The 55,216-nt window shown below is 71.4% G+C and carries 55 protein-coding genes and 1 tRNA gene; 24 read left to right on the top strand and 32 right to left on the bottom strand.

The window, feature by feature from the left end:
• Positions 1-150: 150 nt before the first annotated feature.
• Together ACFWYM_RS06680 and ACFWYM_RS06675 are read right to left on the bottom strand one after the other, a co-directional pair.
• Positions 151-1,146, bottom strand: a complete 996-nt coding sequence (locus ACFWYM_RS06680) for an aldose epimerase family protein (RefSeq protein ID WP_384830992.1) — start codon at positions 1,144-1,146, stop codon at positions 151-153.
• A gap of 35 nt (positions 1,147-1,181) precedes the next feature.
• Entirely contained in the window at positions 1,182-2,090 is a 909-nt protein-coding gene (locus ACFWYM_RS06675) for an SGNH/GDSL hydrolase family protein (protein ID WP_384830989.1), read from the bottom strand.
• A 314-nt stretch (positions 2,091-2,404) separates the two neighbouring features.
• Between ACFWYM_RS06675 and ACFWYM_RS06670 the strand changes: the two genes are divergently transcribed.
• The gene (locus ACFWYM_RS06670) at positions 2,405-2,899 is read left to right on the top strand and encodes a DUF3145 domain-containing protein (protein WP_384830986.1); all 495 of its coding nucleotides are present in this window, start codon (positions 2,405-2,407) and stop codon (positions 2,897-2,899) included.
• A gap of 61 nt (positions 2,900-2,960) precedes the next feature.
• Here the strand turns inward: ACFWYM_RS06670 and fabF are convergent, their stop codons facing one another.
• From fabF to ACFWYM_RS06645, 5 genes are all read right to left on the bottom strand, one after another.
• The gene (gene fabF / locus ACFWYM_RS06665) at positions 2,961-4,223 is read right to left on the bottom strand and encodes a beta-ketoacyl-ACP synthase II (protein WP_384830983.1); all 1,263 of its coding nucleotides are present in this window, start codon (positions 4,221-4,223) and stop codon (positions 2,961-2,963) included.
• 97 nt (positions 4,224-4,320) lie between these two features.
• Positions 4,321-4,569: an acyl carrier protein gene (locus ACFWYM_RS06660; RefSeq protein WP_055531551.1), complete on the bottom strand. Its 249-nt coding sequence runs from the start codon at positions 4,567-4,569 to the stop codon at positions 4,321-4,323.
• A gap of 73 nt (positions 4,570-4,642) precedes the next feature.
• Positions 4,643-5,644: a ketoacyl-ACP synthase III gene (locus tag ACFWYM_RS06655; protein ID WP_384830979.1), complete on the bottom strand. Its 1,002-nt coding sequence runs from the start codon at positions 5,642-5,644 to the stop codon at positions 4,643-4,645.
• 15 nt (positions 5,645-5,659) lie between these two features.
• Positions 5,660-6,625 (bottom strand): ACP S-malonyltransferase, encoded by a 966-nt coding sequence (locus tag ACFWYM_RS06650; protein ID WP_384830976.1) that lies wholly within the window; start codon positions 6,623-6,625, stop codon positions 5,660-5,662.
• An 89-nt stretch (positions 6,626-6,714) separates the two neighbouring features.
• On the bottom strand, positions 6,715-7,944 hold the full coding sequence (locus tag ACFWYM_RS06645) for a PucR family transcriptional regulator (RefSeq protein ID WP_384830973.1): 1,230 nt from the start codon (positions 7,942-7,944) through the stop codon (positions 6,715-6,717).
• Between the two features lie 59 nt (positions 7,945-8,003).
• On the opposite strand from ACFWYM_RS06645, the gene ACFWYM_RS06640 reads away from it, so the two are divergent.
• Positions 8,004-8,678 carry a pirin family protein gene (locus ACFWYM_RS06640; protein WP_384830970.1) on the top strand — a complete coding sequence of 225 codons (675 nt, stop codon included), beginning with the start codon at positions 8,004-8,006 and terminating at the stop codon, positions 8,676-8,678.
• A 52-nt stretch (positions 8,679-8,730) separates the two neighbouring features.
• On the opposite strand, the gene ACFWYM_RS06635 is transcribed toward ACFWYM_RS06640, so the two are convergent.
• Both ACFWYM_RS06635 and ACFWYM_RS06630 read right to left on the bottom strand, forming a co-directional pair.
• Complete coding sequence (locus tag ACFWYM_RS06635; RefSeq protein WP_384830967.1) at positions 8,731-9,552, bottom strand: serine hydrolase domain-containing protein; 822 nt, start codon at positions 9,550-9,552, stop codon at positions 8,731-8,733.
• Positions 9,553-9,569: 17 nt separating this feature from the next.
• Positions 9,570-10,064 (bottom strand): GNAT family N-acetyltransferase, encoded by a 495-nt coding sequence (locus ACFWYM_RS06630; protein WP_384830964.1) that lies wholly within the window; start codon positions 10,062-10,064, stop codon positions 9,570-9,572.
• Between the two features lie 94 nt (positions 10,065-10,158).
• Here ACFWYM_RS06630 and ACFWYM_RS06625 point away from each other — a divergent pair, with 94 nt between their 5' ends.
• Complete coding sequence (locus tag ACFWYM_RS06625; protein WP_384830961.1) at positions 10,159-10,647, top strand: MerR family transcriptional regulator; 489 nt, start codon at positions 10,159-10,161, stop codon at positions 10,645-10,647.
• 6 nt (positions 10,648-10,653) lie between these two features.
• A complete protein-coding gene (locus ACFWYM_RS06620; RefSeq protein ID WP_384830958.1) occupies positions 10,654-11,694 on the top strand; it encodes an aldo/keto reductase in 1,041 nt (346 codons plus the stop codon).
• Between the two features lie 47 nt (positions 11,695-11,741).
• On the opposite strand, the gene ACFWYM_RS06615 is transcribed toward ACFWYM_RS06620, so the two are convergent.
• The 7 genes from ACFWYM_RS06615 to ACFWYM_RS06585 form a co-directional block, all read right to left on the bottom strand.
• Complete coding sequence (locus ACFWYM_RS06615; protein ID WP_384830955.1) at positions 11,742-13,028, bottom strand: acyltransferase; 1,287 nt, start codon at positions 13,026-13,028, stop codon at positions 11,742-11,744.
• Between the two features lie 17 nt (positions 13,029-13,045).
• On the bottom strand, positions 13,046-14,125 hold the full coding sequence (locus tag ACFWYM_RS06610; RefSeq protein ID WP_384830952.1) for an alpha/beta hydrolase: 1,080 nt from the start codon (positions 14,123-14,125) through the stop codon (positions 13,046-13,048).
• A 277-nt stretch (positions 14,126-14,402) separates the two neighbouring features.
• On the bottom strand, positions 14,403-15,080 hold the full coding sequence (locus tag ACFWYM_RS06605; protein WP_384830950.1) for a response regulator: 678 nt from the start codon (positions 15,078-15,080) through the stop codon (positions 14,403-14,405).
• Positions 15,077-16,483 (bottom strand): sensor histidine kinase, encoded by a 1,407-nt coding sequence (locus ACFWYM_RS06600; RefSeq protein WP_384830947.1) that lies wholly within the window; start codon positions 16,481-16,483, stop codon positions 15,077-15,079. The genes ACFWYM_RS06605 and ACFWYM_RS06600 overlap by 4 nt, the downstream gene beginning before the upstream one ends.
• Before the next feature lie 94 nt (positions 16,484-16,577).
• Entirely contained in the window at positions 16,578-17,459 is an 882-nt protein-coding gene (locus ACFWYM_RS06595) for a DUF4429 domain-containing protein (RefSeq protein ID WP_384830944.1), read from the bottom strand.
• Between the two features lie 75 nt (positions 17,460-17,534).
• Positions 17,535-18,743 carry an alpha/beta hydrolase gene (locus ACFWYM_RS06590; RefSeq protein ID WP_384830941.1) on the bottom strand — a complete coding sequence of 403 codons (1,209 nt, stop codon included), beginning with the start codon at positions 18,741-18,743 and terminating at the stop codon, positions 17,535-17,537.
• Positions 18,744-19,010: 267 nt separating this feature from the next.
• Entirely contained in the window at positions 19,011-19,691 is a 681-nt protein-coding gene (locus ACFWYM_RS06585) for a TetR/AcrR family transcriptional regulator (protein ID WP_384830938.1), read from the bottom strand.
• Positions 19,692-19,926: 235 nt separating this feature from the next.
• Here ACFWYM_RS06585 and ACFWYM_RS06580 point away from each other — a divergent pair, with 235 nt between their 5' ends.
• Both ACFWYM_RS06580 and ACFWYM_RS06575 read left to right on the top strand, forming a co-directional pair.
• A complete protein-coding gene (locus tag ACFWYM_RS06580) occupies positions 19,927-21,414 on the top strand; it encodes an MFS transporter (RefSeq protein WP_384831482.1) in 1,488 nt (495 codons plus the stop codon).
• Positions 21,415-21,621: 207 nt separating this feature from the next.
• Positions 21,622-21,996: a peptidase inhibitor family I36 protein gene (locus ACFWYM_RS06575; RefSeq protein WP_384830936.1), complete on the top strand. Its 375-nt coding sequence runs from the start codon at positions 21,622-21,624 to the stop codon at positions 21,994-21,996.
• Positions 21,997-22,006: 10 nt separating this feature from the next.
• On the opposite strand, the gene ACFWYM_RS06570 is transcribed toward ACFWYM_RS06575, so the two are convergent.
• Both ACFWYM_RS06570 and aceE read right to left on the bottom strand, forming a co-directional pair.
• Positions 22,007-22,846, bottom strand: a complete 840-nt coding sequence (locus ACFWYM_RS06570; RefSeq protein ID WP_384830933.1) for a potassium channel family protein — start codon at positions 22,844-22,846, stop codon at positions 22,007-22,009.
• Positions 22,847-22,931: 85 nt separating this feature from the next.
• Positions 22,932-25,664, bottom strand: a complete 2,733-nt coding sequence (gene aceE, locus ACFWYM_RS06565) for a pyruvate dehydrogenase (acetyl-transferring), homodimeric type (protein ID WP_384830931.1) — start codon at positions 25,662-25,664, stop codon at positions 22,932-22,934.
• Positions 25,665-26,136: 472 nt separating this feature from the next.
• Here aceE and ACFWYM_RS06560 point away from each other — a divergent pair, with 472 nt between their 5' ends.
• The 6 genes from ACFWYM_RS06560 to ACFWYM_RS06535 all read left to right on the top strand — a co-directional run bounded on the left by ACFWYM_RS06560 (position 26,137) and on the right by ACFWYM_RS06535 (position 30,776).
• Positions 26,137-26,568: a DUF3052 domain-containing protein gene (locus ACFWYM_RS06560; protein WP_384830928.1), complete on the top strand. Its 432-nt coding sequence runs from the start codon at positions 26,137-26,139 to the stop codon at positions 26,566-26,568.
• 114 nt (positions 26,569-26,682) lie between these two features.
• Entirely contained in the window at positions 26,683-27,141 is a 459-nt protein-coding gene (locus tag ACFWYM_RS06555) for a peroxiredoxin (RefSeq protein WP_384830925.1), read from the top strand.
• Positions 27,142-27,281: 140 nt separating this feature from the next.
• Entirely contained in the window at positions 27,282-27,857 is a 576-nt protein-coding gene (locus tag ACFWYM_RS06550) for a TerD family protein (protein WP_384831479.1), read from the top strand.
• A gap of 98 nt (positions 27,858-27,955) precedes the next feature.
• The gene (locus tag ACFWYM_RS06545) at positions 27,956-28,531 is read left to right on the top strand and encodes a TerD family protein (protein ID WP_384830922.1); all 576 of its coding nucleotides are present in this window, start codon (positions 27,956-27,958) and stop codon (positions 28,529-28,531) included.
• A 165-nt stretch (positions 28,532-28,696) separates the two neighbouring features.
• Positions 28,697-29,845: a DUF475 domain-containing protein gene (locus tag ACFWYM_RS06540; protein ID WP_384830920.1), complete on the top strand. Its 1,149-nt coding sequence runs from the start codon at positions 28,697-28,699 to the stop codon at positions 29,843-29,845.
• Between the two features lie 187 nt (positions 29,846-30,032).
• On the top strand, positions 30,033-30,776 hold the full coding sequence (locus ACFWYM_RS06535) for a Tellurium resistance (RefSeq protein ID WP_384830917.1): 744 nt from the start codon (positions 30,033-30,035) through the stop codon (positions 30,774-30,776).
• 3 nt (positions 30,777-30,779) lie between these two features.
• On the opposite strand, the gene ACFWYM_RS06530 is transcribed toward ACFWYM_RS06535, so the two are convergent.
• Positions 30,780-31,643 (bottom strand): TerD family protein, encoded by an 864-nt coding sequence (locus ACFWYM_RS06530; RefSeq protein ID WP_384830914.1) that lies wholly within the window; start codon positions 31,641-31,643, stop codon positions 30,780-30,782.
• Between the two features lie 233 nt (positions 31,644-31,876).
• On the opposite strand from ACFWYM_RS06530, the gene ACFWYM_RS06525 reads away from it, so the two are divergent.
• The 4 genes from ACFWYM_RS06525 (at position 31,877) to ACFWYM_RS06510 (ending at position 36,676) form a co-directional block, all read left to right on the top strand.
• Entirely contained in the window at positions 31,877-33,076 is a 1,200-nt protein-coding gene (locus ACFWYM_RS06525) for an HpcH/HpaI aldolase/citrate lyase family protein (RefSeq protein WP_384830912.1), read from the top strand.
• 2 nt (positions 33,077-33,078) lie between these two features.
• On the top strand, positions 33,079-35,604 hold the full coding sequence (locus ACFWYM_RS06520) for a phosphoribosyltransferase (protein WP_384830909.1): 2,526 nt from the start codon (positions 33,079-33,081) through the stop codon (positions 35,602-35,604).
• Positions 35,605-35,678: 74 nt separating this feature from the next.
• Complete coding sequence (locus ACFWYM_RS06515; RefSeq protein ID WP_384831476.1) at positions 35,679-36,419, top strand: HAD family hydrolase; 741 nt, start codon at positions 35,679-35,681, stop codon at positions 36,417-36,419.
• Positions 36,420-36,463: 44 nt separating this feature from the next.
• Positions 36,464-36,676, top strand: coding sequence for a zinc ribbon domain-containing protein (locus tag ACFWYM_RS06510; protein WP_384830907.1), 213 nt, complete (start codon positions 36,464-36,466; stop codon positions 36,674-36,676).
• A gap of 2 nt (positions 36,677-36,678) precedes the next feature.
• Here ACFWYM_RS06510 and ACFWYM_RS06505 read toward each other — a convergent pair whose 3' ends face one another.
• Together ACFWYM_RS06505 and ACFWYM_RS06500 are read right to left on the bottom strand one after the other, a co-directional pair.
• A complete protein-coding gene (locus tag ACFWYM_RS06505; protein ID WP_384830904.1) occupies positions 36,679-37,179 on the bottom strand; it encodes a DUF4383 domain-containing protein in 501 nt (166 codons plus the stop codon).
• 148 nt (positions 37,180-37,327) lie between these two features.
• Entirely contained in the window at positions 37,328-38,788 is a 1,461-nt protein-coding gene (locus tag ACFWYM_RS06500) for a hypothetical protein (protein ID WP_384830902.1), read from the bottom strand.
• 167 nt (positions 38,789-38,955) lie between these two features.
• On the opposite strand from ACFWYM_RS06500, the gene ACFWYM_RS06495 reads away from it, so the two are divergent.
• Positions 38,956-39,030: transfer RNA gene (locus ACFWYM_RS06495), tRNA-Val, on the top strand.
• 75 nt (positions 39,031-39,105) lie between these two features.
• Here the strand turns inward: ACFWYM_RS06495 and ACFWYM_RS06490 are convergent.
• The 5 genes from ACFWYM_RS06490 to ACFWYM_RS06470 form a co-directional block, all read right to left on the bottom strand.
• Positions 39,106-39,480 (bottom strand): peptidase inhibitor family I36 protein, encoded by a 375-nt coding sequence (locus ACFWYM_RS06490; RefSeq protein ID WP_384830899.1) that lies wholly within the window; start codon positions 39,478-39,480, stop codon positions 39,106-39,108.
• The gene (locus ACFWYM_RS06485; protein WP_384830896.1) at positions 39,477-40,100 is read right to left on the bottom strand and encodes a hypothetical protein; all 624 of its coding nucleotides are present in this window, start codon (positions 40,098-40,100) and stop codon (positions 39,477-39,479) included. The genes ACFWYM_RS06490 and ACFWYM_RS06485 overlap by 4 nt, the downstream gene beginning before the upstream one ends.
• 10 nt (positions 40,101-40,110) lie before the next feature.
• Positions 40,111-40,506: a hypothetical protein gene (locus ACFWYM_RS06480; protein ID WP_384830893.1), complete on the bottom strand. Its 396-nt coding sequence runs from the start codon at positions 40,504-40,506 to the stop codon at positions 40,111-40,113.
• 203 nt (positions 40,507-40,709) lie between these two features.
• Positions 40,710-41,042 (bottom strand): hypothetical protein, encoded by a 333-nt coding sequence (locus ACFWYM_RS06475; protein ID WP_384830890.1) that lies wholly within the window; start codon positions 41,040-41,042, stop codon positions 40,710-40,712.
• An 89-nt stretch (positions 41,043-41,131) separates the two neighbouring features.
• The gene (locus ACFWYM_RS06470; protein ID WP_384830887.1) at positions 41,132-41,509 is read right to left on the bottom strand and encodes a hypothetical protein; all 378 of its coding nucleotides are present in this window, start codon (positions 41,507-41,509) and stop codon (positions 41,132-41,134) included.
• 168 nt (positions 41,510-41,677) lie between these two features.
• Between ACFWYM_RS06470 and ACFWYM_RS06465 the strand changes: the two genes are divergently transcribed.
• The 4 genes from ACFWYM_RS06465 (at position 41,678) to ACFWYM_RS06450 (ending at position 45,339) form a co-directional block, all read left to right on the top strand.
• Entirely contained in the window at positions 41,678-42,670 is a 993-nt protein-coding gene (locus ACFWYM_RS06465) for a GlxA family transcriptional regulator (protein WP_384830884.1), read from the top strand.
• A 154-nt stretch (positions 42,671-42,824) separates the two neighbouring features.
• Complete coding sequence (locus tag ACFWYM_RS06460) at positions 42,825-43,466, top strand: isochorismatase family protein (protein WP_384830881.1); 642 nt, start codon at positions 42,825-42,827, stop codon at positions 43,464-43,466.
• 166 nt (positions 43,467-43,632) lie between these two features.
• A complete protein-coding gene (locus ACFWYM_RS06455) occupies positions 43,633-43,989 on the top strand; it encodes a YciI family protein (protein ID WP_384830878.1) in 357 nt (118 codons plus the stop codon).
• Between the two features lie 57 nt (positions 43,990-44,046).
• Positions 44,047-45,339 (top strand): RNA polymerase sigma factor, encoded by a 1,293-nt coding sequence (locus ACFWYM_RS06450; protein ID WP_384830875.1) that lies wholly within the window; start codon positions 44,047-44,049, stop codon positions 45,337-45,339.
• Between the two features lie 400 nt (positions 45,340-45,739).
• Here the strand turns inward: ACFWYM_RS06450 and ACFWYM_RS06445 are convergent, their stop codons facing one another.
• Entirely contained in the window at positions 45,740-46,798 is a 1,059-nt protein-coding gene (locus ACFWYM_RS06445; RefSeq protein WP_384830873.1) for an NAD-dependent epimerase/dehydratase family protein, read from the bottom strand.
• A gap of 81 nt (positions 46,799-46,879) precedes the next feature.
• On the opposite strand from ACFWYM_RS06445, the gene ACFWYM_RS06440 reads away from it, so the two are divergent.
• Positions 46,880-47,110: a DUF2277 domain-containing protein gene (locus ACFWYM_RS06440; protein WP_384830870.1), complete on the top strand. Its 231-nt coding sequence runs from the start codon at positions 46,880-46,882 to the stop codon at positions 47,108-47,110.
• Between the two features lie 9 nt (positions 47,111-47,119).
• On the opposite strand, the gene ACFWYM_RS06435 is transcribed toward ACFWYM_RS06440, so the two are convergent.
• Positions 47,120-47,734 (bottom strand): DedA family protein, encoded by a 615-nt coding sequence (locus tag ACFWYM_RS06435; protein WP_384830867.1) that lies wholly within the window; start codon positions 47,732-47,734, stop codon positions 47,120-47,122.
• 258 nt (positions 47,735-47,992) lie between these two features.
• Between ACFWYM_RS06435 and ACFWYM_RS06430 the strand changes: the two genes are divergently transcribed.
• On the top strand, positions 47,993-48,553 hold the full coding sequence (locus ACFWYM_RS06430; RefSeq protein ID WP_384830865.1) for a superoxide dismutase family protein: 561 nt from the start codon (positions 47,993-47,995) through the stop codon (positions 48,551-48,553).
• Between the two features lie 87 nt (positions 48,554-48,640).
• Here the strand turns inward: ACFWYM_RS06430 and ACFWYM_RS06425 are convergent, their stop codons facing one another.
• The 4 genes from ACFWYM_RS06425 to ACFWYM_RS06410 all read right to left on the bottom strand — a co-directional run bounded on the left by ACFWYM_RS06425 (position 48,641) and on the right by ACFWYM_RS06410 (position 53,681).
• Positions 48,641-49,090, bottom strand: coding sequence for a DoxX family protein (locus ACFWYM_RS06425; RefSeq protein ID WP_384830862.1), 450 nt, complete (start codon positions 49,088-49,090; stop codon positions 48,641-48,643).
• Between the two features lie 61 nt (positions 49,091-49,151).
• On the bottom strand, positions 49,152-51,128 hold the full coding sequence (locus tag ACFWYM_RS06420) for an FAD/NAD(P)-binding protein (protein ID WP_384830859.1): 1,977 nt from the start codon (positions 51,126-51,128) through the stop codon (positions 49,152-49,154).
• Positions 51,129-51,301: 173 nt separating this feature from the next.
• Positions 51,302-52,942, bottom strand: coding sequence for an alkaline phosphatase D family protein (locus tag ACFWYM_RS06415; protein WP_384830857.1), 1,641 nt, complete (start codon positions 52,940-52,942; stop codon positions 51,302-51,304).
• A gap of 94 nt (positions 52,943-53,036) precedes the next feature.
• Entirely contained in the window at positions 53,037-53,681 is a 645-nt protein-coding gene (locus ACFWYM_RS06410; RefSeq protein ID WP_384830854.1) for an HNH endonuclease family protein, read from the bottom strand.
• Between the two features lie 601 nt (positions 53,682-54,282).
• On the opposite strand from ACFWYM_RS06410, the gene ACFWYM_RS06405 reads away from it, so the two are divergent.
• Positions 54,283-54,861: a TMEM165/GDT1 family protein gene (locus ACFWYM_RS06405; RefSeq protein WP_384830851.1), complete on the top strand. Its 579-nt coding sequence runs from the start codon at positions 54,283-54,285 to the stop codon at positions 54,859-54,861.
• Positions 54,862-55,216: the final 355 nt, after the last annotated feature.

Genomic DNA, 55,216 nt, shown 5'->3' with positions numbered 1-55,216 from the left:
CCGGCGTGTGAGGACGAGGCGCGAAGCGCCGACTGGGGGCAAGGGGCGAAGCCCCAGAAGAGGGCGCCCCAGGGCCGCGGAGCGGCGGCATTCGGGAAGGGGCGGGATCGGGGAAAGAACCGCCGGAGGCAAACCCCACCCCCACCCACCTCACCGCACCGAGAACCGATACACGGTCTCCGAAGCGAACACACCCCCAGGCCGCAGCACCGCACTGGGGAACCCGCCCTGGTTGGGGGAGTCGGGAAACCGCTGGGTCTCCAGCGCAATCCCGTCCCCCGGAGCGAACGGCAGCTCCGCCCCGAAGTGATCCGCCGTATAAAGCTGCAGCCCCGGCTCTGTGGTGGCAACACTCAACACCCGCCCCGACGAGGGGTCACAGAGCTCAGCCACCGCCTCCGCCCCCTCCGTGACCCCCTTGTCGAGCACGAAGTTGTGGTCGTACCCGGCCCCCACCACCCGCTCCTCCCGGAAGTCACACCGCGTCCCCGCCACCTCCGCGAACTCCCCGGTGGGGATCTGCACCGAGTCCAGCGGCGTGTACCGCCCCGCCGCGATGCGCAGCACATGCCCCCGCGCACCCCCCGTCCCCGCCCCCGCGAGATTCCAGTACGTGTGGTTGGTGAGGCTCACCACGGTCGGCGCGTCCGTCCGCGCCTCGTACGCGATGGAGAACGCCCCGTCCTCCCCGAGCCGATAGGTGGCCGAGACGGTGAGCCGCCCGGGGAAGCCCTCCTCCCCGTCGGGACTGACCCGGGAAAGCCGCACCCCCTCGGACTCGGACCCTTCCGGCTCCGCCTCCCACACCCGCTTGTCGAACCCGCACTCGCCCCCGTGCAGCGAGTTGGGCCCGTTGTTCTGCGCGAGCCGGTACGTCCCCCCGTCGAGCGAGAAGACCCCGCCCGCGATCCGGTTCGCGTACCGCCCCACCAGCGCCCCGAAGTAGGGCCCCGGGTGCTCCAGATACCCGCCGAGCTCCGCGAACCCCAGGGCGATCCCCGCGACCTGCCCCCGCCCGTCCGGGACCTCGACGGACTGCACGATCCCGCCGTACGTGAGGACCCGCACCCGCGTCCCGCCCCGCTCCAGCGTCCAGCGGTGCACGGGCGTGCCGTCGGGAAGCGTGCCGAAGAGTTCACTGCGCATGATCGCGACCCTATGCGAGGAACAACCCGGGCACCCTAGGCGAGGGGCTCCTTCGAGGTGATCCCCCGATACGCGAGCGCCGCGAGCCGCGACTGGCCGTCCTTGCTGGGGTGGAACCAGTCCCAGTGGCTCAACTGATCGCCGTCGAAGCGGTAGTCGAAGACCGCCCCGCCGTCGTAACGGCAGCGCTTGTCCTTGGCGCAGACGTCCTTGAGGACCTTGTTGTACGCGACCACCCGGTCCTGCACGGACGCCCTGCGCTGTGTCGCCCCGGCGTCCATCGCGTCCGCGTCGGCCAGCATCGAGGAGCAGATGCCCAGCTTCCACACCTGCTTGCCCAGCGGGTTGGCGCGCCCCTGCGACCAGAGCCGCTTCAGGTCCGGCACCGACGCCACGTACACCTGCGTCCTGGGCAGCTCGCGGCGCAGCGCCCGCAGCGCGTCCTCGAAGTCGGCGCGGAACTCGGAGACGGAGGTCATCTGGTCGGCGGAGGACCGGCAGGCGTCATTGGCGCCCGCCATCACCGTGAGCAGCTCGGGCCGCTTGGCGGCGGCCTGTTCGACCTGCCCGGTCAGATCCGACATGCGGGCGCCGGTGCGCGCGTAGTTCCAACTGTGCTTCGCCGCGCGGTCCTTGCCGAGCAGCCGTACGGCGAGGCTCTTCACCCCGGCGTCCGAGCCGGTGGCCCAGGACACCTCGGGGCAGTCGGAGAGCACCGAGCAGGCGTCGAAGCCGCGCGTGATGGAGTCGCCGACGGCGGCGACGGAGCGCGGGCTCGTGTCCCACGTCGGGGTGGGTTTGGGGGACGGCCGGTGGGCCGAGGAACCTTGAGGGCCGGGGGAGTTGTCGCCGGTGGCGTCACACGCGGTGAGCGCCCCGGCGCCGAGCAGAGCAGCCGTCACGGTGGTGATGACGCCGCGCACGCGGTACCGCAGGTTCCGCATCCCCTACCGTCCCCTCTGTCGACAACCTCGACATCGCCGCACGGCCATGGTGTCGTACACCCCGTGGCCATGCGGTCCCTGCGAGTGAAACCTGGGCGATTCCGGGCCATCGGACCGACGGTACGTCACACTCCTTGTCCCGCCGCACGGTAGCCTCGCCACCCAGTGGCACCCCGCTTACCTGGTTCCGCTAAATTACATCACGTCACATCTGTCCCTTTTTTCTAGTGTTTATCTAGTATCTGGGAACAATTGCTCGGCACGGGCGCGAGGCCGCTGGGGAAGGCGAACCTCGACCCACACTGGAGGTCCCGGTGACGACACGTGGAGTTCTGTACGTGCACTCCGCGCCCCGCGCGCTGTGCCCGCACGTCGAATGGGCAGTCGCGGGCGTACTCGGCGCGCGCGTCAGCCTTGACTGGATCCGGCAGCCCGCGGCGCCGGGCACCTGGAGATCCGAGTTCTCCTGGCAGGGCTCGGTGGGCACGGCCTCCAAGCTCGCCTCCGCGCTGCGCGGCTGGCACCTGCTGCGCTTCGAGGTCACGGCCGAGCCCTGCGCCACCGCCGAGGGCGAGCGCTACAGCGCCACGCCCGAACTCGGCATCTTCCACGCCGTCACCGGCATCCACGGCGACATCCTGATCCCCGAGGACCGCCTCCGCGCCGCGCTCACCCGCGCCCAGCAGGGCGAGAGCGTCCTGGAGGCCGAGCTCGCCAAGCTCCTCGGCAAGCCCTGGGACGACGAACTGGAGCCCTTCCGGTACGCGGGAGAGGGCGCGCCGGTGCGGTGGCTGCACCAGGTGGTGTGACACCCGCGAAAGGGCCCCCACCAGCTGGTGGGGGCCCTTTCGCGTACGTACTGGTGGGGCGTCAGACGCTCCGGAAGGCGAGCACCACGTTGTGCCCGCCGAAGCCGAAGGAGTCATTCAGAGCCGCAATGGTGCCCTCCGGCAGGGCTCGTGCCTCGCCACGGACGATGTCGGCGTCGGCCTCGGGGTCGAGGTTGTCGATGTTGATCGTCGGCGGAGCGATGCGGTTCTTCAGGGCGAGGACCGTGGCGACGGTCTCGATGCCGCCCGCGCCGCCCAGGAGGTGACCGGTCATCGACTTCGTCGCGGAGATCGCGATGTGGTCGAGGTCGTCGCCGAGGACCTTGCGCAGCGCGCGGATCTCACCGATGTCGCCCTGCGGGGTCGAGGTCGCGTGCGCGTTGGCGTGCACGATCTCGGCGGGCTTGAGGCCCGTGTTGTCCAGGAGGTGCTGCACGGCCGCCGCGATGCCGGTGCCGGTCGGCTCGGGCTGCGTGATGTGGTGGGCGTCGGCCGAGATGCCCTGGCCGATGGCCTCCGCGTAGATCTTGGCGCCGCGGGCCTTGGCGTGCTCCTCGGACTCCAGGACGATCACGCCCGCGCCCTCGCCCAGGACGAAGCCGTTGCGGTCGACGTCGTAGGGACGCGAGGCGCCCTGCGGGTCGTCGTTGTTCTTGGACATCGCCATCATGTTGCCGAACGCGACGATCGGCAGCGGGTGGATGGCCGCCTCCGTGCCGCCCGCGACCACGACGTCCGCACGGCCCGTGCGGATCATCTCGATCGCGTAGCCGATGGCCTCCGCGCCCGACGCGCACGCCGAGACCGGCGTGTGCACACCGGCGCGGGCGTTCAGCTCGATGCCGACGTTGGCGGCGGGGGAGTTGGGCATGAGCATCGGCACGGTGTGCGGGGAGACGCGGCGGACGCCCTTCTCCTTGAGCACGTCGTACTGGTCGAGGAGGGTCGTCACACCGCCGATGCCGGAGGCGATGACCGCGCCGAGGCGGTCGGGGTCGACGGCCGTCTCCTCGCCCGCCTTGCCCTCGAAGCCCGCGTCCTTCCACGCCTCGTAGGCGGCGACGAGCGCGAACTGGGCCGAGCGGTCCAGCTTGCGGGCCTGCGGACGCGGAATGGTCTCCGTCGGCTCGACGGCGATCTGGCCGGCGATGCGCACCGGCAGGTCGGTGGCCCACTCCTGCTCGAGGAGGCTGATGCCGGAGCGGCCGGCGATCAGGCCCTCCCAGGTCGAGGCTGCGTCGCCACCCAGCGGTGTGGTTGCGCCGATACCGGTGACGACCACAGTGTGATTGGTCGAGTTCACTGGAATTCTTTCTCCACGGTTAGAGAGCGTGCGAATGAGGCGGCGCCACCGCCGGGTGGCGGCTGGCTCGGCCGGCGTTCCCTTACGGGAAAGTGGCTCAGGCCTGGTGCTCGAGGATGTACTTCGTGGCGTCGCCGACCGTCTTGAGGTTCTTGACGTCGTCGTCGGGGATCTTGACGTCGAAGCGCTCTTCGGCGGCGACGACGACCTCGACCATGGACAGCGAGTCGACGTCCAGGTCGTCGGTGAAGGACTTGTCCAGCTGGACGTCCTCAACGGGGATCCCGGCGATCTCGTTCACGATCTCGGCGAGACCGGCGACGATCTCTTCCTGAGTGGCGGCCATGTTGGCGCTCCTTCGGTATGTATCGAGAGGGTTGTGATGGCTTCCGTCCGGATCGGGTGATCCGAACTGATGCCTAGGGGAGGGTAACGACCGTGGCGGCGTACACGAGACCCGCCCCGAAGCCGATGACCAGCGCTGTGTCGCCGCTCCTCGCCTCGCCGGTCGCCAGGAGCCGCTCCATGGCGAGCGGGATCGAGGCGGCCGAGGTGTTACCGGTGGTGCGCACGTCGCGGGCGACCGTGACGTGTTCCGGCAGTTTCAGAGTCTTCACCATCGAGTCGATGATCCGCTCGTTGGCCTGGTGCGGGATGAAGACATCCAGGTCGTCCGCGGTGATTCCGGCCGCGTCCAGCGCATGCTGGGCGACCTTCGCCATCTCGAACACGGCCCAGCGGAACACCGCCTGGCCCTCCTGCGTAATGGCAGGGAACTTGTCGGGGTGGCCCTTGCGGTACGCCTCCCAGGACTCGGTCTGCTTGATCGTCTCGGACTTGTCGCCCTCCGAGCCCCAGACGGTCGGGCCGATCCGCGGCTCCTTGGCGGGGCCGACGACGACGGCGCCCGCGCCGTCACCGAACAGGAAGGCCGTCGCCCGGTCGTGCAGGTCCGTGAGGTCCGAGAGCCGCTCGACGCCGATCACCAGGACGTACTCGGCGGAGCCCTCGACGACCATGCCCTTGGCGAGGGTGAGGCCGTAGCCGAAGCCCGCGCAGCCGGCGGAGATGTCGAAGGCGGCGGGCTTGCCCGCACCGATCTTGTCCGCGATCTCGGTGGCGATCGCCGGGGTCTGCTTGAAGTGCGAGACGGTCGAGACGATCACGGCGCCGATCTGCTCGGGCGTGATGCCCGCGTCCGCGATCGCCTTGCCGGACGCCTCGACGGACATCGCCGCGACGGTCTCCTCGTCCGAGGCCCAGTGGCGGGTCTCGATGCCGGAGCGGGAGCGGATCCACTCGTCGGACGAGTCGATCGTCTCGAGGATCACCTCGTTCGGCACGACCCGGGTCGGCCGGTAGCCGCCGACGCCCATGATCCGGGCGTACGGGGCGCCCTGGCTGGGCTTGATCTTCGCCATGCTTCCGGCTCCTTGTCAGGCTCCCGCCGCGGTGGCGGCGGATGCGTCGTCGGATGCCTCGGCGGTCTCGGCGATGAGCGCGCGGGCGGCGTCGAGGTCGTCGGGGGTCTTGAGTGCGAGGGTCTTGACGCCCTTGAGGGCCCGCTTGGCGAGACCGGTCAGGGTGCCGCCGGGGCACACCTCGATGAGCGCCGTGACGCCCATCTCCTGGAAGGTCTCCATGCACAGGTCCCAGCGGACCGGGCTGGCGACCTGGCCGACCAGGCGGGAGACGACCTCGGCGCCGCTCGCGACGGCGCGGCCGTCACGGTTCGAGACGTAGGTCAGCTTCGGGTCCGCGGGGGCGAGCTCCTTGGCCGCAGCCTCCAGGGTCGCCACGGCCGGGGCCATGTGGTGCGTGTGGAACGCGCCCGCCACCTTGAGCGGCACGACCTTGCGGACGCCCTCGGGCTTGTCCTCGACCAGCGCGGCGAGCTGCTCGGCGGTGCCGGCGGCGACGATCTGGCCCGCACCGTTCACATTCGCGGGGGTCAGGCCGAGCTTCTCCAGGTGCGGGACGGTGACGTCCGGGTCGCCGCCGAGCAGCGCGGCCATGCCGGTCTGCGTGACGGCGGCGGCCTCGGCCATGGCCAGGCCGCGCTTGCGTACGAGTCCCAGGGCCGCGTCGTCCGTGAGCACGCCCGCCCACGCGGCGGCCGTGATCTCGCCGACGCTGTGCCCGGCGACGGCGCCCGGGGCGTGCTCGGCGAGGGTGTCACTGAGTGCCCCGGCGGAGAGCAGACCGGCGGCGACCAGCAGGGGCTGGGCCACGGCGGTGTCACGGATGGCGTCCGCGTCGGCCTGCGTGCCGTAGTGGGCGAGGTCGAGACCGATGGCGTCGGACCACGCGGCGAGGCGGTCGGCGGCGCCGGGGAGGTCGAGCCAGGGGGTCAGGAAGCCGGGCGTCTGAGCGCCTTGGCCGGGAGCGACGAGTACGAGCACTCTCACACTCTCTCTTGTGGGCGGTGGGACCCGCCCGTGGGGACAGGGACGAAGAACGGCTGAGGGAATTGTAGGTCCCCGACAAAATGCTACGGCTGGGGATCCCCGTCGGCCAGACGTCCCAGGATCAGCGCGATCCGCAGCGTGAACGCGGAGCGCACATCGGATGGCGACCATCCGGTGACGTCAGTCACACGTCGAAGCCGGTAGCGCACGGTATTGGGATGCACAAAGAGCATCCGGGCCGCCCCTTCGAGGCTGCTCGCCTGTTCCAGATACACGCTGAGCGTCTCCAGGAGCGCGGAGCCCGCCTCCTCCAACGGTCTGTAGATCTCCTCCACCAACTGTTCCCTGGCGGAGGGATCCCCGGCGATCGCGCGCTCCGGCAGGAGATCGTCCGCGAGCACCGGGCGCGGGGCGTCCTGCCAGGCCGCGCACGCCTTGAGCCCGGCGGCCGCGGCCTGCGCGGACCGGGTGGCGGCGAGCAGGTCGGGAACGATGGGCCCGGCCACCACGGGCCCGGCCGCATACGGGCCGATCAGGGACTTCGCGACGTGCAGCGGGTTGTCGTTGCCGCCCGCGATGACGACGAGCCGGTCGCCGAGCACCCCCGTCAGGACCTGCAGCTTGGCGTGCCGGGCGGCCCGGCGGATGGCCTCCACGGTCAGCTCGCTGTCGCCGTCCGGGGCGGTGCCGAGCACGACGCACACATGCTCCGGTGAGTTCCAGCCGAGTGCGGCGGCCCGGGACACGGCGCCCTCGTCGGCCTCGCCGGACAGCACGGCGTTGACGACCAGGGACTCGAGCCGGGCGTCCCAGGCGCCGCGGGCCTCGGCGGCCTGCGCGTACACCTGCGCGGTGGCGAAGGCGATCTCACGGGCGTAGACGAGCAGCGCCTCGCGCAGCACCGATTCGTCACCGGGTGCCGCGACCTCGTCGATCGCGGACTCCATGACCTCGATCGTCGTACGCACCATCTCCACGGTCTGGCGCAGCGTGATCGCCCTGGTCAGCTCGCGGGGCGCGGTGCCGAAGACGTCGGTGGAGATCGCCTGGGGGGCGTCCGGGTGCCGGAACCACTCGGTGAAGGCGGCGATACCGGCCTGCGCGACCAGGCCGATCCAGGAGCGGTTCTCCGGGGGCATGGCCCGGTACCAGGACAGGGTCTCGTCCATGCGCGCGATGGCCTGCGCCGCGAGACTGCCGGACGACTTCTCGAGGCGCTTCAGGGTCGCGGCGTGCGGGTGGGCGGAGCGGTGGGCTGCCGGTCCGTCCGGGGTGGACTCCTGGTGGGCTTCGTTCGCAGAGGGTTCGGGCACGGGGACAAGACTGCCTTATCCGGACGGTGCTGTGCGGGGCCGGGTCTACCGTGGGGTGCGTGATTGAAGTACGTCGCTCCGGCGACCGGTACCGCGGCGGCGAGACGGCGGCCGGAATCGAGTCCCTCCACGCCTTCTCCTTCGGGCCGTACTACGACCCCGACAACCTCCGCTTCGGCGCGATCCTGGCCTGCAACGAGGAGCGGCTCGCCCCCGGCGCAGGCTTCGACGAGCACCCGCACAGCCACACCGAGATCGTGACCTGGGTCGTCGAGGGTGAGCTGACGCACCGCGACTCACAGGGGCACGAGTCGGTGGTCGGCCCCGGCGACGTGCAGCGGCTGAGCGCGGGCGGCGGCGTCCGCCACGTCGAACGCAACGACGGCGACCGCCCGTTGGCCTTCGTCCAGATGTGGCTCTCCCCCCTCGCGCCCGGCGGCGACCCGCACTACGAGATCGTCCGCGGCATCGCCGACTCCACCCCGTACGCCGTCCCGGCCGCGGGCGCCCTGCTGCACCCCCGCCGCCTCGCCCCGGGCGAGCGCACCGCGCTTCCCGACGCCCCTTTTGTCTATGCGCACGTGGTGCGGGGCGCGGTGGCGCTCGGCACCTCGCTCGACGGCGACCTGCTTGAGCCCGGCGACTCGGCCCGCATCACCGACGCCGAGGGCCTCGCGGCGGTGGCGACGGGCGACGGCCCGGCGGAGCTGCTGCTGTGGGAGATGACGGGCTGACGCCGACGGGGGACGGGGTGCGACGCCGAGGGCGGCCCTGGGCGGGCCCGGCTCAGCCCCGCAGCTCGGCGAGCACCGCGTCGGTGAACGTCGGCCACACCTCGGCCGCCCACGGCCCGAACGCCCGGTCCGTCAGCGCCACACACGCGGCCCCCGCGTCCGGGTCGATCCACAGGAACGTCCCGGCCTGCCCGAAGTGCCCGAACGTCCGCGGCGACGAGGAACTCCCCGTCCAGTGCGGCGACTTGGAGTCCCGGATCTCGAAGCCGAGCCCCCAGTCGTTCGGATTCTGGTGCCCGTACCCCGGCAGCACGCCCTTGAGGCCGGGGTACACCACCGACATCGCCTCGGCCACGGTCCGCGGGTCGAGCAGCCGGGGCGCCTGCACCTCAGCCGCGAACCGCACCAGGTCGTCGACGCTCGACACCCCGTCCTTGGCGGGCGAGGCACCGCCCTCCAGCGAGGTCGAGGACATCCCCAGGGGCTCGAGCACCGCCTGGCGCAGATACTCCGCGAACGAGATGTCCGTCGCCTTGGCGATGTGATCCCCGAGCACCTCGAACCCGGCGTTCGAGTACAGCCGCCGCGTGCCCGGCTCCGACATCACCCGGTGCTCGTCGAAGGCGAGCCCACTGGTGTGCGCCAGCAGATGACGGACCGTCGACCCCTCGGGACCGGCCGGCTCGTCCAGCTCGATCGCACCCTCCTCGTACGCCACGAGCGCCGCATACGCCGCGATCGGCTTGGTCACCGAGGCGAGCGCGAACCGCTGTCCCGTGGGTCCACGGCTGCCGACGACGGTCCCGTCCGCGCGGACGACGGCGGCGGCCGCGGTCGGTACCGGCCAGTTCTCGATCAACGCCAGGCTCTGCATGCCCCCGAGCCTAAGCCTTAGAAGTTCAGCCGCATCGAGGGGTCGGGCTTGCGGACGAAGCCGAGCGAGGCGTAGAGCGGCTCCGCCTCGGCCGACGCGTTCAGGTCGATGCTGGGCACCCCCTGCTCGCGAAACCAGTCGAGCAGCGCCTCCATGCAGGCCCGTGCGTATCCGTGCCGCCGCTGATCGGGGTCGGTCGCCACACTGAACACGTGCCCGAGCTTGCCGTGCGGATTGCCCGCGCGCCCGATGCGGTACTCGACGGTCCCCGCGACCAGCGCCGCGAGGGTGCCCGGCCGCCGCGGGTGGTCGATCACGAACGCCACGAACTCCCCGTCCGCGTCGGCCAGTCGGCGCCGCACCGTGGTCAGCGACTCGGCGTGCCAGTCCGTGGAGCCGTCCGCGGCGAAGACCGAGTCGATCATCACCTGGCGCAGCCTGAGCACCTCCTCGGCGTCTTCGGGCGTGGCCCGCCGGACGGGAACCGGGGCGGTGTCGCATGAGTGGCTCATGGTCGGCACCGTAGTGACCGGGCCGTGAGACGTCCTCCCGATTTCCCCGGACCCTCTTGCTTGGAGTGCACTCCAAGGCTCTAGCGTGACGGTCATGACGGTGACGGAGAGCCTCGCAGCAGCCACGCCCACCACGGCACCGGCCACGCCGACCGCGGTCGACGTCTGCGCCGCGGCGTCCCACCCGCACCCGCGCCCGGACGGGCAGGACCACTACACGATCAGCGAAGTGGTCGCCTTCACCGGTCTGACCGCGCACACCCTGCGCTGGTACGAGCGGATCGGGCTCATGCCCCACATCGACCGCTCGCACACGGGCCAGCGCCGCTACCGCAACCGCGACCTCGACTGGCTCACCTTCGTCGGCAAGCTCCGGCTGACCGGCATGCCGGTGGCGGGCATGGTCCGCTACGCCGAGCTGGTCCGCGAAGGCGAGGACAACTTCGCCGAACGGCACAGCCTCCTCGAGGAGACCCGGCACCACGTCCGCGCGCGGATCGCCGAACTCCAGGACGCGCTCGCCGTGCTCGACTACAAGATCAACACCTGCGCCGGCGCCGAGCAGGCGCCCGAGAGGCACTGACCACCGATGACCGCTGAGCGGAACACCACGGACGCGACGGCCCCGATCCCCACGGCACGCCTCGGCACGGGCGGCCCCGAAGTCGGCGTCCAGGGACTCGGCTGCATGGGCATGAGCTTCGCCTACGGCCCCACGGACGCCGACGAGGCCCGCGCCACCCTGGAGCGCGCCCTGGAACTGGGCGTCACCTTCTACGACACCGCCGACGCCTACGCGGCCGGTGAGAACGAGAAGTTCCTCGCCCCCTTCCTCAAGGCCCACCGCGACGAGGTCGTCCTCGCCACCAAGTTCGCCCTCGCCATCGACCCGGACGACCCGACGAAGCGCATCATCAGGAACGACCCGGACTACATCCGCGCCTGCGTCGACGCCAGCCTGCGCCGCCTGGGCGTCGAGGCCATCGACCTCTACTACATGCACCGCCGCGACCCGAAGGTGCCGATCGAGGAGACGGTCGGCGTCATGGCCGAACTCGTCGCCGCGGGCAAGGTCAAGCACCTCGGCCTGAGCGAGGTCACCGGCCCCGAACTGCGGGCCGCCCACGCCGTGCACCCCATCGCCGCCCTCCAGTCGGAGTGGTCGCTCTTCAGCCGCGACATCGAGCGGGGCGTCGTACCGGCCGCGGCCGAACTGGGTGTCGCCCTCGTCCCGTACTCGCCGCTCGGCCGTGGCTTCCTGACGGGCTCGTTCGTCAGCGCCGACAAGGAGCTCGGCCAGGACGACTTCCGCCGCCAGCAGCCCCGCTTCACCGGCGACAACGCCCTCGCCAACGTGGCTCTCCTGGAACCCGTCCGCACCGTCGCCGAGGCGCACGGGGCGAGCCTCGGCCAGATCGCCCTCGCCTGGGTGCAGCAGCAGGCCGCCCTCCACCACCTCCCGGTCATCCCGATCCCCGGCACCCGCAAGCGCACCCGCGTCGAGGAGAACACCGCGGCCACACGCATCCGACTCACCGACGCCGAGCTCTCGGCGCTCGCCCCCATCGCCGCCCAGGTCGCGGGCGACCGCTACGCCGACATGACGTTCACCTCGGCCGGACGCGAGTAGCACAGCGGACGGGGGCCACCGCCCGCCGGGCTCGCGGAACACGCTGGTCACGCAAGCCCCAGCGCGAAGACCGCGAACCCGGCGGCGAGCAGCCCGGCGAGCGCCCGCCGCGCGTGCGTCGCACGCTTCCAAGGACCCTCGAAGCCGCGCGCGTACCGCCCTATCAGGACCAGCAGCCCCGCGAAGACCGGGAGCCAGAGCAGCCGCGCGAGTATCCAGCCGAGGGTGTCCGGGCCGCTGGTCAGGCCCGGCACCGCGCCGAACACCGCCCCCGGCACGGCCGCGGCCAGCAGCGCCGTCTGATGCCAGCAGAGGATCGTCATCGCCGACAGGTTGATGACGACCACCGGCGCCCACAGCAGGGGCCTGCGCAACAGCCGGCCGATCCGGTCGCGCAGCAGGATCGCCGCCCCGCTCTGCGCCGCCGCGAGGGCGAGGACGAGGAGCGACGGCGGATGCGAGTTCGTCCGGACCTCGCCCGGGACGCCGACCATCGACGCCGGGTAGTGGAAGACGAACAGCAGCGCCGCGAACAGCGCCGTGCCCCCGACGAGCAGCAGCCAGGCGCCGCGCCTGCCGAGCCTCTTCTCGCCCCAGCCGACGCCCAGTTGGTAGGCGAACAGCCAGCCCGGCAGGAGATTCAGAAAGCTGAGCCACGAGGGCATGGCGGCGGCGAACGGGCCGTACCGCAGGAAGTCGACCACAGCGACCGAGCCCAGCAGGGGCGCGGCGGCCCAGCCCCCGAATCTCCGGGCCGCACGGATGCACCAGGGCGTGAGCGCGGTGATCACCGTGTACACGCCCACGAACCACAGGGGTTGTATCACCAGCGTCGAGGCGGTCCGCAGCGTCGTGCCCGGCACCCCCAGGGTGTGGAGCACCGGCAGCAGCGCCGCCCACACCGCCGTCACACCGAGCACCGGACGGCCCAGGCGGACGAGTCGCCCGCGCAGCCAGCGGCCCGTGGACTCACCACGCGCCGTCGCCCTGCGGTACGACAGCGTGGAGGCGTACCCGCCGACGAGGAAGAAGATCCCCAGCATCTGCAGCACCCAGCTCAGGGGCGCGAAGAAGCCGAACGAGGCGAGCGGACTCGTGTTGTGCAGGGCGCCGCCCGGGTCCCGAGTGAAGCCGCCGAGCATCCAGTGCCCGATCGGCACGGCGAGGAGGGCGAGCGCCCGGAGCCCGTCCATGGCCCGGTCGCGGTGCGCGGGCGTCTTCGCATCGATGGCCGCGGCTGCCGTGCGCAGGGCGCCCCTGGGGCCGGTCTTGCCCCTGGGGCCTGGCTTGGTGTGGGCGTCGGCTCCGGTGTCGTGCTCGACGGTGGCGTTCATCGAAGGTCTCCGGTGGGTCAGGGGCCCACGGGGACGGAGGAGCCGTCTCCCGTGGCGATGTCGGTGAAGGCCCGCAGCGAGTCGGTGCCGGGGGCGAAGTAGCCGGTGTGACCTTGGGCGTCCTCGGCGGGCACACGGCGGGCGCCGAAGGCCGGGTCCGTCGGGTCCTCGCCGTGGCCGAGCCCGAACAGCTCGACGTTCGGCACCTTGGCGATCCAGTCGCTGTCGTCCCGGGCAGCCCAGACACGGGCCGTCGTGTGCAGTGCGGCCACGCTGTCCGCGCGCATGCCGGGGGAGCCGAGCACCACCAGGTCGGCGGCGGGCAGCCGCGGCGCGGCCAGGCCGCACACCACCGAGCCGTAGCTGTGGCAGAACACGGCGGGCCGGGGCGCGCCGGACGCGGTCAGGCCCTGGACGAAGCGGGCGAGCCGTGGGGCACCCGCCTCCGCGAGCCGCCCTGTCGCCGCGTCCGGGCCCAGGCCGACCGGGGTGGTGTAGCCCACCCACGCCACCACGGCCGTGCGGTCGCCCGCCTGCGCGTGCAGGGTGCGGGCCATGCCGGCGGGGGTGCCGTACACATCCTTCGTCCGGTCGAAGGAGTCCAGGTCGATGTCCGAGCCGGGAACGACGACGGACACATGCTCGGCGCGCTCCAAGTCCCCGTACACCTCGGCCACTTGGCCCCGGCCGCGCGGGTCGAAGGCGAGTATCCGGCGCCCGGGGCGCAGCAGCTCCTCGTAGCGCTCCACCTGGGCGCGGGCGTGCTCGTGGTCCTGGAGGGTCAGCCCGGGGTCGGTCGCCCGGGCCTGCTCACGCGCGCGCTCCTTCTTGAGCGCGAGGGAGTTGGCCTCATATCTGAGGGCTGTCGGGACGCCGTCCAGGTTTCCGACGACCGAGGGGTGCCGCCGCATCAGGGAACGTCGCTGTGCGGGGCTCAACGCGTCGAAGAACCGGGCGACCCGGTCCGGGGTGGCCGTCTCCGGATCCGGCAGCTCACGGCCCAGTGCATGGTCCGCGCGCCAGGAACTCGTACCCGGCGGCGGGCCCGTCAGCGGCTCTTGCTCACTGCCGACGGTCCAGCCCGCCGTGCCCGCCACGATCGTCGTCGTGAGCGCCGCCGCGACCAGTGTCCGCCTGCCTCGGCCCCTCCACGAGGTCCGTGACGGGCGTGACGTCCGCGAAGTCCGCGGTGCTCGTACGGTCTTGGCATTCCTGGTCTGACGGCGCATGGCCCGTCTCCCTCCCCGCTGCGTGGCGCGCTGTGGCCTGACGCAGCGAAAGGTAGGAAGACGATCTGTCGCGGCACGTCACACCGCGGAGCCAACTCTCAGCTGATACCGGGGTATCCGGGACTCATACCGGAGTAGGGGGTGGCTACTGCCCGCCCGGCGTGACCAGGCCCGATTCATACGCGAAGATCACGGCCTGGGCGCGGTCGCGCAGATCGAGCTTGGCGAGGACCCGGCCGATGTGGGTCTTCACCGTCTGCTCGGCGAGGATCAGGCGCTCGGCGATCTCCTGATTGGACAGGCCCCGGGCGATCAGCTCAAGCACCTCGGTCTCACGCGGCGTCAGACCGTTGAGCCGCAGCGCCGGGTCCTTGCGCAGGGGTGGCTTGCGCTGTGCGATGTCCGCGATCAGACGTCGCGTCACCGAGGGGGCGAGCAGCGCCTCGCCGGCCGCCACCACCCGTACCGCAGAGATCAGATCAGCGGGCGGGGCGTCCTTGAGCAGAAAGCCGGAGGCACCGGCGCGCAGCGCCTCGTACACATAGTCGTCGGCGTCGAAGGTGGTGAGCATCAGGACCTTCGGCAGGTGCACCACGCCGGGCGGCGGGTCCAACAGGGCGCGGGTCGCGGCCAGTCCGTCCATCTCCGGCATGCGGACGTCCATCAGCACCACGTCGGGGTGCGTGCTGCGGCTCACCTCGACGCCCTGTTTGCCGTCCGGTGCCTGGCCCACGACGTCGATGTCGCTCTGCGCCGACAGCAGCGCGGCGAACCCCGCCCGCACCATGGCCTGGTCGTCGACGATGATCACGCGGATGGTCATGCGGTGCCGGAGTCCTTTTCGAGGAGGGGGAGTCGGGCCGCCACTCGGAAGCCGCCGTCGGGCAGCGGGCCGACGTCGACCGTGCCGCCGACCAACCGTACGCGTTCCTTCATGCCGACGAGCCCATGGCCGGTGCCGTCGCCCTCCAGCGGGGCGGGCCGCTCCGTCGGGGGGCCGTTGACCACGAGAATCAGCAGGCGGTTGGCGTCCAGGGTGAGCGTGATCTCCGTCCGGGCGCCCGGCGCGTGCCGGATCACGTTCGACAGGGCTTCCTGGACGATGCGGTACGCCGACAGGTCCACGGCGGGGGAGACGTCGGCCAGCTGTCTGAGCACCGCGAGCTCGGGGCGCGACAGATCGACCGGGATTCCGGCCCGCACGGTCGCCTCCACCAGGTGCGGCAGCCGGTCGAGCCCCGGCTGCGGGGCCAGGTCGCCCGCGGCCTCCTCGCTGCGCAGCACGGCCAGCAGCCTCCGCATCTCCGTGAGGGACTCACGGGCGCTCGCCGCTATGCTCTCGAACTCCGCGCGGACCGGATGGGGCAGACCCTCCAGACGGTAGGGCGCGGAGTCGGCCTGCACGGTGATCACCGACATGTGGTGCGCGACGACGTCGTGCAACTCCCGGGCGATGCGCGCCCGTTCCTCCAGCAGCGTGCGGCGGGAGCGCTCGGCCTCGCTGATGGTCTCCTGCTCGACGAGTCTGCGCTCGGCGTCGCCGCGCTCCCGCAGCGTGCCGGAGACGAGCAGCGCGACGCCGCTCAGTACGAAGAGCAGCAGATTGATGCCGTCGCTCCGCTCACCCGAGACCAGCTCGAAGAGGAGCCCGGCGGCCCCGGTGGCGAACCACACGGTGAACAGCGTGCGGCGGCTCTCGCGCAGCCCCAGCAGGACCATGAGGAGCAGGTAGCCGACCACCACCATGGGCGTCCAGGGCCAGGACCGGCCGTCCAGACCGGGGGCATTCATGATCAGGAAGCCGCCCAGGACATCGGCGGCGAAGACGATCCGCCAGGCCAGCAGCGGCTGGGTCAGAGCGAGGAGCAGCGGCAGGGACTGGGCCGAGGCCAGGGCCCCCGCGATCGCGCCGTTGACCTTGTAGTCCTGCGTCAGGACCGTCACCGTGACGGGGAGCAGCACGAGGGTGAAGCCGAGCACGATCACGTACGGCAACAGCCGCACCCACCGCTGCTGTGCCCGCGCGAGCAGGGGCTCGGAGCGGACCGGGGGCGCGGCCAGAGCGGCGCCCAGCGCGCCGAGTCCCTCGCGGAGGGCGGTGGCGGCATGCCGGCGGGCGGCCCCGGCCCCGTCCGGCTCGGATACCGGCGGGGCGGGGTCGTGATCGTGATCGTGGTTGCTGTCGTGGTCGGGGCCGTGCCCGCGAGGTGTCGATGTGCTGCTCATGGCGTGATCAGACTAGGCATGAAGCGCCCGGCCCGCCGTCATACCGGAGAGCCGGACCCGACCCCCTACCCAGGTATGACCCAGGTATGAGCACTCACAGCTCGGCGAGCAGCTCGGCCTTCTTCGTCGTGAACTCCTCGTCCGTGAGCAGCCCCGCCTGGTGCAGCTCGCCCAGGTGCCGGATGCGCTCGGCGATGTCCGCGGGGTCGCGGCGCACGGCCGGGGCGGCACTCGGGACCGTGCCCGCGCCGGGCGTCAGGGCGGGGCCGCAGGTCCGCACCGCCGACAGCACCGACGCCGCGAACGGCAGCGACTCGTGCACCGGGCCGTAGCCGAGGCCGAAGACCACGGCCGCCGGGTCCTGGTCCGCCTGCGCGGCCTGGCCGCCGGCGGGAGTCTCGCGGGGCAGCAGCCGCAGATGCCCCTCGAAGACCTCGGGCGAGCGCCACTCGATGCCGCTGATGTCGGTGACCAGGAAGTTCTGGTCACCGGCCTTCCACTTCGCCGAGGAGGCGCCGGTCCAGAACCAGCGGAAGCTCACCGACTTGCCGTCGAAGGACGCCTTCCCGTCGTATGCCTTGAACTGCAGCGGAGCCTCCGGCGCGGTCACCAGATAGCGGTCCGTGGGCTCGGAGCTCCCGGGCGGGAGCTGGGCCCGCAGCTCGTCGGCGTAGTACTCGGCGAGGGTCTCCCGCTCGGCGGGCAGCACCAGGCGGTAGGGGTCGCAGCCGTCCTTGAGCTGTCCGGCCGCGGCCTCCATCAGCGGGTCCGCGCCCGGTCTCGGCACGGCGTGCAGGACGACCGTCCCGCGCTTGCCGGGCGTGAGCGTCACCGCCGCGATCGCCTCGAGGGGGATGCGGCGTTCGCCGAGCGCCTGGAAGAGCTTCGGCGTGCGGATTCCCCGTTCGAAGCGGATGAGCACGGAGTCGGACTCGAACTCCCAGGCGGCATGAAATCCGGCCAGTACGTCACCCATGCGGCTCATCGTAGGCGGCACGCGCGCCTCCGTCCCTCCTGCGGCGGGCCGCTGTTTCATCGATTTCTACGCGCGTCAGGCCGCAGACCCACCGGACAAACCCTCCCGGCAGGCGTCATCCCTGTTCGCGCACTGCACGGAGCCGTGGGAACCGGTGCCGATCTCGGCGAAGTTGGTGAGGCTTTTCGTGCCCGGCGTGAAATAGCCGGTGTGGCCGACGGCGCCCGTCGCGGACAGCACGCGCGCGCCGAAGCCGTCGGACACGGGGTCGGCACCGTGTCCGAGCCCGCCGACCTCCATGTTGGGCACGTCCGCGATCCAGTCGTCGCCGTCGCGAGTGGCCCAGATCCGCGCGTGCGTGCCCAGCTGGGAAGCCTTGTCGGCGCGCATGCCGGGGCTGCCGGCCACGGCGATGTCCTGGACCCGGGACGGGAGCTGGTGCGCCGCGACACCGCAGACCACGGAGCCGTAGCTGTGGCAGTAGAGCGCCACGGGGGAGCGTCCGGGCAGTGCGCGCACCAGGGCGTTCAGGCGCACCGCGCCGTCGTCGGCCCGCATCGCCGTCGCGGCGTCCACACCGATCCCGACGGGCGCCGTGTAGTCGGCCCAGGCGATCACGGCCGTACGCACCCGCGGGTTGGCCTCGCGCTCCGCTCCGTACAGCGCCTTGGCCATGCCCACCGGGGCGGTGTACTTGCGGAACGTCCGCTCGAAGGTGAGCAGATTGGTGTCGACGCCGGGCACCACGACGGAGACCCGGTCGGCCTTGTCGAGGTCTCCGAAGACCTCGGCCATGCGCCCGGACCCCATGGGGTCGAAGGCGAGCACGTGGCGTTCGGGGCGCATCATCACTCCGAACCGCTTCATCCTGCGCTCTGCCTCCTGCTGCCCCAGCGGAGAGAGCCGGTCGTCGTGCATGCGTCGACGCTCGATCTTGCGGGCCTGGCCCAGGGCGACGCGGTTCGCGCGGTAACGCAGCTCTACAGGGGCGCCGTTCATGTTGCCGACCGCCAAGGGGTAACGGTCGACGAGGCGGGTGCTCTGCTGTGCGGTGAGCGTGGCGAAGAAGCGGGCGAGCCGGTCCGCGGGGCCGTGGGGGTCGGGCAGTGCGCGCCCGTCTATGTGGCCCCGCTCCCAGGCGGAGAGCGTGGCTTCGAGCGGGGACGCCACGCCTCTGTGGCGCACTGCTGTCCAGCCGGTGGTCGCCAGCATGACGAACACGACGGCAAGCGCGAGCAGGGCGCGCCAGGCGTTGAGTTGGGGAGAGGAGTCGAAGGAAGTCACTACGGGACACCCTAGGAGAACCGTGAGGCCCGCCGTGCAGGGGGTGAGGCAGATCACGTTTCCCATAGGGTAATTGCGGCAAACCGGGCGCACCTGCAGCCATTCGTTCACGCTCCGTAGAAGGTGCGCGACTGGGGTTTCTCTCGGTAACAGCTGACTCCTGGTGTGAATCCACTCGCTCAACGTGACTGTGTACGCAGAGGAGTTGATCGACTACAGGGGTGGCTGCCGTCGGGGCTGCCGGTCACCTCGAGCGCAGGCCGCCTGTCACTCCGTGCGCCAGCTCTTCGCCAACGCGGGCTCCAGGTGGTCGAGATAGTCCTCCGTGACCGCGCGCAGCGACTCGATGCTGACGTCCCCGCCCGCTCCCCACAGGCGCCCCGTCACCCGCATCACCCCGCCGAACGCGGCGACGGCCACGCGCGGGCGTGGATCCGTGTCCACGTCCAGGCCCTCGCGCGCGGCGATGACCCGGGCCATCTCCTCCTCCATGTCGATGGCGCGGCGCAGGTAGATCGCGAGCAAGGAGGGGGTGGACTCGATCATCTGGTAAGTGCGCATGTGGAGTTCGACCGGGACGACCTCTTCGACGGAGCCGCTGAGCGCGTCCCACGCGCCGATCACGGCTCCGCGCATGGCGGTGAACGGCGCCTCGTCCGCGGGGCGTTGGCGCAGCGCCTCGACGAACTTCCGCTCCACCATCTCCTGGACGGCGAAGGCGGTGTCCTGCTTGCTGGTGAAGTACCGGAAGAACGTGCGCTGCGACACCTCCACGGCGTCGGCGATCTCGTCGACCGTCGTCTCCTCGTACCCCTTGGTCGTGAAGAGTTCGAGGGCCGCGCGCAGCAGTGCGTCACGGGTGCGCTGCTTCTTGCGCTCGCGCAGCCCGGACGGGGCGGAGATGGCGGCCTCCTCGGTGGGGCTCGTCGCTGACTGCTCGGTCCTCACGCCATGGCCCTCGTCTCGACTGTTTTCGCAGTTCACCTTACCTGTGAGCCAGGTGACAGTTACAGACTAGTGAAATGAATTGTCAACTGTCAGCGGCTGTCACTAGCCTCGGCGCATGACTAGTCAGATCACTGTCGACAAGGCGGACAGGGTCCCGGAGCCCCCGCCCGCTCCGGCGGCCAAGGGGCTGCGTGGCCACCCTTGGCTGACACTCTTCTCCGTCGCGATCGGCGTGATGATGGTGGCCCTGGACGGCACCATCGTGGCGATCGCCAACCCGGCCATTCAGAAGGACCTCGACGCGAGCTTCGCCGACGTCCAGTGGATCACCAACGGCTACTTCCTCGCCCTCGCGGTCACGCTGATCACCGCGGGCAAGCTCGGCGACCGGTTCGGCCACCGCCAGACCTTCCTCATAGGCGTGGTCGGATTCGCCGCCGCCTCCGGGGCGATCGGCCTGTCCGACAGCATCGCCCTCGTGGTGACCTTCCGGGTGTTCCAGGGTCTCTTCGGGGCGCTCCTGATGCCCGCCGCGCTCGGTCTGCTGCGGGCCACCTTCCCGGCCGAGAAGCTGAACATGGCCATCGGCATCTGGGGCATGGTGATCGGTGCCTCCACCGCCGGCGGACCCATCATCGGCGGTCTGCTCGTGCAGCACGTCAGCTGGCAGTCCGTGTTCTTCATCAATGTGCCGGTCGGCATCATCGCGCTCGTCCTCGGCCTCGCGATCCTCAAGGACCACCGCGCGGAGAACGCCCCCAGGTCGTTCGACCTCCCCGGCATCGCGCTGCTGTCCGGCGCCATGTTCTGCCTCGTCTGGGCGCTCATCAAGGCTCCGGCGTGGGGCTGGGGCGACGGGAAGACCTGGATGTTCCTGGGCGCCTCGGTGGTCTGCTTCCTGGTCTTCGCCCTCTGGGAGTCGAAGGTCAAGGAGCCGCTGATCCCGCTGGCCCTGTTCCGCTCCGTGCCGCTGTCGGCCGGTGTGGTCCTCATGGTGCTCATGGCCATCGCCTTCATGGGCGGCCTGTTCTTCGTCACGTTCTACCTGCAGAACGTGCACGCCATGAGCCCGGTCGACGCGGGTCTGCACCTGTTGCCGCTCACCGGCATGATGATCGTGGGCTCGCCGCTGGCGGGCGCGGTGATCACGAAGTTGGGCCCGCGCGTCCCGCTGGCCGGGGGCATGCTGCTGACGGCCGTCGCGATGTACGGCATGTCCACGCTGGAGACCGACACCGGCAGCGGCGTCATGTCCATCTGGTTCGCCCTCCTCGGCCTCGGCCTCGCCCCCGTCATGGTCGGCGCGACCGAAGTCATCGTGGGCAACGCCCCGATGGAGCTCTCCGGTGTCGCAGGCGGACTCCAGCAGGCCGCCATGCAGATCGGCGGCAGCCTCGGCACGGCGGTGCTCGGCGCCGTGATGGCCTCGAAGGTCGACAACGACCTCGGGGGCAACTGGTCGGACGCGGGGCTCCCGCCGCTCAAGCCCGAGCAGCTCGACCAGGCGTCGGAGGCCGTCCAGGTCGGCAGCGCCCCGGTGCCGCCGCACACCCCGGCCGGGATCGCGGAGAAGATCACGGGCGTCGCGCACGACACCTTCATCTCCGGCATGAGCATGGCCTGCCTCGTCGCGGCGGGCGTCGCGGTCGTGGCGATCCTCGTCGCCCTGCTCACCAAGCGCGGGACCAACGCCGAGGCGGGTGCGGGGGCGGCGCACATCTGACCTCCACGTCAGGAGCGCATCCGACCCCCACGCCAGCGGCTGGAAGCCACCTCTCAGGGAAAGCCCCTCCGGGTCAGCTCGGGGGGCTTTCGCCTATCCGGGTGACGCACATCCGTACCCCTTCCGATCGGACGTCGCGGCGGGCCACAGTGCTGACACGGGCCATCGCACTCGCAACTGATCTGCACGACACGGGGGTTGATGCACATGCGTACGACCATGTCCGCGACCGTGGCCGCGGCCGCGCTCACCGCGGTGATCCTCACACCGGGCCATGCGGGAGCCGCCGCGCCGCCGACACTCGGCGGGTGCGGTCCGGGCGAGCTCTGCCTCTGGGAGAAGGCCGGGTTCAAGGGGGCACGGCAGGTGTACGAGCTGGCCGGGACCGATGTCGAGAGCTGTGTCGCGCTGCCGGAGGGGGGCAGCGCGCAGGCTCTCGCCAACCGCACCGGTCGGCCCGTCACCACCTATCAGTCGGCGGAGTGCGCGGAGACAGGAGAGTTCGACACCTATCCGGGCGGCGGCACCTGGACACCCCAATCGCCCTACCGCGTGCGGGCGTTCAAGGTCTGGGAGAGCTGAGCACAGCGCGTCAGGCCGGCTCATGGGGAACGGGGTGGGGAACCCCTCCGGTACTTCCGGTGCTTCCGGAACTTCGGGTACCTCTGGGTCCTCCCGCCCCTCCTGCCACTCCGACCACAGAGCCCGACTCACCCGACAGCGCCGTCACTTGGGCCCGCAGGGCCCGCACCTCGGCCGTCAGCGCCTCGATGGCCGCCGTCTGACGCCGCTCCTCGACATCGTCCTTCTCGAATCGTGCGATGAACCAGGCCGCGATGTTGGCCGTGACCACACCCAGCAGGGCGATGCCCGAGAGCATGAGCCCGACCGCGAGGATCCGGCCGAGCCCGGTCGTCGGCGCATGGTCGCCGTAGCCGACCGTCGTCATGGTCGTGAAGGACCACCACACCGCGTCACCCAGCGTCTTGATGTTGCCGTTGGGCGACTCCCGCTCCACCGAGAGGACCGCCAGTGAGCCGAACATCAGCAGGCCGACCACGGCCCCCGCCACATACGTCGTCAGCTTGATCTGCGACGCCATCCGGGCCCGCCGCCCGACGAGCATCAGCGTGGAGACGACCCGCAGCAGCCGCAGCGGCTGGAGCATCGGCAGGATCACGGCACAGAGGTCGAGCCAGTGACTGCGGATGAAGGCCGTGCGGTGCTCGGTGAGGGAGAGCCGCACCAGATAGTCGGTGGCGAACAGCCCCCACACGCCCCACTCCACGACGGCGCATGTCGTCGTCACCGGGCTGGCCGCGTCGGGCGCCACGATCGGCACGGCGTAGGCGACGGCGAATGCCACCGCGAGCGCGAGGAGCGGGCGTTGGGTGCGCCGCTCCCAACGGATCTGTGCGGGTTGTTCCTTCATGGCCGCATCGTAGGGAAACGCCGAAGGGCGGCGGGTCCTGGCCCGCCGCCCTCCGAAAGAGCTCTCGCCGCGCAAAAGGCGAGGTCTACGCGTCGCCTCCGGCCGAACCGGGGTCCGCAGCCGTGACATCGAGCAGTTGATAGCGGTCGATCGCCTGCTTCAGGACGGAGCGGTCGATCTTGCCCTCACGGGCGAGCTCGGTCAGCACGCCGACCACGATCGACTGGGCGTCGATGTGGAAGAAGCGCCGGGCCGCGCCCCGCGTGTCCGCGAAGCCGAAGCCGTCCGCGCCGAGCGACTGGTACGTGCCGGGTACCCAGCGTGCGATCTGGTCGGGCACGGAGCGCATCCAGTCCGAGACCGCCACGAAGGGGCCCTCGGAACCGGACAGCTTCTGCGTCACGTACGGAGTGCGCTGCTCCTCCTCGGGGTGCAGCAGGTTGTGCCGCTCCACCTCGACGGCCTCGCGGCGCAGCTCGTTCCAGGAGGTCGCCGACCAGACGTCCGCCTTCACGTTCCACTCGGAAGCGAGGATCTGCTGTGCCTCGACCGCCCACGGCACCGCGACACCGGAAGCGAGGATCTGCGCCGGGATGGTGCCCTGCTCGCCCGCCTTGAAGCGGTGGATGCCCTTGAGGATGCCGTCGACGTCCACGTCGGCGGGCTCGGCCGGGTGCTGGATCGGCTCGTTGTAGACGGTGAGGTAGTAGAAGACGTCCTCGCTGTCCGGGCCGTACATCCGGCGCAGACCGTCCTTGACGATGTGCGCGATCTCGAAGCCGAACGCCGGGTCGTAGGCGACACAGCCCGGGTTGGTCGAGGCGAGCAACTGCGAGTGGCCGTCCGCGTGTTGGAGGCCCTCACCGGTCAGCGTCGTGCGGCCCGCGGTGGCGCCGAGGACGAAGCCGCGCGCCAGCTGGTCGGCCATCTGCCAGAACTGGTCGCCGGTGCGCTGGAAGCCGAACATCGAGTAGAAGACGTACACAGGGATCAGCGGCTCGCCGTGGGTCGCGTAGGCCGAGCCCGCGGCGATCAGGGAGGCCGTGCAGCCCGCCTCCGAGATGCCGTCGTGCAGCATCTGACCGGTCGGGGACTCCTTGTACGCGAGGAGCAGGTCGCGGTCCACGGCCTCGTACTGCTGGCCGAGCGGGTTGTAGATCTTCGCGCTCGGGAAGAAGGAGTCCATGCCGAAGGTGCGGTACTCGTCGGGGGCGATCAGCACGAAGCGCTTGCCGATCTCCTTGTCCCGCATGAGGTCCTTCAGGAGGCGGACGAAGGCCATGGTCGTGGCGATCGACTGCTGGCCCGAGCCCTTCTTCACGCTCGCGTAGGTCTTGTCCTCGGGCAGCTGCAGCGGCTTCGAGCGCACCACACGGCTCGGGACGTAGCCGCCCAGGCCCTTGCGGCGGTCGTGCATGTACTGGATCTCTTCCGAGTTCCGGCCCGGGTGGTAGTACGGCGGCGCGCCGTCCTCGAGCTGCTTGTCCGTGACCGGGATGTGCAGCCGGTCGCGGAAGCGTTTCAGGTCGTCGACCGTCAGCTTCTTCATCTGGTGGGTCGCGTTGCGGCCCTCGAAGTTGGGGCCGAGGGTCCAGCCCTTGACGGTCTGCGCCAGGATCACGGTCGGCTGGCCCTTGTGGGCCTTGGCCGCCGAGAACGCGGCGAAGATCTTCTTGTGGTCGTGACCGCCACGGCCCAGGTGCAGGAGCTGGTCGTCGGTCATGTTCTCGGCCATCGCGCGCAGGCGGTGGTCGTCGCCGAAGAAGTGCTCGCGGATGTACCCGCCGGTCTCCGTGGCGTACGTCTGGAACTGTCCGTCGGGGGTGGTGTTGAGCTTGTTGACGAGGACGCCGTCGCGGTCCTGCGCGAGCAGCGGGTCCCAACTGCGGTCCCAGACCAGCTTGATGACGTTCCAGCCGGCGCCGCGGAACTGGGACTCCAGCTCCTGGATGATCTTGCCGTTGCCGCGCACCGGGCCGTCGAGGCGCTGCAGGTTGCAGTTGACGACGAAGGTGAGGTTGTCCAGGCCCTCGCGCGCCGCGATGGAGAGCTGGCCGAGCGACTCCGGCTCGTCCATCTCGCCGTCGCCGAGGAAGGCCCAGACGTGCGACTTGGAGGTGTCCGCGATGGAGCGCGCCTCCATGTAGCGGTTCATACGGGCCTGGAAGATCGCGCCGAGCGGGCCGAGGCCCATGGAGACCGTGGGGAACTCCCAGAAGTCCGGCATCAGGCGCGGGTGCGGATAGGAGGAAAGGCCGTACGGCGCCTTGGACTTCTCCTGCCGGAAGGCGTCGAGCTGCTGCTCGGAGAGCCGGTCGAGGAGGAAGGCACGGGCATAGATACCGGGGGACGCGTGCCCCTGGAAGAAGATCTGGTCGCCGCCGTCGCCCTCGTCCTTGCCGCGGAAGAAGTGGTTGAAGCCCACGTCGTAGAGCGAGGCGGAGGAGGCGAAGGTGGCGATGTGGCCGCCGACCCCGATGCCGGGGCGCTGGGCGCGGGAGACCATCACGGCCGCGTTCCAGCGGGTGGCGTTCAGGACCTTGCGCTCGATCTCCTCGTTGCCGGGGAAGAACGGCTCGTCCTTGGTGGCGATGGTGTTGACGTAGTCCGTACTGCGCATCTCAGGAACGGCGACGCGCTTCTCGCGGGCCCGTTCGATGAGTCGGAGCATCAGGTAGCGAGCCCGCTCGCGGCCGCGTTCGTCGACCGCGGCGTCGAGGGAGTCGAGCCATTCCTGGGTCTCTTCGGGATCGAAGTCCGGGACCTGGCTCGGCAGGCCGCCAATGATGATCGGGTTGCGATCGGGTCCGGAAGCCACGCTGTTCCTTCGCTGTTGGGGGCTTTCGCCTGGGTCATGCCTGGCCGTGCACCGCTCCCCATCGTCTACCGCCCGGGCGGAAACGTCATCTCTACCGAAAGGTAACTGAGGCGGAAGCAGCAACTCCGCTGACAGCTGACGGAGAGGGCCGCCCGGAGGCCCTGGGGTAGGCTCGGCCAAATCGCAACGATACGCCCATCCTGCCTAGTGCCTCGGTCAGGCCGTTCGGCCCTCATCACCGGGGCTTACGACCCCCGGGGCCGGCACTTTCGGCAGATCGCTGTGGTGCGTTTCACCGGCCGCCGTACGGGCGAGACGGGAGTTGCGGCGACACGGCCGGGAACGTCACCGTTTCGGCGGTCTTGACGGCCGGGTACTTGCGCGATCCGCCCCGCCCGTGTGGACTACGGCCAATGCCCCGCGCACGCGCGTGGCTGAAGGCATTCCCGAAAACATGATCAGGAGGCAATCCGTGAGCGCGACCGCGGACCACGCGGAGACGAACCTTGCCGTAAGGCTGGGTTTCCAGACCGACATGGTGGTCCAGGAGATCGGCTACGACGAAGACGTCGACCAGGAGCTCCGCGAGGCCATCGAGCAGGCTACCGGCACAGAGCTCGTCGACGAGGACTACGACGACGTGGCTGACGCCGTGGTGCTCTGGTTCCGCGAGGACGACGGGGACCTGACTGATGCGCTGGTGGACGCCATCGCGTACATGGAGGAGGGCGGCTCGATCCTGCTGCTGACTCCGAAGACCGGTCGTGACGGGTACGTCGAGCCGAGCGAGATCGGCGAGGCAGCCACCACTGCGGGCCTCTCCCAGACGAAGAGCATCAACGCCGGCAAGGACTGGAACGGCAGCCGCCTGAACACGCCGAAGGCGGCGGCCAAGAAGCGCTGAGCAGGCGCCGGACGGGTTCGTCTCGCGAGGCCCCCTTGGACGTACGTACGTCCAAGGGGGCCTTTGCGTAGGGTGGGCGTCACCCGAACAGACCCGCGGAAGGGATGCGTACTCATGGCCATCGAGGTCGGCGCCAAGGCCCCGGAATTCGAGCTCAAGGACAACCACGGCCAGACCGTGCGGCTCTCGGACTTCCGCGGCGAGAAGAACGTGGTGCTGCTCTTCTACCCGTTCGCGTTCACCGGGGTCTGCACCGGTGAGCTCTGCGCCCTCCGTGACGAGCTGCCGAAGTTCGTGAACGACGACACGCAGCTGCTCGCCGTCTCCAACGACTCCATCCACACCCTGCGCGTCTTCGCCGAGCAGGAGGGCCTGGAGTACCCGCTGGTCTCGGACTTCTGGCCGCACGGCGAGGTCTCGCGCGCGTACGGCGTCTTCGACGAGGACAAGGGCTGCGCGGTGCGCGGCACCTTCATCATCGACAAGGAGGGCGTGGTGCGCTGGACCGTGGTCAACGGTCTGCCGGACGCCCGTGACCTGAACGAGTACGTCAAGGCGCTCGGCACCCTGTGATTCCTCAGGGGTGACACCCTGTGATTCTTCGGGTGCGGAGCCTGTGGCGGCCGGGAACCCGTCACTAGGATCCACACGTTGATCCGATGGCAAAGCACGACTGGGGCTCCCCGCCCCTGGACACCGATTTGGGAGGACTCGTGGGAGTCAGCCTCAGCAAGGGCGGCAACGTATCGCTGAGCAAGGAGGCCCCTGGCCTGACCGCTGTCACGGTCGGCCTGGGCTGGGACGTCCGTACCACCACCGGTACGGACTTCGACCTTGACGCCAGCGCCATCCTGACCAACGCGGAGGGCAAGGTCGCCAACGACCAGAACTTCGTGTTCTTCAACAACCTCAAGAGCCCCGACGGCTCCGTCGAGCACACCGGTGACAACACCACCGGTGAGGGCGAGGGCGACGACGAGGCGATCAAGGTGAACCTCGCCGCGGTCCCCGCCGACGTGGAGAAGATCGTCTTCCCGGTCTCGATCTATGACGCCGAGAGCCGTCAGCAGTCGTTCGGCCAGGTCCGCAACGCGTTCATCCGCGTCGTGAACCAGGCGGGCGGCGCCGAGATCGCGCGCTACGACCTCTCGGAGGACGCCTCCACGGAGACCGCCATGGTCTTCGGTGAGCTGTACCGGCACGGCGCGGAGTGGAAGTTCCGGGCCGTCGGCCAGGGCTACGCCAGCGGCCTGCGCGGCATCGCGCAGGACTTCGGCGTCAACGTCTGAGCCGAGCAGCCTCTCACCACGTCGTCCGGCGCCGCACTTCTCCGTGCGGCGCCGGACGCGCTCACACAACTCTCGTCACCACGGGGAGGATCACGATCATGGGCGTCACGCTCGCCAAGGGGGGCAATGTCTCCCTCTCCAAGGCCGCACCGAATCTCACGCAGGTCCTGGTCGGGCTCGGATGGGACGCGCGCTCCACCACCGGAGCCCCCTTCGACCTCGACGCCAGCGCCCTGTTGTGCAACGGGGGCCGCGTCCTCGGGGACGAGTGGTTCGTGTTCTACAACAACCTCAAGAGCCCGGACAGCTCCGTCGAGCACACCGGTGACAACCTCACGGGCGAGGGCGACGGGGACGACGAGTCGCTGCTGATCGACCTCTCCAAGGTCCCGGTCAACTGCGACAAGATCGTCTTCCCGGTCTCGATCCATGACGCCGACAACCGCGGACAGACCTTCGGCCAGGTCAGCAACGCCTTCATCCGCGTGGTCAACCAGGCCGACGGCCAGGAGCTCGCCCGCTACGACCTCAGCGAGGACGCCTCCACGGAGACGGCCATGATCTTCGGCGAGGTCTACCGCTACGGGGGCGAGTGGAAGTTCCGTGCCGTGGGCCAGGGGTACGCGTCCGGTCTGCGGGGGATCGCCCTCGACTTCGGGGTCAACGTCTCGTGAAGGGTTCCGGACACAGCGTGGCCGGGCAGCGCGCGGGAACGGGGGTCGCCCACCCCGGCCGAGGGGCGGGCGCTCTACACTGCGAGGTCAATGTTGCGTAAAGCCGGGGACCGGCGCGGGGGAGACCGCTACACGGGAGCCCGTACACACACGATTGGGTAGCCAGTGCTTCTGAAAACGTTCGGCTGGTCGTTCGCGGTCACCGCGCTCGGCCTTGTCGCGGCGGTGTTCTACGGGGGGTGGACCGGCTTCGGGATCGTGGCGATCCTGTCCATCCTCGAGATCTCGGTGTCCTTCGACAACGCCGTGGTCAACGCCGGGATCCTGAAGAAGATGAATGCCTTCTGGCAGAAGATCTTCCTCACCATCGGTGTGCTGATCGCCGTCTTCGGCATGCGGCTCGTGTTCCCGGTCGTGATCGTCGCCATCAGCGCGAAGCTCGGCCCGATCGAGGCGGTCAAGCTCGCGTTCAACGACAAGGACAAGTACCAGCAGCTGGTGACCGACGCGCACCCGTCGATCGCCGCCTTCGGTGGCATGTTCCTGCTGATGATCTTCCTCGACTTCATCTTCGAGGACCGGGACATCAAGTGGCTGGGCTGGCTGGAGCGCCCGCTCGCCAAGCTCGGCAAGGTCGACATGCTCTCCGTCTGCATCGCGCTCATCGTGCTGCTCGTCTCCGCGATGACCTTCGCCACCAACGCCCACCAGCACGGCGGCGTCCATGTGGACAAGGCACAGACCGTCCTGATCGCCGGCATCGCGGGCTTGATCACTTACTTGATCGTCGGCGGCCTCTCCGGCTACTTCGAGAACAAGCTCGAGGAGGAAGAGGAGCGCGAGCACGAGGCCGAGGAAGAGGCCAAGAAGAGCGGCAAGAAGGTCCCGGCGGTCGTGATGGCCGGCAAGGCCGCGTTCTTCATGTTCCTCTACCTGGAGGTCCTGGACGCGTCGTTCTCCTTCGACGGCGTCATCGGCGCCTTCGCGATCACCAACGACATCGTCCTGATGGCGCTCGGCCTCGGCATCGGCGCGATGTACGTCCGGTCGCTCACCGTCTACCTGGTCCGCCAGGGCACCCTCGACGACTACGTCTACCTGGAGCACGGCGCGCACTACGCGATCGGTGCCCTCGCCGCGATCCTGCTCGTCACCATCCAGTACGAGATCCACGAGGTCATCACCGGCTCGGTCGGCGTCCTCCTGATCGCCTGGTCCTTCATCTCCTCGGTCCGGCGCAACAGGGCGCTGGCGGCGGCAGAGGGAAAAGCGACGGGATCGGACGAGAAGTCTGAGGTCTCGTCCGGAGTCTGAGGCATGCGGCCTCAAGACTGTGAAGCCGCAAGGCTGAAGCCTGAAGGCTGACAAGGGTCCGAAATCCGGAGTGTGACCAGGGCCTGAATGAGGAACGCTTCTGCGGGGCGGCCATCGAGGATGACTCCTCGGGGCCGCCCCGCGGGGCATTCACAGCGGGGCATTCGTACGTGATTTGGGGGCGGGTATGTCCTTCCTGGACGGGCTGTGGCCGAGGCGGTCGCCGGAGTACATCTCCGGGAGCGCGGCGACCAACTCCATCGAACTCACCAAGCGGCGGCCGCGGGTCTCGCTCAACAAGCAGGGCGCGGCCAGCGGCAATCTGCGGGTCAACCTGTCCTGGCAGATGCGCACGTCGGACATCGTCACCAAGCGGGGCAAGGGCGGCCTGCTGCGCCACCCCTTCCGGGCCTTCCAGCCCGAGCAGGTGCAGGCGCACACGCAGAGCATGGTCAACGTCGACCTCGACCTCGGCTGTCTGTACGAGCTGACGGACGGCGCCAAGGGCGTGGTGCAGCCGCTGGGCAACTTCTTCGGCAGCCTCAACTCGCCGCCGTACGTGAAGGGCAGCGGCGACGACCGCTTCGGGTCCGGCTCGGGCGAGACGCTCTTCGTCAACCTCGACCACCGGGACTCGATCAAGCGGCTCCTGGTCTTCGTCTACATCTACGACCAGACGCCAGCCTTCGACCGCACGCACGCGAAGGTGACGCTCTACCCGAGCAACGGCCCGCGCATCGAGATCAACCTCGACGAGCGCGCGCCCCAGGCCCGGTCCTGTGCCGTGGTCTCCATCGAGAACCACAAGGGCGAGCTGATCGTCACCCGCGAGGTCAAGTTCGTCTACGGCTTCCAGTCCGAGCTCGACCGGCTCTACGGCTGGGGCATGAAGTGGGGCCGCGGCTACAAGACGAAGGCGGGCGGCGGCTGAGCCTCAGCGGGCGAGGAACTGCGGGCCCTGCGGCGGCATCCGGAAGTTCGGGTCCGGCACGGGCGCGACCGGCTGCGGATAGCCGTACGAGGGCTGCGCCACCGCGGGCTGCGGGTAGCCGTAGCCGGGCTGGGGCGCGGGCTGGTGGGGCGGCAGCGGCGGTGGCTGCTGCGGGTAGCCGTAGCCGGTCTGTGGTGCCTGGGCGGGCGGCGGCAGCGGCTGCGACGCCTCGGGCGTGGGCTCGGGAGCGGCCGGGGCCGCCGTGCCCGCCGCGGCGGTCGCTGGGGCTGCGGCCAGGTGCCCGGTCGCCGGGGGAGCGGCCTCCGACTCGTCCACGGAGATCCCGAAGTCGGTGGCCAGGCCCACCAGACCGTTCGAGTAACCCTCGCCCAGGGCGCGGAACTTCCAGCCGTCGCCGCGGCGGTAGAGCTCACCGCAGATCAGCGCGGTCTCGGCGCCCGTCTGCGGGGTGATGTCGAAGTACGCCAGCGGATCGTCCGCGCCGCTCGTGGCGTCGTACAGCAGGATGCGCAGCGCCCGTACGCGTTCAAAGGGGACGTCATCCGCCGAAGCGACCAGCAGGACCCTGCCGACCGCGGCGTCCAGGCCCGCCAGATCGGTCTGGATGGTGTCCGTGAGGCCCTCGGCGACGCGCTTCTTGCCGAGGCGCCAGACCTTGCCCGAGGGGTGGCGCGGCTGGTTGTAGAAGACGAAGTCCTCGTCGGAGCGCACGCGGCCGTCGGTGCCGAGCAGCAGTGCCGACGCGTCGACGTCGGGCACGCCCTGGCCCGGGGCCCAGCGGAGCACCGCCCGTACCGCCGTGGCGTCCAGCGGGACGTTCGACCCCTTCAACATCGCGTGCGTCATGCGGTCATCCTGCCTTCCCGGCTCGGGCCCGGACAACGCGGGGGGCCCGTGGTCCGCCGCCTCGCGCGGATCCGGCCGAGGGGCGGCTCCACGGTTGTGACCAGCGCGTACGACATGGGTGGGTTACCTGAATTTCATGCCCGGAGGGAACCCTGGACATGGGTCTCTACGTACTATTACCGGCCACATCTCGTCAGGACGTACCGTCGATACGGGAGAAACCAGGAAATCTCATGCGTCATTTCGGGCACATCGCCCCAGAGGTGCGTCAGCGCCTCTTCCACAGGGAGCCGTGTGCCTTCACCGCGGACTCCCCGCCCCGCATGCTCGCGGCCGCCCTCGGCGCCACCCTCTACAGCCCCGCGACCCGCCCCCGCCTCGCCGACGACATCGTCAAACAGGCAGGGCGTGGCGTGATCTCGATGGTCCTGTGCCTGGAGGACTCGATCGGCGACGCGGATGTGACCGACGCCGAGGAGAACCTCGTCCGCCAGTTCACCGCCCTCGCCGAGCGCACCGAGCCCACCGGGGCGGGCGAGGGTGCCGGAGCAGGCCCTGACGTGCCCCTCCTGTTCATCCGCGTCCGCACGCCCGAGCAGATACCCGACCTGGCCGCCCGCCTCGGCCCCGCCATCCGGCTGCTGTCCGGATTCGTGCTGCCGAAGTTCACCGAGGAGCGGGGCGTCCCCTTCCTCGAGGCGCTCACGGCCGCGGAGGCGGCGAGCGGGCGGCGGCTCTTCGCCATGCCCGTCCTGGAGTCGCCCGAGCTGCTGCACCTGGAGAGCCGCGTCGAGACGCTCACCGGGATCTCCCGCACCGTCGACAAGTACCGCGACCGGGTCCTCGCGCTGCGCCTCGGCGTCTCCGACTTCTGCTCGGCGCACGGGCTGCGCAGGCCGCCGCACATGACGGCGTACGACGTGCAGATCGTCGCCTCCGTCATCGCGGACGTGGTGAACGTCCTGGGCCGGGCCGACGGCACCGGCTTCACCGTGACCGGACCCGTGTGGGAGTACTTCCGGGTCCAGGAGCGGATGTTCAAGCCGCAGCTGCGCCGCAGCCCCTTCCTGGAGGGCCGCGCCGACGAGCTGCGCCAGGCCCTCATCGAGCACGACATGGACGGCCTGCTCCGCGAGATCGAGCTGGACCGGGCCAACGGACTGCTCGGCAAGACGTGCATCCACCCCTCGCACGTGCTGCCCGTGCACGCCCTGTCGGTCGTCAGCCACGAGGAGTTCAGTGACGCCGAGGACATCCTGCGCCCCGAGCGCGACGGCGGCGGAGTGATGCGCTCCGCGTACACGAACAAGATGAACGAGGTGAAGCCGCACCGCGCCTGGGCCGAGCGCACCCTGCAACGCGCCGAGGTCTTCGGCGTCGCCAAGGAGGACATCGGCTTCGTGGAGCTGCTCACCGCGGGCCTGCCCGCCTGACCATGAACGCGAACGTGAACGTGAACGAGAACTTGACCGTGGACGATGTGAGGACGACGGAGAACGTGGAGTGGACGGGTACCTGGGTCGCCGAGCGGCTCGGGGTCGCGCTCGAAGGGGGCGAAGGGAGCGAAGGGGCCGACGGTGACGGCCGGCTGAAGGAGCTGCTCGGGCTCGCCCTGCGCCGCAACCCCAAGCGGGCCCATCTGCTGGTGTCGAACGTCCTCGGCAAGCATGTGCCGCAGCGGCCGTCCGTGGTGTGGCGCTCGGGATATGAACTCGGCCTGCGGGTACGGGAGTTGCTCGGCGTCGACGCGGCCGCGCGCGCCGTCGTGCTCGGCTACGCGGAGACCGCCACCGGCCTCGGCCACTCCGTCGCGGACGGCATCGGCAGCGCGCCCTACCTCCACTCGACCCGCCGCCCCGTCCCCGGCGTGGCGCAGGCGGGCGGCTTCGAGGAGGCCCACTCGCACGCCACCAGCCATCTGATCCTGCCCGAGGACCCCGAACTCCTCGCGGGCGACGGCGCGCTGGTCCTCGTCGACGACGAGTTCTCCACCGGGAACACCGTCCTCAACACCATTCGCGCCCTGCACGCCCGCTACCCCCGCGAGCGGTACGTCATCGTCGCGCTCGTCGACATGCGCTCGCCCGAAGACCGGGGCCGCCTCGCGGAGTTCGCCGCGGAGATCGGCGCCCGGGTCGATCTGGTCGCGGCCGCGAGCGGGACGGTGCGGCTGCCCGAGGGTGTCCTGGAGAAGGGGCAGGCGCTGGTCGCGGCCCACGAGTCCACGGTGGTGCCCGCGCCCCGCGCGGAAGGCGCCCCCGTCACCCGCGTCGAACTCGGCTGGCCTGCCGGAGTCCCGGACGGCGGACGGCACGGCTTCACGCCGGAGCACCGGACGTCCCTGGACGCCGCGCTGCCCGGCATGGCGGAGCGCATCGCCGACGCGCTCCCGGCGGCCGCCCGCCGCGTACTCGTCCTCGGCTTCGAGGAGTTGATGTACGCGCCGCTCGCGCTCGGCGTCGCCCTGGAGGAGCGTGTCGACGCGGACGTGCGCTACTCCACCACCACCCGCTCACCCGTCCTCGCCGTGGACGACCCCGGCTACGCGATACGCAGCCGCCTGGTCTTCCCCGCCCACGACGGCCCTGCCGACGCCTCCGCCGACGGCCCCGGCGAGCGGTACGCCTACAACGTCGCGGGCGGCGGCTTCGACGCGGTCGTCGCCGTCGTCGACTCGGTCGCCGACACCCTCGAACTCCACGCCCCCGACGGCCTGTTGGCGCAGCTCTCCGCGCACACCGGACACGTGCTGCTCGCCGTCGTCCCCTCGTACGTCCCCGAAAGGCCCGCCGTGCCCGACCTGCCCGAGCCCCTCCGCGGCCCCGCCTTCTCCTCGTACGAGCCCGAAGACGTCGGCTGGCTGCTGCAGGACCTCTCGGACGTCACCCTCGAAGCCCCCACCGAGGAGCGCGAGGAGGCCATCCAGAGCGGCGGCGCCCACTACGCGGAGTCGCTGCCCGTCGAGTACCAGCCGAGCGCGCAGTACCAGGAGCTGTTCCGGGCCGCGCTCGACGCCTCCGCCGCCCGCGTCGCGCAGGCCGTCGGCGTGGTCACCGAGACGGTGCTCGCCGAGCGGGCGGCGGCCCGCCCGGTGCTGGTCTCGCTCGCCCGCGCCGGCACCCCCGTCGGCGTCCTGATGCGCCGCTGGGCCACGCACCGCCGGGGCCTCGACCTGCCGCACTACGCCGTGTCGATCGTGCGCGGCCGCGGCATCGACGCCAACGCGCTGCGCTGGCTGGCCGCCCACCACGACCCGGCCGACGTCGTGTTCGTCGACGGCTGGACCGGCAAGGGCGCCATCACCCGCGAACTCGCCGAAGCGATACGGGAGTTCGAGGAGGGCGGCGGCGCCAAGGGCTTCAGCCCCGACATCGCCGTGCTCGCCGACCCCGGTTCCTGCGTGCGCACCTACGGCACCCGCGAGGACTACCTGATCCCCTCCGCGTGCCTCAACTCCACGGTCTCCGGCCTCATTTCCCGTACGGTGCTCCGCGCCGACCTGGTGGGCCCGCACGACTTCCACGGCGCGAAGTTCTACCGCGAGCTCGCCGGTGCCGATGTCTCCCGGGACTTCCTCGCCGCCGTCCAGGACCGCTTCGACGAGGTGGCCGACGCAGTGGACGCCCAGGTCAAGGAGGTCCTCTCGGTGGACCGCGCGCCCACCTGGGAGGGCTGGGCCGCCGTCGAGCGGATCAGCGAGGAGTACGGCATCCACGACGTGAACCTCGTCAAGCCGGGCGTCGGCGAGACCACCCGCGTGCTGCTGCGCCGGGTGCCCTGGAAGATCCTGGCCCGCTCCGGTGCCGGGGCCGACCTCGACCACATCCGGCTCCTCGCCGAGCAGCGCGGCGTCCCCGTCGAAGAGGTGGCCGAACTCCCGTACAGCTGCGTCGGGTTGATCCACCCGAAGTACACGCGCGGCGCGACGGGCGCGGACGGGAAGACGGTGGCGGCGAAGTGACCACTCCCGTGACCGTCGTCGCCAGCGACCTCGACCGCACCCTCATCTACTCCGCCGCCGCCCTCGGCCTGACCATGCCCGACGCCGAGGCGCCCCGGCTGCTCTGCGTCGAGGTGTACGAGGGCAAGCCGCTGTCGTACGTGACGGAGACCGCCGCCGGGCTCCTGGACGAGCTCGGCCGCGCCGCCGTCTTCGTGCCCACCACCACGCGCACCCGCGAGCAGTACCGGCGCATCCGACTGCCGGGCCCCGCACCGAAGTTCGCGATCTGCGCCAACGGCGGCCAGCTGCTGGTCGACGGCGTCTCCGACCCCGACTGGCGGGCCGCCGTCGGGGTCCGCCTGGCCGCCGAGTGCGCCCCGCTCGCCGAGGTCCGCGAGCGTCTGGTGCGCACGGCCGACCCGGCGTGGCTGCTCAAGGAGCGCGTCGCCGAGGACCTGTTCGCGTACCTCGTCGTCGAGCGGGCGCTGCTGCCGGACGCCTGGGTGAAGGAGCTCGCGGCGTGGGCGGAGGGGCGGGGCTGGACCGTCTCGCTCCAGGGCCGCAAGATCTACGCGGTGCCGAAGCCGCTCACCAAGAGCGCGGCGGCCCGCGAGGTGGCCCGCCGCGTCGGCGCCGGACAGGTCCTGGCCGCTGGTGACTCGCTGCTCGACGCCGATCTGCTGCTCGCCGCCGACCGCTCCTGGCGCCCCGGCCACGGGGAGCTGGCCGACACCGCCTTCGCGGCGCCCGGGCTGACGGCGCTGGAGGAGCGGGGCGTGGCGGCGGGCGAGGAGATCCTCCGCGGGTTCCTGGGCGCCGCGTCGAGCGTGTGACCCGAGCCGCCCCACGTCCGCCGGGGACCTCGTAACCTGGGCCCATGCCTCGATACGAGTACCGCTGCCGCAGCTGCGGCGACACCTTCGAACTCAGCCGTCCCATGGCCGAGTCCAGCGCCCCGGCCGCCTGCCCCGCCGGGCACGACGACACGGTCAAGCTCCTGTCGACGGTGGCCGTCGGCGGCGCGGCCGCGGCGCCCGCCCCGAAGTCGGGCGGGGGCGGCGGCTGTTGCGGCGGGGGCTGCTGCGGCTGACCTCAGCCGTCGGGGTGGCGCGCCTTCCAGTACGGGTTGTCGTGCGGAAGGCCGCCGCTGACCCGCCCGTACATGCCGAAGAACATCAGCAGGACGCCCACCACAAAGCTGAACAGCACGTTCTGGATGCGGAACGCGAGGAAGTTGTAGCTGGAGTCCAGCAGGGCGAGGTTGACGAAGCCGCTGAGGATGAACGCGACGCCGAGCACCATGTTCAGGGTCGACGCGAAGTTCCCGCCGATCACCATGCCCACGAAGAGCAGCAGCCCGACGCAGATCGACAGGACGCTCAGCGCACCGTTGGTGTTCAGGCCCGCGACGGTGTCGCCCCGGGTGTCGAAGAAGCCGATCTTGTCGATCAGGCCGAGCACCCCGAACGCGAGCAGGACGAGACCCATGAGGCCCGCGCCGACGCGGTAGACCCGGCTGAGCCGGTGGTCGACGGGCAGGTGCTCGTCGAGGGTGATGTGGTGCCGCCGTGGATGCAGTACGTGCGTGGCCATGTCCGCCTCCTTCGTGCGCGCGGACGACGTACGTACTTCACGGAGGACGCACGCAGGTACTTCGCGGAGGACGTACGTATGTCCAGCATCCGCCCGCAGGGCGCGGACCACCAACCGCAGCGGGCGCTGCCGGGCCCGACCGCGCAGGTCAGGCGCCCTGGCCCCGCTCTTCCCTGATCTGCGAGACGACCCGCGCCACCGTCCCGCGCACCGCCTCCGTCTCGGTCAGGAAGTGCCAGTAGTCGGGGTGGCGGCCTTCGAGCGAGGCGATCGCCCGGTCCAGGCGGGCCACCGAGTCGTCGAGGGGGCGGGCGTGCCGGGGCTCGGGGGTGTGGCGGCCCGCCATGGCCAGACGCTGGGCGTCCCGGATCGCGAAGCGGGTGCGCTCGATCTCCTGCTGCGGGTCCTTCGCGACCGCGTTCAGCCGGCGCAGCCGGTCGCCGGCCGCGGACACCGCCTCGTCCGTCGAGTTGAGCAGGGCGCGGACCGTGGAGAGCAGCGCGGTGGCGTCCGGCCAGCGCTGGTCGTCGCGCGCCTGCTGGGCCTCCTTGAGCTTGGTCTCGGCCTGCCGCACATTCTCCCCGGCCTGGTCGGGGACCCGCTGGAGGTCCTGCCAGCAGGCGGCGGCGAACCGGCGGCGCAGCTCGCTGAGGACCGGGTCGACCTGGCCGCTGCGGGTGGTGAGCGCCTGCGCGCGCGTCCGCAGCGAGACGAGCCGCTTGTCGATCTCCTTGGCCCGCTCGGGCAGCCGCTCGGCCTCGGCGCGCACGGCCTCCGCGTCGCGCAGGACGCGGTCCGCGCGCTGCAGCGTCTCCGGCACGCCATGGCGGCCCGCGCCCTGGTTGAGCTTGGTCAGCTCGGGGCCGAGGGCGGCGAGGCGGGCGGCGAGGTCGTCGGCTCTGAGGCCCGCGGCGCGCACCGCGTCCAGGGCGTTGCTGGCGGCGAGCAGGGTCTGGCGGGCGCGCTCCACCGCCGGGGCGAGCCGGGCCAGCTGCGTCTCGGCCTTGTCGAGGAGCGGGCCGAGCCCCTGCGAGAACCGCTCCAGGTCCTGCTTGGCCCGGGTCAGCTCGTCCTTCGCCTGGGTCAGCTCGGTGCGGGCGCGGGCGGCGACGGAGCTGTCCAGGTCGTCCCGGTCCAGGTCGTGGGCGTCGACCGCCGTGATGTAGCGCTGGCTGACCTCGTCGATGCGGTGGCCGAGCGCCTCGAAGTCGGTGACGGCGCGCTGGGCGGCGGGGGTGGAGTCGACGGCGACGATGGTCTCGATGGAGATCCGCAGATCGCGCTGGGCCGTGTCCAGCTCGTAGAACGCGGCCGCCGCGGCGTCCTTCGCGGCCTGCGCCTCGGCCCGCACGCTCTCGCCCCGGCCGCCGAACCAGCGCCGGGTGCCGCCGGAGGCGAAGGCGGCGGGGAGCGTGGTGGCGAGCAGTGGGAGGGGCAGCAGCATCAGCGTCAGCGTGTCCGCGACGGCTGGGAGCAGGCGGCGGGAGCGGCGGGCGACGGGAGACGCGGGTACGAAGGACCCATGGCGGCGTCGGTCCGCGCGCGGCTCGCTCGGCGTGTGCGGCCGCGTAGGTGTCGTCGCCGTCACTTCCCTCTCCCGTGCTGTCATTCACCCTGCCCGGTGTCCCATTCTCCCACCCGGTAAAGACGAACACACCGGGCGGATAGTTCGCACCGCGCACGGTGACTTTGCCCGCCGGCGGGACGGGCCGTCGCGCAGCTCGTGACGGGTTTGCGAGCCGGGCCCACCGGCAAGGTAGGCTGTCGATTCAACCCGGGCGCGTAGCTCAGCGGTAGAGCGCTGCCCTTACAAGGCAGATGTCGGCGGTTCGAAACCGTCCGCGCCCACCAGCGACTGAGACCCCCAGCCAACTGCGGCTGGGGGTCTTTGTCATGCGGGGCCCGCGAGGTGGTGCGGGCCGTGCGTCAGCACTCCATCGTCCAGGTGTGGGAGTCGCCGCTGTCGTTGCCCCAGCCGTTGGAGTTGATCTCCTGGCCGGGGCCGAGACAGACCGTGCCGAGGCCGATCAGGCCCGGGTTCTCGTAGACCTGGACGTGGTCCTTGATGCCGGGGCCGGAGATGCCGTGGTTGGCCCACGAGGAGTCCTGGTCCTGGATCGGGTCCTCCCAGTCGTGGTCGTCGCCCGACCAGTTGGTGCGCTGGCCGCCGAAGTCGGCGTCCGTCCAGGCGCAGAACTGGCCGCTCGGGCACGAGGCCGCCTGGGCGGTGCCGGTGGTGGTCATGAAGGCGCCGCCGAGCGTGAGCAGGGTGGCCGAGAGCAGGGCGAGTGGCTTGTTCATCGAGAGACGTTCTCCTTCTGGTACCGGTGGGTGTTCTGGTGCCGGTGGGTGTTCTGGTTTCGGCGGGTGAGTTGAGCCTTCGCCCGGCTCAGGGCGCGGGCGCGCAGCCGCTGCCACTCCGCGATGTCGGCGCGGTGGCGGTCACGGACCGAGGCGAGGCTGTCGTGGCCGTGGGCCGCCTCGGGCTTGAGGTTGTTGACGATCGTGGAGGCGTGGAACCAGCGGCGCTGGTCGCCGTAGAGGGAGCGCTGGGCGGCGGCCAGGCAGCCGTCGGTGTGGGCGCGCACCGAGTAGCCGGTGGGCAGGGTCAGGGAGAGCTCGGTGCGGCCGGAGCCGAACAGGGCGCCGGACATGCGCTGTTCCTCGGCCTCGCTCCTGGCGTGCCGTCCCGGCCGGGGCGGGGTGAGGCCCTGGCGGAGTAGGCAGCGGTCCGTGAGCTGCTGTTGCGCGGTCCTGATGATGTCGGCCGAGGAGAGGACGTGCGGGCGGGCCGGGGCGGGTGCGCAGCCGGTGAGGGCGCTCAGGAGGACGGCGGCGCACAGGGCGAGGGCTCCGGCGGTGCGGTGCCGGGCGAGTAATGCCCTTGCCGGCACCGGGAGTTGGGGAGGCGTGCTGGTCATCTGCGGTGGCTCAGCCCGGCTCGCAGCCCATGGTTTCGTGGCTGACGCCGTCGAGTTTTCCGGCCCACTCCCAGTTCTCGGAGTAGTCGTCCTTGCGGATCTCGCGGTACAGGCAGCCCGAGCCGGAGCCGAAACTGATCGCGTACACAGTGCCGTTGACCTTGGACTCGAAGGAGTGGGCGTTGTGCGCCGTGCCGTTCTCCGCCTCCGCGTAGCCCGGCGGGCCGTAGCACCAGGCCGTGCCCATCATGTTCGGCTGCGTCCAGAAGCAGACCTGGTTGGGCGGGGTGGCTACGGAGTGTGCTTGTGACGGGGCGGTGTCCGGGGTGGCTGCGGCCGTTTGGGCGAAGGCCGTGAGGGCCGCTGCCAGGACGGCGGCAGGGGCGAGGAGGGCGCGGTGGCGCATGTGAGTGGCTCCCCAAGTGCGGTGATTACGTTGGGTGATTGCGTTGCGTGTTCAGCAATACCCCAGCCGTCGCCGCGCGCAGTCATCGGTCCACTCGTACCGGTGACTAGTCGTACCGCGGGAGCCGCATCGGTTACGTGGGGTCACATCCGTCACGTACGGAGGGCGCCTCCGGCGCGTACTGGGAGCCGCGTCCGTCACGGTCAGGAGCGGCGCGTGGGGTGGGTGCGGCGGTACCTGCGGTCCCAGCGCTCCATGCGGTCGCGACGGACGCGGTACGCGTGGTAGTTCGCGGCACCGAAGCCGCCGCCACCACCGCCACCGCCACCGCCGCCGGAACCTCCCGCGCCAGCGCCAGCGCCACCGCCCCCGCCCGCGGCACCGGAGCCGGAACTCCCGGACCCGGAGCGGGGCTTGAGCTCGTCCCGGTACTTGACCATGAAGTAGAGGAGTGCCGCCGCGGCCAGCCAGAACAGGTGGTTGGCGAAGCCGAGGCCGATCAGCAGCACGAGCAGAGCAGTGAGCAGAACAGTCATGTCGTGATTACCTCCGCGGGCTCACAGGGCTGGAGTTCCTGGAATCGCGGGGAGCCGTACGGCGAGTCAACGCCCGCCGTAGCCGCCTGTCAACGGCTTTCGTCGGCGCCGGAGTCGGGCGGGGGCGGAGTGGTGTGGGCGTGCTTGAGTTGCGCGCGTGCCGTGACCGCGTCGGGCCCCGACAGCTCCTTCCAGAAGCGGTGGCAGCTGATGAAGACGGCCAACTCCCGCTCCCTCTCGCGGAGTTTCTCGACCTCGGCCTGCTCGTCCGGGGTCCAGCCGGGAGATGCGGGGCGCTCCACCTTGCGCCAGCCGCCGCCGTCGCTGAAGCCGTCGAGGGGCTCGACGGACCAGGGGAGGCGCTTCAGGAGGGCGATCAGCTCGGACCGGACCTGGTGCAGTTCCTCCTGTCCGGCGAGGAGGTCGCTGGGGAACTCGTACGCGGAAGACGACGGTGATGCAGCCACGCGGGAATGCTACTCCTGTTCGAATTCGAGAGGCGAGTGAAGCCGGTGGAGTGTCTTGATCCGGTCCGGGGGGGCGGAAGGGGAGGGTGGCGAGGGTGGGTGAGGGTGTCCGGATGTGACAGGGAATCGTCATTGCGGCCATGGGGGCGGGGCGGCGAGCATGAGGACATGCCCCTTCCGCACCGAGTCGTCATCGTGGTCTTCCCCGACGTCGACCTCCTCGACGTCACCGGCCCGGCCGAGGTCTTCGCCCTGGCCAACCGGGAGACCGGCGGCCGCGCCGGCTACGAGGTGCGCCTCGCCGGTCCGGCCGCGGGCCCGGTGCGGACCTCGGCCGGGGTCCGGCTGCTCGCGGACCTGGCCTTCGACGACGTGGGCGGGCAGGTGGACACCCTGCTCGTGCCGGGCGCCGTCGACATGGCCGAGGCGGGGCCCGTGGCCCGTATCGACGCGGACGTCGTGGCCTGGGTGAGGGCGACCGCGCCGCACGCCCGGCGGGTGGCGTCCGTCTGTGTGGGCGCCCATGTACTGGCCGCGGCGGGCCTGTTGGACGGGAAGACGGCGACGACCCACTGGTCGACCGCGAGCCAGCTCGCCGCCGACCACCCGGACGTCACGGTCGACCCGGACCCGATCTTCGTCAGGACCGACCGGGGCCGCCTGTGGACCGGGGCCGGGATCAGCGCCTGTCTGGATCTCGCCCTCGCCCTGGTCGCCGAGGACCAGGGCGAGCAGACCGCGCTCGCGGTGGCCCGGCACCTGGTGATGTACCTCAAGCGGCAGGGCGGCCAGAGCCAGTTCTCGGTGCCGCTGCGCCGCTCGGCCACCGCGCGCCGGGACATCGACGAGCTCCGGCTGTGGATCGCCGACCACCTCGACCACGACCTGTCCGCGGCGGCCCTGGCCGAGCGGATGTGTCTGAGCGAGCGGCACTTCGCCCGGGTCTTCACCCAGGAGACGGGCAGCAGCCCCGCGGTCTACGTCGAGGCCGCGCGCATCGAGGTCGCCCGGCGCCTCCTCGAGACGACCGACCAGCCGCTCGACCGGATCGCGGCCGCGGCCGGGCTCGGCTCGGTCGAGACGCTGCACCGGGCGTTCCGGCGGCAGCTCGCGACGACGCCGGTGGCCTACCGGCGCCGCTTCCGCACCCAGACCGCCTGACCGCGCCACGCGCCACCTTCCACGCACGACCTTCCACGCACCACATTCCACGCACCACATTCCACGCACCTCTCTCACCCACCACCGAGGCCGGCTCCGCCCTGCCCGAAACCGCAGTGACACCTGTGAAGTGACACTTGTGAAAGGACCCCTGATGAGCACGAACACCACCACCACCTCCACCACCCCGTCCAAGACCCTCCGCGACGTCGTCGGCCTCGACAGCACGCCGCCCCGCCTGAGCGAGTCCGTCCTGGTCCTGATCGACTTCCAGAACACCTACCGCGAGGGCGTCATGGCTCTGGAGGGGGCCGACGAGGCGCTCGCCGCCGGGGCGCTGCTGCTTGAGCGCGCCCGGGCTGCCGGCACCCCGGTCGTCCACGTCGTCAACGACGGCGGCGAGGGCACCCCGTACGACATCCGCGCCCACATCGGCGCGATCAGCGACGAGGTCGCCCCGGCCGACGGCGAGACCGTCGTGGTGAAGCAGTTCCCGAACTCCTTCCACGCCACCGAGCTCGAGAAGACCCTGACCGGCCTGGGCTTCGGCCCGGGCAGCGGCAAGGACCTCGTCCTGGCCGGGTTCATGACGCACATGTGCGTGGCCTTCACCGCCCAGGGCGCCTTCAACCTCGGCTACCGGCCCACCGTCGTCGCCGAGGCCACCGCGACGCGCGCTCTCCCTGGGTCGGACGGCTCGGTGGTGCCTGCGGCCGCGCTGCACGCCGCCGCGCTGACGACCGTCGGGGACCTGTTCGGCGTGGTCGTGCCGACGGTCGACGGCGTGCCCGCCTGAGTCCTGAGTCCTGAGTCCGAGGGGGCGGGGAGCGCGGAGCGCGGCTGGGGGCGCCGGGAAACTTTTTCAAGATTCTTCGGGGAAGGTGTCGATCCGGCGCGGCGCCGTTCGACGCAGGGGTGAGAGGCGGAAGAGTCCGCCGCACCACTCAGACCGAGGAGTCACCATGCCGCGCTTCCTGACCATGATCCGCGTCGACGAGCAGAATCCCCCGGCCGAGGGCTCGGGGTGCGACTTCGACGAGCGCATGAGCGCGCTCTTCGAGGAGATCACCAAGGCCGGGGTCATGCTCGACACGGCCGGGCTCAAGCCGACCGCCGAGGGCACCCGGGTCACCTGGGACGGTGGCCAACTGGGCTACACCGACGGCCCGTTCACCGAGACCAAGGAGGTCGTGGGCGGCTACTCCATCATCCAGGCCAAGGACAAGGCCGAGGCCCTGGAGTGGACGAAGCGGTTCCTGGAGATCCACCCCAAGGAGTGGACCGTCTCGGCCGAGATCCGCGAGATCGAGGAGATGTGAGGACGTGAGGGACTGACCGGTCGCGCTTGCCCGCCCTCTCGATGGCTGCTCTGATGGGTGCCCGTGACGGCAGGAAGCGCGACCGGACCGGTCCGGACGACGGTCGAGGCGGTCTTCAGGATCGAGTCGGCGCGGATCATCGCGGGCGTCGCCCACATCGTGCGCGACGTGGGCATCGCCGAGGAACTCGCACAGGACGCCCTGGTCGCCGCGCTCGAACAGTGGCCCGCGGCGGGGGTGCCGGACCGGCCCGGCGCATGGCTGATGACCACGGCGAAGCGGCGCGCCATCGACCTCGTACGCCGCAAGGAGACGTACGCGCGCAAGCTGGCGGAGGTCGGCCGGACCCTGGAGGACGTGCCGCCGCCCGACCTCGCCGACGCCGGCGACATCGACGACATCGACGACGACCTGCTCCGGCTGATCTTCACCGCGTGCCACCCGGTCCTGTCGACCCAGGCCCAAGTCGCCCTCACGCTGCGCCTGTTGGGCGGCTTGACGACGACGGAGATCGCGCGCGCGTTCCTGGTCTCCGAGGCGACGGTGGCCCAGCGCGTCGTACGGGCCAAGCGGTCCCTCGCGCGGGCGCAGGTCCCCTTCGAGGTGCCGGCCGCCGCCGAGCGGCCCGCGCGCCTGGCGTCCGTCCTCGACGTCATCTACCTGATCTTCAACGAGGGTTACGCCGCGACGGCGGGCGACGACCTGCTGCGCCCCGCCCTGTGCGAGGACGCGCTCCGGCTCGCCCGGGTGCTCGCCGGGCTCATGCCCGAGGAGCCCGAAGTGCACGCGCTGTCCGGGCTGTTGGAGTTCCAGGCGTCCCGCTTCACGGCCCGCACGGGGCCCGAGGGGGAGCCCGTGCTGCTCGCTCGGCAGAACCGGGCCAAGTGGAACCGCATGCTGATCCGCCGCGGCTTCGCCGCCCTGGAGCGCGCCGGGATCGGCCCGGGCATGGGTCCCTACGCCCTCCAGGCCGCGATCGCCGCGTGCCACGCTCAGGCGGTCCGTTACGAGGACACGGACTGGACGTCGATCGCCGCCCTCTACGGCCGCCTCGTCATCCTCACCCCGTCCCCGGTGGTGGAACTGAACCGCGCGGTCGCCGTCTCCATGGCCCACGGCCCGGCGGCGGCCCTGCCCCTCGTGGACGCCCTCGCGACCGAACCGGCCCTGAAGGACTACCACTTGCTGCCGAGCGTACGAGGAGACCTGCTGGAGCGGCTCGGGCGCACGGAAGAGGCGCGGGCGGAGTTCGAACGGGCGGCGTCGCTGACGCGGAACGAGCGGGAGCGGGAGCTTTTGCTGGGGCGGGCGAAGGGGCTGGGGCAAGGACCGGGGCAAGGGCTGGGCTAGGCCCTCTGGGAGCCTGGCGCTCGGCCCCGTTCGGCCCCGTTCGGCCCGGCTCCACTCGGCCCCGCTCGGCCCCGCTCGGCCCGGCTCGGCTCTGCCCGGCTCTGCCCGGCTCGGCCCCGGCCCCACTCGGCCCCGGCCCTGCTCGGCCTCGGCGCGGCTCGGCTCCGCTCGACCTCGGCCTCTGCCCGGCCCGGCTCGGCCCGGCTCCACTCGGCCCCGCTCGGCCCGGCTCGGCTCTGCCCGGCTCGGCCCGGCCCGGCTCGGCCCCGGCCCCACTCGGCCCCGGCCCGGCCCGGCTCGGCTCGGCCCGGCGCGGCCTCGGCCCGGCCTCGGCCCGGCTCCGCTCGGCTCGGCCCGGCACGACCCCGCTCGGCCCCGCGCAGCCCTCAGCCCTCCCTCATCAGCCCTCCCTCAGCCCTGCCCCCCGCGCGTCCGCCGCCTCCAGCAACTGCCGCTCCCGTTCTGCGCTCATCGGCTCCGGCCGGTCCGTCGCGCGGTACGCGCCGAACGCCTCCTCCATGCCGCCGGGGGCGAACAGCCAGGCCGCCGTGTCGTGGAGGGACTCCGTGACCGGGCGGCAGCGCAGGCCCGCCGCGGTGGCCCGGGCCGACGACGCCTGCCAGACGGCGGCCGTCGGACCCGACTGCGGGGCCCAGAGCGGGAGTTCGGTCCAGATCCGCACATCGTGTTCGGTGAGGAGGTCGTGGTCCACCCAGACCAGGTCCGCCCGGCCGCCGGTCTCTTCGACGCAGGTGCCGAGGAACTCGCCCCACGTGGTGTTGGCCGGGTCGCCGGTGACCAGGTACGTGGCGGCGTCCTCGGCGTTGTCTGCGTCCTCGGCCGCGATCCGGTCCAGGCCGAAGGCGGCGATGTCGCGCGCGTCGATGAGGCGCATCGGGTCGTCGGGGGAGCCGGGGGCGAGGATCCGGCCGCCCTGGGCCGCGCGCCGCAGCCACCATGTGGTGCGCCGGGCGCGGTCGTGCGGGCCGATGATGAGGCCCGGTTCGAGGATCAGGGTGCGGCCGGGGAAGCCCCGCTCGACGGCGAGGGTGCAGCCGACCTTGAGGGTGCCGTAGTCGCCGTCGTCCGGGCCCGCCTGGGGGTCGCCCTCGCGGCGGGGCGCGTCCTCGTCGACGGGCTCGGCGGGCCAGCCGGAGCGGGCGTTGACGGAGGAGACGAAGAGATACGCGGCGGCCGAACCGGCCAGGGCCCGCACCGAGTCCGCGACGGTGCGCGGGGTGTAGCCGCAGACGTCCACGACCGCGTCCCACGGCCCCTCGGTGGCGAGGCGTGCGAGGTCGGCCGGGCTCTCGCGGTCGCCGTGCAGGACCCGTACGCCCTCGGGGTCGGAACCGGTGCGGCCCCGGTTGAAGGTCGTCACGTCCCAGCCGCGGGCCACCGCCTCGTCGACGAACGCCCGGCCGAGGAAGACCGAGCCGCCGATCACCAGAAGTCTCATGCCCCGACTCTGCGCGGTCGCGCGCCGGGAAGAAAGGGCGGTATGCCGACGGCGAAGCGCCGGGCGAGGCAAGCTGGAGGCATGTGCCGCAGCATCAAGACACTCCGCCCGCCCGTGCTCCCCGAAGAGGCCACCGAGGAGGAGATCCGCGCCGCCGCGCTCCAGTACGTGCGCAAGGTGTCCGGCTTCCGCGCCCCGGCCGCCCACAACCGCGAGGTCTTCGACCGCGCGGTCGACGCGGTGGCGGAGGCGACGGCGGAGCTGCTCGCGCACCTCGAGGTGCGGGGCGCCAAGAGTGCCAAGAGCGCGTAGCGCGCGGGGCTACGTCGCCGGAGCCGGGCGGCGCATCATGAAAGCCGCCGCCGCGCCCGCCCCGAACAGCGCGAGCACCGAGACGCCCGTCGCCAGCCAGGTCGCGCCGAGCCACTGGCCGCCGAAGTAGCCGAGGCCGACGCTGTAGAGGGCCCAGGCCACGCCGGCCAGGGCCGACCAGGGCAGGAACTCGCGCACCGTGCGGTGTGCCGCGCCCGCGCCCAGGGAGACGACCGAGCGGCCCGCCGGGGCGAACCGGGCCAGGATCACGAGGGCGCCGCCGCCCCGCTGGAGCGCCGCGCCGAGCCGTTCCTGCGCGCTCGTGAGGCGGCGGGAGCGGGCGATGGCGCGGTCGAAGCGTTCGCCGCCGCGCCAGGCGAGCCGGTAGGCGAGGAGGTCGCCGAGGACCGAGGCGGTGGCCGCGCACAGCGTGAGGACCAGCATGTCGGGGACGTCGCGCGGGACGTGTCCGGAGTTGGTCCCGGCGGCCGCCGCCGCGGTGGCCGCCGTGATGACGAGCACGCCGCTGGGCAGCACGGGGACGAAGACGTCGCAGAGCACGGAGACGACGACCACGACGTAGATCCATGGGCTGCCGGTCAACGCACCCAAGCTCTCAAGCACCGAACAAACTCCCCATGTCCCCGTTTCCCCCTTGCACCCCCATCATCGGCCCTGGTGCCGCGGTGACTGCTGGGGCGGCCGGGGCTGATGACAGCTGTACAGCGTACGCCGAGCCCTCGGGCGGAGATCCGCTGGGGGCTCAGATGTTCGCTACATCACGTTCACCCACCTGCCGTCCCCCGCGGAGCGGCCGCCCTTCACGTCCCGTACCAACGAAGCAGGACACGACAAGGGGGCGAGGCGAAGGAGAGCACGGACATGGTGGCAGGGATGCTGGCCGGCGCGGTGGCGGCGGCGGTGCTCGCGGCGGGCGGCGGCTCGAGCCCGGGTGCCGCGGATTGTTACTGGGTGCGGGCCTCGGCGCAGTTCGCGCCGCCGACGGCGCTGATCCCGTCGCCCGCGATCACGTACGACATGAAGCTGGTCCCCGCGGCGGCGTGGATCCGGGTCGAGCAGCGCAGCGACGAGCGCGGCACGACGGTCGGGCTGCGGGTCACGGGCCTGAAGGCGGGCCACAAGTACGGCGTGCACGTCCACCAGAAGCCCTGTGGCGCCGACCCCGCGGCGGCCGGCGGCCACTACCAGCACCGCCCCGACCCGGTGCAGCCCTCCGAGAACCCGGCCTACCGCAACCCCGACAACGAGGTGTGGCTCGACTTCACGGCGCGGGCGGACGGCTCGGGCCGGGCGAGCGCCCACCACCGCTGGGGTCTGCGCCCGGGCGGGGCCCAGTCCGTGGTGCTCCACCGCGAACAGGGCGGCGCGGGCGACCGGGTGGCCTGCTTCACCGTGCCCTTCGGCGCACCGCCCTTCTCGTAGAGCCCGCTCTCGGAGAGCCCGCGGACACAGAGCGGCGCCCCTTCCCTCGTACGAAGGAAGGGGCGCCGCCGTGGGGCAGGGGTGCCGTCAGGCGGCGATCGGTGTGCGGTCCGACGCCGACTCCTGGCCGTTCGCGCCGCGCGCGGCGAAGAGCCGGTCGAGGCCGAACGCGCCCGAGCCGGTGAAGACGAAGAGCAGCATGGCCCAGCAGAAGATCGCCGACGCCTCGCCACCGTTCTCCAGGGGCCACAGGGCCTCTGGCTGGTGGACCTTGAAGTAGGCGTAGGCCATCGAGCCGGACGAGATGAACGCCGCGGCGCGGGTGCCGAGGCCGAGCATCACCAGGGCGCCGCCGACGAGCTGGATCACGGCCGCGTACCAGCTGGGCCAGGCGCCGACCTCGGGGGCCTTGCCGCCCATCGGGCCGCCGAGCACGTCGAAGAGCGTGCTCGCGCCGTGGCAGGCGAAGAGCAGGCCGATGACTATGCGGAACAGGCCGAGGGCGTAGGGCTGGGCGCTGTTGAGACGTCCAGTCATGGTGGGGACTCCTTCGGTTTTGGGGACGGGTAACCGAGCGGAGGCCCTAGGTTAGGCGCACCTAATCAATGCTTGCAAGTTCAACATCTGGCCATCCCGGGCATTCCGCTTCCCGGTTCTGGCAGCTACCGGCCAGTTCCACTTGCGCCTCCGTCACCGTCCGCAGTACGGCTCGTGCCACCGCGTCCGCGTCCGACAGGGTCACCGAGTCGACCCCGGGCCTGGCCCCGGCGGCGGTCACCCAGTGCACCCCCTCGGTCGGCACCCCGAAGGCGAACCGCCGTGCGTGGGCGCGCCCTTGACGGTCCAGGAGGCGGTACGGGCGCGGGGTCACGTCGAGTCCTCCGGTTTCGTACCCGTCGACCACATGAGGGCGGCACTGTCCGGTCTTCAGGAGCCGCCCGAGCAGCTCGTCCCGGGTGCGCCGGAGGTCCGGCTCGGGGAGCCGCGCCTCGATCAGCGTGCTCACCCGCACCCCGGAGCCCGCGACGTCGGGGGAGCGCGCGTGGAACGCCCCGTCCTCGGCCCGCACCTCCAGCCGCGGACCGAGCACGTCGAGGACGCCCGCCTCGATCAGGGCCGTCATCTCCTCGACCCGGCGGCGGGGCGGCCCGATCGACAGGAAGGCGTTGAGCGGGGTGTACCAGCGGTCGAGGTGTTCGCGCCGGGAGGCCCCGGTCAGACCGCCGTGGTCGACGATGAGGCGCAGCTCGTTGCGGAGGTCGCGGAGCACGTCGAGGGCGGCCTTGCGGGGGCCCGCGACATTGCCGAGCGCGGCCTGCGCGGCGTCCTCGCGCAGATGGGCCAGGAGCCAGCTCCGGTGCTCGCCCGGGGAGCCGAAGGCGCGGTCCGCGTGCGGCCTCGACAGCCGGTCCCAGGACCAGCGCTCACCCTCGCCCACCCCGAACTCGTCCAGAACCAGGGCTTCTTGGGGGCTGCGGTGCCCGGTGGCGAGGAACCGCTCGCGGAAGGCGGCGCCGCCGCGCTCGCCGAGGAGCGCCGCGTAGTAGACCGTCTCCACTTCCTTGGCGACCAGCGGCCATATCTCCGCGAGGAAGTCCGGGGCGTCCCCGCTGTCGGCGCGCTTGCGGAAGCGGGCTATGACGTCACCGGTGAGCACCGCGGGCCGGTGCCGTCCGTAGGGGCCCTTCTCGTTGTCACCGCGTGCCTGATACGGGATGCCGCGCCGCGAACCGGCGTACAGGCGCGGCTCGTTGCCCGAGGCCAGATACCGGAGGCGGCCGTCGGCACCCCGCTCGTACCGCCCGCCGCGCCCCTCGGTCAGCAGCGTCATGTGGTCGAAGAAGTTGAGACCGAGCCCGCGCAGCAGCACCGGCTCGCCGGGGGCCAGCGGCGACAGGTCCAGGTCGGCCGGGTTGGCGGGCGCGAAGTGGCGCAGGCCGTGGCGGGCGGCGTGCTCGGCGAGCCGCTCCTGCCCCCGGCCGGCGATCGCGGGCAGATGCCCCTGGGCGAGCACCACGGCGGCGAGCCCGGTCAGTTGCCGCCCGTCGTCGAGTACGAGGGCCTGACGCCCGCCCTCGTCACCGTCCAGATCCTCCAGCCGCACCGCACGGGCGGCGTGCACCTCGACGCGCACCGTGCCCGGGGCGGCGCGCAGCACCTGGGCGAAGACCCACTCCAGGTAACGGCCGTAGCAGGCACGCGTGGGGTAGTCGTCGGGCCCGAGCCCCGGTTCGCACCTACCGACCGCGCCGCTCGCGGCCCATTCGTACAGACTCGGTCCGGGCCGCACGGGCCCCGCGCAGTCGACGCTCTCGTCGGTGAAGAGGGTCACCTGGGAGGCGACCGTGTTCATCAGCAGCTCGGGCGGCTGCGCGGTCCGCCAGACGCGGCCGGGGCCCGGGGGCGCGGGGTCGACGACGTGGACGGTCAGGCGGGTGCCCGGGGCGAGGAGTTCGGCGGCCGAGGCGCACAGGCGCTCCAGGACGCTGGTGCCTCGGGGGCCCGCGCCGACGAGGGCGACGGCGAGCGGGATGTCGTCCGCTGCGGACAGCTGAGGCTCGTTCACTGCGGACAAAACTGTGACTCCCGGGGCGTGTGGGGCGCGTCAAGCGGGGGTGCACGCGCAGCGTGCTCGTCGAGGGGCGGTGGCCGGGTGACGGGTGGGACGGATGGTCCGCCTCATCCTGCCGCCGGAAGTCCCGCAGCAGAAGCCCGTAACGGACGATCCGCCTCCGGGTGTGGTGTGAGTCACTCCTCGGTGAGCGTGCTCTCCGCCACCGCTTCCAGACGCACGCCCCTACTCCCCGTCGCGCGCGCCTGCTCCAGACGCAGCCCCGCCGAACGCCCGCGCAGCGTCAGCGTCATGAGCTGGTTGCCGAACCAGGGCCCGCCCGTTCTGCGCCACTTCACGGGAGTACGGGGGAGACGGCCATGGCGGGCGAAGCGGCGCCCCAGCGCACGCCCCGCGCGGCTCCAGCCGAAGCGGAAGCCCAGCCGTATCGAGGCGTGGATGGAGTTGTGGACGGGCGAGCAGGTCAGCTGGAGCACCCGCGAGTCCGGCCCCGAGCCCGCCGTCCACTCCGGTTCGGCGACATACGCGTGGTGCACGTCCCCCGAGAGCACGCACACCGTGGCCGGGGCGTCCGGCCCCGAGCCCGCCTCGGCGATCAGCTCCGTCAGCGCGGCGAACGACGCGGGGAAGGCGGCCCAGTGCTCCAAGTCCGAGCGCCGGCGCAGGTCTTCACCGATCCGGGCCCAGCGCGCTCCGCGCTCGCCCCGGCACAGCGCGGCGTTCCACCCCTCCGCGTCATGGATGAGATGCGGCAGCAGCCAGGGCAACGAGGACCCGATCAGCAGGTGATCGACATCCCCGTCCAGGGCCTGCTCCCGCAGCCAGCGGGCCTCCTCCGGGTCGACCATCGCGCGCTGCTGCTCGTCCAGGACGCGGGCCGCCCGGGTGTCGACCATGAGCAGCCGCACCCGCCCGAAGTCCCGCCGGTAGCTCCACCGGGCCGCGCCCGGTTCGGCGTCGGCCTTGGCGGCGAAGGCGCGCAGTGCGTCCGTGCCGTCGGGGGTGGCCCGCACGGCGGCATACACCTCGTCCCCCGCCAGCTCGCCGGGCGGCAGGTTCCCCAGGTGCTGGTGGACCCAGTACGACATCAGGCCGCCGAGCACCCGCTCGCGCCACCAGGGGGTGGCCCGCATCTCGGCGAGCCAGGAGGCGCTGGTGTTCCAGTCGTCGATGACGTCGTGGTCGTCGAAGATCATGCAGCTGGGCACGGTGGAGAGCAGCCACCGGACCTCGGGATCGAGCCACGACTCGTAGTAGAGCCGGGTGTACTCCTCATAGTCGGCGACTTGATCCCCCGGCGGATCGTCCAGGCTCCGCCGGGCGGCGAGCCAGCGCCGCGTGGCCTTGGAGGTCTGGTCGGCATAGACCTGGTCACCGAGCAGCAGCAGTACGTCCGGCCGCTCCGCCCCCGGGTCGGCGGCGAGCCGCGCGGCCAGCGTGTCCAGGGCGTCGGGCCCGACGGGGTCGTGCTCTCCCGAGGGCGGGGCGGCCCAGCGGCAGGACCCGAAGGTGACCCGGAGCGCGCGCTCGCCCTCGCCGGGGGTGCGGATGACGCTGGCCGGAAAGGGCGAGTCGGCGAGCGGCCACACCACGCTCTCTCCGAGCCGCACCTCATAGGCGGTCTCGCTCCCCGGCCGCAGCCCGCTCACGGGCACGAGCGCATAGTGGTGCCCCGCCACCTGAAAGGTGGCCGCGCTCCCCAGCACCCTTCCCCCGCCCCGCACTTCGGCGGTGCAGGGCCGGTCGGCCTCGACCCAGACGGTCGCCGTCGAACCGTCGACGTACCTCAGCAGTGGACCAAGGCGCAGCCGTGCCACGGTGATCACCCTCCTCCGTCGCCCCGTACGGTACGGAACGACGAAGGCGGGCGGGCCGGTTCCTCCCTATCGGAGGGTTCCTCCCGATCGGGGGTCAGCAGCCGTCGAGGATGCCGGAGAGGGCCTTCTTCTCGGCCGGGTCGACGGTCAGGTCGTAGTGGTGCTTCACGTCCACCCACATCCGGGCGTACATGCAGTGGTACGAGGTGAGCGACGGCAGCCACTCGGCCGGGTCCTGGTCCCCCTTCCCCTGGTTGACGTTGTCGGTGACGGCGATCAGCTGCGGCCGGGTGAGGTCATTGGCGAACCCCTGCCGCTGCGCGGTCGTCCACGCGTCGGCCCCCGACTTCCACGCCTCGGAGAGCGGCACCACGTGGTCGATGTCGAGGTCGGAGGACTTGGTCCAGTCGGCCCCGTCGTAGGCGGAGTGCCACTTCCCGGAGACGGCCGCACAGCTGCCGTCCTGCTGGACGTCGGTGCCGTCGCGCTTGAGGACGACCTCGCGGGTGTTGCACGCACCGGACTGCGTGATCCAGTGCGGGAACTTGTCGCGGCTGTAGCCGTCCGACGACCCCTCGGCCTTCTCGGTGAGCTGCCCGAGATAGGTACGGGCGGTGGCGGCGCTGACCGGGTCCGGGGGCGCGGCCTGGGCGGGGGAACCGGCGAGGAGGGTGGCGGCGGAGACGAGAACGGTGAGTGAGGCCGAGACGGTGAGTCGACGCGCGTAGACGCGGGACATGCGAACTCCCTTGGTGTGGGGGGACATTGGCCGGTGGGGCGTGGCCATGGTGGCGCTGTGGGGTTTCCTGCAGGTGTGCGCCAGGTGACAGGGTCGCGTCAATGGGGTTGGGAGTTCAAGAGGTCTGGCGGGGTGTCATGTCAGGGGGGAGGGCGGGGAGTTGGCGTGACGGGGTGGGCCGGTGCCGATTTCGGGGGTGTGCTGGTGCTGTCTTCGGGGGTTGGGCTGGCGTGACCTTCGGGGGTGGCCGGTGCCGTCTTCAGTGCTTATGTGCCGGTGTCGTCGGGCGCGCGTGTGGCCCGCGTCACTCATCTCCCGGGGGCGAAAGGCCCTGGTGGGGGGTGTCCGGAAGTCACGTACGATGGATGGCGCAGAAGGGGAGTAGCTCTTCGCCGGACCGTCGACATACTGCTCGGCCATCGCTGGATGGCTGGGCCGGCGCCCGGAGGCGGGTCCCACGGGACCGGCCAGCGAGACCTTCGGCAAGCAGTGCCTGGCGTACACGCGTGTGTGTGCGCTGTCCGTGCGCTGCCATGCCGAGGTGTCGTACGTGACGGAGCGCGCACTCTCGGTGGGGCAGTCCCGACCGATTGAGGAACCCTTGATCAGCATCAGCGTGATGGCGCTCGTCTTCGGCGTCGTCTTCCTCGCCGAACTCCCCGACAAGACGGCCCTGGCCGGGCTCGTCCTCGGCACGCGCTACCGCGCCTCGTACGTGTTCGTGGGGGTGGCGGCGGCGTTCGTGGTCCATGTCGTGCTCGCCGTGGCGGCGGGCAGCGTCCTGACCCTCCTCCCGCAGCAGCTGCTGCAAGCCCTCACCGGTGTCCTCTTCCTTGGTGGGGCGGCGATGCTGCTGCTCAAGGGGGGCGAGGACGAGGAGGAGGTCCGCGAGCCGAAGGACCAGAGCTTCTGGAAGGTGTCCGGGGCGGGCTTCATGCTCATCCTGGTCGCGGAGTTCGGCGATCTGACGCAGATCATGACGGCGAACCTGGCGGCTCGGTACGACGATCCGCTGTCCGTGGGGCTGGGGGCCGTGCTGGCGCTGTGGGCTGTGGCGGGGCTCGGGATCGTGGGCGGCAAGGCGCTGATGAAGCGGGTGCCGTTGGCTTTGATCACGAAGGTGGCGGCGTTGCTGATGCTGGGGCTGGGTGTGTGGAGCCTTTGGGAGGCGATTGCGTAGGGGGGTGAGGGTGCCCCTGCGGGGGGCTTCTTCCCCAGTCCCGCCCCTTCCCGAATCCGGCGACTCCGTCGCCCCTGGGGTGCCCTTCCTGGGGCTTTGCCCCTAGACCCCCTGTCGGCGCTGAACGCGCCTCGTCCTCAAACGCCGGACGGGGCTGAAGGGCGCCCCCCCCTCGAGGCTGGGAGGGGCCCGCCCTCGCGGGGGAGGGCGGGAGGGCGGGACGGCCGGGAAGCGGGGAAGGGGGGGGAGCGGGGAAGGGGGGAAGGGGGGAAGGGGGGAAGGGGGGAAGGGGTGACGGCCTGTAGGTGGGTGGTGGCCGGGAGGCGGGGAAGTGCGGGAAGGGGTGACGGCCTGT

This window comes from Streptomyces sp. NPDC059009, assembly GCF_042740175.1.
GTDB lineage: Bacteria > Actinomycetota > Actinomycetes > Streptomycetales > Streptomycetaceae > Streptomyces.
The sequence above is the reverse complement of the archived record's forward strand: the minus strand, read 5'-3'. Positions and strand labels throughout refer to the sequence as shown.

Bases quoted from the DNA above. Each gene is read 5' to 3' on its own strand.
- ACFWYM_RS06680 (WP_384830992.1), bottom strand. From the start codon at position 1,146: ATGCGCAGTGAACTCTTCGGCACGCTTCCCGACGGCACGCCCGTGCAC.
- ACFWYM_RS06675 (WP_384830989.1), bottom strand. From the start codon at position 2,090: ATGCGGAACCTGCGGTACCGCGTGCGCGGCGTCATCACCACCGTGACG.
- ACFWYM_RS06660 (WP_055531551.1), bottom strand. From the start codon at position 4,569: ATGGCCGCCACTCAGGAAGAGATCGTCGCCGGTCTCGCCGAGATCGTG.
- ACFWYM_RS06655 (WP_384830979.1), bottom strand. From the start codon at position 5,644: ATGGCGAAGATCAAGCCCAGCCAGGGCGCCCCGTACGCCCGGATCATG.
- ACFWYM_RS06635 (WP_384830967.1), bottom strand. From the start codon at position 9,552: ATGCAGAGCCTGGCGTTGATCGAGAACTGGCCGGTACCGACCGCGGCC.
- ACFWYM_RS06630 (WP_384830964.1), bottom strand. From the start codon at position 10,064: ATGAGCCACTCATGCGACACCGCCCCGGTTCCCGTCCGGCGGGCCACG.
- ACFWYM_RS06625 (WP_384830961.1), top strand. From the start codon at position 10,159: ATGACGGTGACGGAGAGCCTCGCAGCAGCCACGCCCACCACGGCACCG.
- ACFWYM_RS06620 (WP_384830958.1), top strand. From the start codon at position 10,654: ATGACCGCTGAGCGGAACACCACGGACGCGACGGCCCCGATCCCCACG.
- ACFWYM_RS06615 (WP_384830955.1), bottom strand. From the start codon at position 13,028: ATGAACGCCACCGTCGAGCACGACACCGGAGCCGACGCCCACACCAAG.
- ACFWYM_RS06605 (WP_384830950.1), bottom strand. From the start codon at position 15,080: ATGACCATCCGCGTGATCATCGTCGACGACCAGGCCATGGTGCGGGCG.
- ACFWYM_RS06600 (WP_384830947.1), bottom strand. From the start codon at position 16,483: ATGAGCAGCACATCGACACCTCGCGGGCACGGCCCCGACCACGACAGC.
- ACFWYM_RS06595 (WP_384830944.1), bottom strand. From the start codon at position 17,459: ATGGGTGACGTACTGGCCGGATTTCATGCCGCCTGGGAGTTCGAGTCC.
- ACFWYM_RS06580 (WP_384831482.1), top strand. From the start codon at position 19,927: ATGATGGTGGCCCTGGACGGCACCATCGTGGCGATCGCCAACCCGGCC.
- ACFWYM_RS06575 (WP_384830936.1), top strand. From the start codon at position 21,622: ATGCGTACGACCATGTCCGCGACCGTGGCCGCGGCCGCGCTCACCGCG.
- ACFWYM_RS06570 (WP_384830933.1), bottom strand. From the start codon at position 22,846: ATGAAGGAACAACCCGCACAGATCCGTTGGGAGCGGCGCACCCAACGC.
- ACFWYM_RS06555 (WP_384830925.1), top strand. From the start codon at position 26,683: ATGGCCATCGAGGTCGGCGCCAAGGCCCCGGAATTCGAGCTCAAGGAC.
- ACFWYM_RS06545 (WP_384830922.1), top strand. From the start codon at position 27,956: ATGGGCGTCACGCTCGCCAAGGGGGGCAATGTCTCCCTCTCCAAGGCC.
- ACFWYM_RS06535 (WP_384830917.1), top strand. From the start codon at position 30,033: ATGTCCTTCCTGGACGGGCTGTGGCCGAGGCGGTCGCCGGAGTACATC.
- ACFWYM_RS06530 (WP_384830914.1), bottom strand. From the start codon at position 31,643: ATGACGCACGCGATGTTGAAGGGGTCGAACGTCCCGCTGGACGCCACG.
- ACFWYM_RS06525 (WP_384830912.1), top strand. From the start codon at position 31,877: ATGCGTCATTTCGGGCACATCGCCCCAGAGGTGCGTCAGCGCCTCTTC.
- ACFWYM_RS06520 (WP_384830909.1), top strand. From the start codon at position 33,079: ATGAACGCGAACGTGAACGTGAACGAGAACTTGACCGTGGACGATGTG.
- ACFWYM_RS06515 (WP_384831476.1), top strand. From the start codon at position 35,679: ATGCCCGACGCCGAGGCGCCCCGGCTGCTCTGCGTCGAGGTGTACGAG.
- ACFWYM_RS06510 (WP_384830907.1), top strand. From the start codon at position 36,464: ATGCCTCGATACGAGTACCGCTGCCGCAGCTGCGGCGACACCTTCGAA.
- ACFWYM_RS06505 (WP_384830904.1), bottom strand. From the start codon at position 37,179: ATGGCCACGCACGTACTGCATCCACGGCGGCACCACATCACCCTCGAC.
- ACFWYM_RS06500 (WP_384830902.1), bottom strand. From the start codon at position 38,788: ATGACAGCACGGGAGAGGGAAGTGACGGCGACGACACCTACGCGGCCG.
- ACFWYM_RS06490 (WP_384830899.1), bottom strand. From the start codon at position 39,480: ATGAACAAGCCACTCGCCCTGCTCTCGGCCACCCTGCTCACGCTCGGC.
- ACFWYM_RS06485 (WP_384830896.1), bottom strand. From the start codon at position 40,100: ATGACCAGCACGCCTCCCCAACTCCCGGTGCCGGCAAGGGCATTACTC.
- ACFWYM_RS06480 (WP_384830893.1), bottom strand. From the start codon at position 40,506: ATGCGCCACCGCGCCCTCCTCGCCCCTGCCGCCGTCCTGGCAGCGGCC.
- ACFWYM_RS06475 (WP_384830890.1), bottom strand. From the start codon at position 41,042: ATGACTGTTCTGCTCACTGCTCTGCTCGTGCTGCTGATCGGCCTCGGC.
- ACFWYM_RS06465 (WP_384830884.1), top strand. From the start codon at position 41,678: ATGCCCCTTCCGCACCGAGTCGTCATCGTGGTCTTCCCCGACGTCGAC.
- ACFWYM_RS06460 (WP_384830881.1), top strand. From the start codon at position 42,825: ATGAGCACGAACACCACCACCACCTCCACCACCCCGTCCAAGACCCTC.
- ACFWYM_RS06455 (WP_384830878.1), top strand. From the start codon at position 43,633: ATGCCGCGCTTCCTGACCATGATCCGCGTCGACGAGCAGAATCCCCCG.
- ACFWYM_RS06445 (WP_384830873.1), bottom strand. From the start codon at position 46,798: ATGAGACTTCTGGTGATCGGCGGCTCGGTCTTCCTCGGCCGGGCGTTC.
- ACFWYM_RS06440 (WP_384830870.1), top strand. From the start codon at position 46,880: ATGTGCCGCAGCATCAAGACACTCCGCCCGCCCGTGCTCCCCGAAGAG.
- ACFWYM_RS06430 (WP_384830865.1), top strand. From the start codon at position 47,993: ATGGTGGCAGGGATGCTGGCCGGCGCGGTGGCGGCGGCGGTGCTCGCG.
- ACFWYM_RS06425 (WP_384830862.1), bottom strand. From the start codon at position 49,090: ATGACTGGACGTCTCAACAGCGCCCAGCCCTACGCCCTCGGCCTGTTC.
- ACFWYM_RS06410 (WP_384830854.1), bottom strand. From the start codon at position 53,681: ATGTCCCGCGTCTACGCGCGTCGACTCACCGTCTCGGCCTCACTCACC.